This window comes from Pseudomonas sp. GW821-FHT11G12, from assembly GCF_058808055.1.
This window is the reverse complement of sequence record NZ_JBXARH010000006.1, coordinates 230,224-286,061: the sequence shown is the minus strand read 5'-3', so window position 1 is coordinate 286,061 and position 55,838 is coordinate 230,224. Positions and strand designations below refer to the sequence as shown.

54 protein-coding genes (2 of these 54 only partly in view) are annotated in these 55,838 nt (G+C 60.3%); 21 read left to right on the top strand and 33 right to left on the bottom strand.

Annotated features, from left to right (window positions below; translation table 11 throughout):
* Positions 1–306 carry the 5' end (the start) of a Glu/Leu/Phe/Val dehydrogenase family protein gene (locus AC1RR7_RS19785; protein ID WP_096819082.1) on the bottom strand. The gene continues 714 nt to the left of window position 1, outside the view, so only the first 306 of its 1,020 coding nucleotides appear in the window; the start codon lies at positions 304–306; its stop codon lies beyond the left edge, outside the window.
* A 184-nt stretch (positions 307–490) separates the two neighbouring features.
* Between AC1RR7_RS19785 and AC1RR7_RS19780 the strand changes: the two genes are divergently transcribed.
* Positions 491–1,294, top strand: a complete 804-nt coding sequence (locus tag AC1RR7_RS19780; RefSeq protein ID WP_096819080.1) for a SirB1 family protein — start codon at positions 491–493, stop codon at positions 1,292–1,294.
* On the opposite strand, the gene AC1RR7_RS19775 is transcribed toward AC1RR7_RS19780, so the two are convergent.
* From AC1RR7_RS19775 to hmgA, 4 genes are all read right to left on the bottom strand, one after another.
* The gene (locus AC1RR7_RS19775) at positions 1,218–2,615 is read right to left on the bottom strand and encodes an MFS transporter (protein ID WP_493072693.1); all 1,398 of its coding nucleotides are present in this window, start codon (positions 2,613–2,615) and stop codon (positions 1,218–1,220) included. The two genes, AC1RR7_RS19780 and AC1RR7_RS19775, sit on opposite strands and share 77 nt — an antisense overlap.
* An 80-nt stretch (positions 2,616–2,695) precedes the next feature.
* Positions 2,696–3,334 carry a maleylacetoacetate isomerase gene (gene maiA, locus AC1RR7_RS19770; protein WP_096819076.1) on the bottom strand — a complete coding sequence of 213 codons (639 nt, stop codon included), beginning with the start codon at positions 3,332–3,334 and terminating at the stop codon, positions 2,696–2,698.
* Positions 3,335–3,346: 12 nt separating this feature from the next.
* Positions 3,347–4,651: a fumarylacetoacetase gene (gene fahA / locus AC1RR7_RS19765; RefSeq protein WP_493158232.1), complete on the bottom strand. Its 1,305-nt coding sequence runs from the start codon at positions 4,649–4,651 to the stop codon at positions 3,347–3,349.
* Between the two features lie 3 nt (positions 4,652–4,654).
* The gene (gene hmgA, locus AC1RR7_RS19760; protein WP_064593461.1) at positions 4,655–5,950 is read right to left on the bottom strand and encodes a homogentisate 1,2-dioxygenase; all 1,296 of its coding nucleotides are present in this window, start codon (positions 5,948–5,950) and stop codon (positions 4,655–4,657) included.
* 163 nt (positions 5,951–6,113) lie between these two features.
* Here hmgA and AC1RR7_RS19755 point away from each other — a divergent pair, with 163 nt between their 5' ends.
* Complete coding sequence (locus AC1RR7_RS19755) at positions 6,114–6,899, top strand: IclR family transcriptional regulator (protein ID WP_192563567.1); 786 nt, start codon at positions 6,114–6,116, stop codon at positions 6,897–6,899.
* A gap of 23 nt (positions 6,900–6,922) precedes the next feature.
* On the opposite strand, the gene AC1RR7_RS19750 is transcribed toward AC1RR7_RS19755, so the two are convergent.
* The 4 genes from AC1RR7_RS19750 to AC1RR7_RS19735 all read right to left on the bottom strand — a co-directional run bounded on the left by AC1RR7_RS19750 (position 6,923) and on the right by AC1RR7_RS19735 (position 16,372).
* Complete coding sequence (locus tag AC1RR7_RS19750) at positions 6,923–10,354, bottom strand: dermonecrotic toxin domain-containing protein (RefSeq protein ID WP_493065292.1); 3,432 nt, start codon at positions 10,352–10,354, stop codon at positions 6,923–6,925.
* A gap of 141 nt (positions 10,355–10,495) precedes the next feature.
* Entirely contained in the window at positions 10,496–13,048 is a 2,553-nt protein-coding gene (locus tag AC1RR7_RS19745) for a helix-turn-helix transcriptional regulator (protein ID WP_493158230.1), read from the bottom strand.
* Positions 13,049–13,187: 139 nt separating this feature from the next.
* Complete coding sequence (locus AC1RR7_RS19740) at positions 13,188–14,555, bottom strand: DUF1329 domain-containing protein (protein WP_493158229.1); 1,368 nt, start codon at positions 14,553–14,555, stop codon at positions 13,188–13,190.
* A gap of 23 nt (positions 14,556–14,578) precedes the next feature.
* Entirely contained in the window at positions 14,579–16,372 is a 1,794-nt protein-coding gene (locus AC1RR7_RS19735; RefSeq protein WP_096819067.1) for a DUF1302 domain-containing protein, read from the bottom strand.
* Between the two features lie 695 nt (positions 16,373–17,067).
* Here AC1RR7_RS19735 and AC1RR7_RS19730 point away from each other — a divergent pair.
* Positions 17,068–19,269 (top strand): pyocin-S2/colicin E7-DNase domain-containing protein, encoded by a 2,202-nt coding sequence (locus AC1RR7_RS19730; protein WP_493158227.1) that lies wholly within the window; start codon positions 17,068–17,070, stop codon positions 19,267–19,269.
* Entirely contained in the window at positions 19,253–19,516 is a 264-nt protein-coding gene (locus tag AC1RR7_RS19725) for a bacteriocin immunity protein (RefSeq protein ID WP_041475141.1), read from the top strand. Before AC1RR7_RS19730 ends, AC1RR7_RS19725 begins: the two co-directional genes overlap by 17 nt.
* A 48-nt stretch (positions 19,517–19,564) precedes the next feature.
* Here AC1RR7_RS19725 and AC1RR7_RS19720 read toward each other — a convergent pair whose 3' ends face one another.
* From AC1RR7_RS19720 to AC1RR7_RS19700, 5 genes are all read right to left on the bottom strand, one after another.
* Positions 19,565–20,476 (bottom strand): SDR family oxidoreductase, encoded by a 912-nt coding sequence (locus tag AC1RR7_RS19720; protein WP_493158225.1) that lies wholly within the window; start codon positions 20,474–20,476, stop codon positions 19,565–19,567.
* A gap of 152 nt (positions 20,477–20,628) precedes the next feature.
* Positions 20,629–21,531 (bottom strand): alpha/beta fold hydrolase, encoded by a 903-nt coding sequence (locus AC1RR7_RS19715; protein ID WP_493158224.1) that lies wholly within the window; start codon positions 21,529–21,531, stop codon positions 20,629–20,631.
* Complete coding sequence (locus AC1RR7_RS19710) at positions 21,531–22,313, bottom strand: class II aldolase/adducin family protein (RefSeq protein WP_085729651.1); 783 nt, start codon at positions 22,311–22,313, stop codon at positions 21,531–21,533. The genes AC1RR7_RS19715 and AC1RR7_RS19710 overlap by 1 nt, the downstream gene beginning before the upstream one ends.
* Before the next feature lie 131 nt (positions 22,314–22,444).
* Complete coding sequence (locus AC1RR7_RS19705; protein ID WP_192559802.1) at positions 22,445–23,131, bottom strand: LrgB family protein; 687 nt, start codon at positions 23,129–23,131, stop codon at positions 22,445–22,447.
* Positions 23,121–23,507, bottom strand: a complete 387-nt coding sequence (locus AC1RR7_RS19700; RefSeq protein WP_273537012.1) for a CidA/LrgA family protein — start codon at positions 23,505–23,507, stop codon at positions 23,121–23,123. Before AC1RR7_RS19700 ends, AC1RR7_RS19705 begins: the two co-directional genes overlap by 11 nt.
* Positions 23,508–23,602: 95 nt before the next feature.
* Here AC1RR7_RS19700 and AC1RR7_RS19695 point away from each other — a divergent pair, with 95 nt between their 5' ends.
* Positions 23,603–24,490: a LysR family transcriptional regulator gene (locus tag AC1RR7_RS19695; protein WP_493158222.1), complete on the top strand. Its 888-nt coding sequence runs from the start codon at positions 23,603–23,605 to the stop codon at positions 24,488–24,490.
* Here the strand turns inward: AC1RR7_RS19695 and AC1RR7_RS19690 are convergent.
* Positions 24,480–24,935 carry a flavodoxin gene (locus tag AC1RR7_RS19690; protein WP_096819050.1) on the bottom strand — a complete coding sequence of 152 codons (456 nt, stop codon included), beginning with the start codon at positions 24,933–24,935 and terminating at the stop codon, positions 24,480–24,482. The two genes, AC1RR7_RS19695 and AC1RR7_RS19690, sit on opposite strands and share 11 nt — an antisense overlap.
* A gap of 153 nt (positions 24,936–25,088) precedes the next feature.
* Between AC1RR7_RS19690 and AC1RR7_RS19685 the strand changes: the two genes are divergently transcribed.
* Both AC1RR7_RS19685 and AC1RR7_RS19680 read left to right on the top strand, forming a co-directional pair.
* Positions 25,089–25,565 carry a PAS domain-containing protein gene (locus AC1RR7_RS19685; protein WP_096819048.1) on the top strand — a complete coding sequence of 159 codons (477 nt, stop codon included), beginning with the start codon at positions 25,089–25,091 and terminating at the stop codon, positions 25,563–25,565.
* A 54-nt stretch (positions 25,566–25,619) separates the two neighbouring features.
* On the top strand, positions 25,620–26,225 hold the full coding sequence (locus AC1RR7_RS19680) for a hypothetical protein (RefSeq protein WP_192559797.1): 606 nt from the start codon (positions 25,620–25,622) through the stop codon (positions 26,223–26,225).
* Positions 26,226–26,228: 3 nt separating this feature from the next.
* On the opposite strand, the gene AC1RR7_RS19675 is transcribed toward AC1RR7_RS19680, so the two are convergent.
* Positions 26,229–27,188 carry a MerR family transcriptional regulator gene (locus tag AC1RR7_RS19675; protein WP_096819327.1) on the bottom strand — a complete coding sequence of 320 codons (960 nt, stop codon included), beginning with the start codon at positions 27,186–27,188 and terminating at the stop codon, positions 26,229–26,231.
* 222 nt (positions 27,189–27,410) lie between these two features.
* Between AC1RR7_RS19675 and AC1RR7_RS19670 the strand changes: the two genes are divergently transcribed.
* The 6 genes from AC1RR7_RS19670 (at position 27,411) to AC1RR7_RS19645 (ending at position 30,398) form a co-directional block, all read left to right on the top strand.
* Positions 27,411–27,980 (top strand): antibiotic biosynthesis monooxygenase, encoded by a 570-nt coding sequence (locus tag AC1RR7_RS19670; protein ID WP_493158220.1) that lies wholly within the window; start codon positions 27,411–27,413, stop codon positions 27,978–27,980.
* 56 nt (positions 27,981–28,036) lie between these two features.
* Complete coding sequence (gene folM / locus AC1RR7_RS19665; RefSeq protein ID WP_102619452.1) at positions 28,037–28,747, top strand: dihydromonapterin reductase; 711 nt, start codon at positions 28,037–28,039, stop codon at positions 28,745–28,747.
* A 22-nt stretch (positions 28,748–28,769) separates the two neighbouring features.
* The gene (gene folE, locus AC1RR7_RS19660; RefSeq protein WP_096819040.1) at positions 28,770–29,330 is read left to right on the top strand and encodes a GTP cyclohydrolase I FolE; all 561 of its coding nucleotides are present in this window, start codon (positions 28,770–28,772) and stop codon (positions 29,328–29,330) included.
* A complete protein-coding gene (folX, locus tag AC1RR7_RS19655; protein WP_096819038.1) occupies positions 29,331–29,702 on the top strand; it encodes a dihydroneopterin triphosphate 2'-epimerase in 372 nt (123 codons plus the stop codon). It begins immediately after the preceding gene.
* 68 nt (positions 29,703–29,770) lie between these two features.
* The gene (locus tag AC1RR7_RS19650; RefSeq protein ID WP_102619451.1) at positions 29,771–30,067 is read left to right on the top strand and encodes a DUF1244 domain-containing protein; all 297 of its coding nucleotides are present in this window, start codon (positions 29,771–29,773) and stop codon (positions 30,065–30,067) included.
* Entirely contained in the window at positions 30,060–30,398 is a 339-nt protein-coding gene (locus AC1RR7_RS19645) for a HopJ type III effector protein (RefSeq protein WP_493065285.1), read from the top strand. Before AC1RR7_RS19650 ends, AC1RR7_RS19645 begins: the two co-directional genes overlap by 8 nt.
* 64 nt (positions 30,399–30,462) lie before the next feature.
* On the opposite strand, the gene trxB is transcribed toward AC1RR7_RS19645, so the two are convergent.
* The gene (gene trxB / locus AC1RR7_RS19640) at positions 30,463–31,425 is read right to left on the bottom strand and encodes a thioredoxin-disulfide reductase (RefSeq protein WP_085711762.1); all 963 of its coding nucleotides are present in this window, start codon (positions 31,423–31,425) and stop codon (positions 30,463–30,465) included.
* A 312-nt stretch (positions 31,426–31,737) separates the two neighbouring features.
* Here trxB and cysZ point away from each other — a divergent pair, with 312 nt between their 5' ends.
* Positions 31,738–32,490 (top strand): sulfate transporter CysZ, encoded by a 753-nt coding sequence (cysZ, locus tag AC1RR7_RS19635; protein WP_493158219.1) that lies wholly within the window; start codon positions 31,738–31,740, stop codon positions 32,488–32,490.
* Between the two features lie 43 nt (positions 32,491–32,533).
* Entirely contained in the window at positions 32,534–33,754 is a 1,221-nt protein-coding gene (locus AC1RR7_RS19630) for a glycosyltransferase family 4 protein (protein ID WP_102619448.1), read from the top strand.
* Here AC1RR7_RS19630 and AC1RR7_RS19625 read toward each other — a convergent pair.
* The 3 genes from AC1RR7_RS19625 to AC1RR7_RS19615 form a co-directional block, all read right to left on the bottom strand.
* Positions 33,723–34,826, bottom strand: coding sequence for an NADH:flavin oxidoreductase (locus tag AC1RR7_RS19625; protein ID WP_085711765.1), 1,104 nt, complete (start codon positions 34,824–34,826; stop codon positions 33,723–33,725). The genes AC1RR7_RS19630 and AC1RR7_RS19625 overlap by 32 nt on opposite strands.
* 157 nt (positions 34,827–34,983) lie before the next feature.
* Positions 34,984–35,466, bottom strand: a complete 483-nt coding sequence (locus AC1RR7_RS19620) for a glutathione peroxidase (RefSeq protein WP_007959082.1) — start codon at positions 35,464–35,466, stop codon at positions 34,984–34,986.
* 122 nt (positions 35,467–35,588) lie between these two features.
* The gene (locus tag AC1RR7_RS19615) at positions 35,589–36,074 is read right to left on the bottom strand and encodes an FKBP-type peptidyl-prolyl cis-trans isomerase (RefSeq protein ID WP_096819004.1); all 486 of its coding nucleotides are present in this window, start codon (positions 36,072–36,074) and stop codon (positions 35,589–35,591) included.
* On the opposite strand from AC1RR7_RS19615, the gene AC1RR7_RS19610 reads away from it, so the two are divergent.
* From AC1RR7_RS19610 to yihG, 3 genes are all read left to right on the top strand, one after another.
* Positions 36,043–36,369, top strand: a complete 327-nt coding sequence (locus AC1RR7_RS19610; RefSeq protein ID WP_096819002.1) for a DUF3565 domain-containing protein — start codon at positions 36,043–36,045, stop codon at positions 36,367–36,369. The two genes, AC1RR7_RS19615 and AC1RR7_RS19610, sit on opposite strands and share 32 nt — an antisense overlap.
* Positions 36,370–36,430: 61 nt before the next feature.
* Complete coding sequence (gene pta / locus AC1RR7_RS19605; protein ID WP_096819000.1) at positions 36,431–38,530, top strand: phosphate acetyltransferase; 2,100 nt, start codon at positions 36,431–36,433, stop codon at positions 38,528–38,530.
* Between the two features lie 4 nt (positions 38,531–38,534).
* A complete protein-coding gene (gene yihG, locus AC1RR7_RS19600; RefSeq protein WP_493158217.1) occupies positions 38,535–39,440 on the top strand; it encodes a 1-acylglycerol-3-phosphate O-acyltransferase, YihG family in 906 nt (301 codons plus the stop codon).
* A 495-nt stretch (positions 39,441–39,935) separates the two neighbouring features.
* Here yihG and cysN read toward each other — a convergent pair whose 3' ends face one another.
* From cysN to AC1RR7_RS19585, 3 genes are all read right to left on the bottom strand, one after another.
* Positions 39,936–41,834 carry a sulfate adenylyltransferase subunit CysN gene (cysN, locus tag AC1RR7_RS19595; protein ID WP_096818996.1) on the bottom strand — a complete coding sequence of 633 codons (1,899 nt, stop codon included), beginning with the start codon at positions 41,832–41,834 and terminating at the stop codon, positions 39,936–39,938.
* Between the two features lie 9 nt (positions 41,835–41,843).
* Positions 41,844–42,761, bottom strand: coding sequence for a sulfate adenylyltransferase subunit CysD (cysD, locus tag AC1RR7_RS19590; protein WP_096818994.1), 918 nt, complete (start codon positions 42,759–42,761; stop codon positions 41,844–41,846).
* A gap of 149 nt (positions 42,762–42,910) precedes the next feature.
* Positions 42,911–43,669, bottom strand: coding sequence for a Nif3-like dinuclear metal center hexameric protein (locus AC1RR7_RS19585; protein ID WP_102619445.1), 759 nt, complete (start codon positions 43,667–43,669; stop codon positions 42,911–42,913).
* Between the two features lie 103 nt (positions 43,670–43,772).
* On the opposite strand from AC1RR7_RS19585, the gene algW reads away from it, so the two are divergent.
* From algW to AC1RR7_RS19570, 3 genes are all read left to right on the top strand, one after another.
* Positions 43,773–44,930, top strand: a complete 1,158-nt coding sequence (gene algW, locus AC1RR7_RS19580) for a Do family serine endopeptidase AlgW (protein ID WP_096818989.1) — start codon at positions 43,773–43,775, stop codon at positions 44,928–44,930.
* Positions 44,931–45,017: 87 nt separating this feature from the next.
* Positions 45,018–47,123, top strand: a complete 2,106-nt coding sequence (locus tag AC1RR7_RS19575; RefSeq protein WP_493158216.1) for a TonB-dependent siderophore receptor — start codon at positions 45,018–45,020, stop codon at positions 47,121–47,123.
* 12 nt (positions 47,124–47,135) lie between these two features.
* Positions 47,136–47,855 carry a DUF4198 domain-containing protein gene (locus AC1RR7_RS19570; RefSeq protein WP_493158215.1) on the top strand — a complete coding sequence of 240 codons (720 nt, stop codon included), beginning with the start codon at positions 47,136–47,138 and terminating at the stop codon, positions 47,853–47,855.
* Between the two features lie 48 nt (positions 47,856–47,903).
* On the opposite strand, the gene hisC is transcribed toward AC1RR7_RS19570, so the two are convergent.
* The 10 genes from hisC to AC1RR7_RS19520 form a co-directional block, all read right to left on the bottom strand.
* Positions 47,904–48,956, bottom strand: coding sequence for a histidinol-phosphate transaminase (hisC, locus tag AC1RR7_RS19565; protein ID WP_493158213.1), 1,053 nt, complete (start codon positions 48,954–48,956; stop codon positions 47,904–47,906).
* Positions 48,957–48,958: 2 nt separating this feature from the next.
* Entirely contained in the window at positions 48,959–50,284 is a 1,326-nt protein-coding gene (hisD, locus tag AC1RR7_RS19560; RefSeq protein ID WP_096818982.1) for a histidinol dehydrogenase, read from the bottom strand.
* A 125-nt stretch (positions 50,285–50,409) separates the two neighbouring features.
* On the bottom strand, positions 50,410–51,045 hold the full coding sequence (gene hisG / locus AC1RR7_RS19555) for an ATP phosphoribosyltransferase (protein WP_096818980.1): 636 nt from the start codon (positions 51,043–51,045) through the stop codon (positions 50,410–50,412).
* Positions 51,046–51,172: 127 nt separating this feature from the next.
* On the bottom strand, positions 51,173–52,438 hold the full coding sequence (murA, locus tag AC1RR7_RS19550; protein ID WP_085729622.1) for a UDP-N-acetylglucosamine 1-carboxyvinyltransferase: 1,266 nt from the start codon (positions 52,436–52,438) through the stop codon (positions 51,173–51,175).
* Between the two features lie 22 nt (positions 52,439–52,460).
* The gene (locus AC1RR7_RS19545) at positions 52,461–52,700 is read right to left on the bottom strand and encodes a BolA family protein (RefSeq protein WP_096818978.1); all 240 of its coding nucleotides are present in this window, start codon (positions 52,698–52,700) and stop codon (positions 52,461–52,463) included.
* A 115-nt stretch (positions 52,701–52,815) separates the two neighbouring features.
* Positions 52,816–53,121, bottom strand: coding sequence for an STAS domain-containing protein (locus AC1RR7_RS19540; RefSeq protein WP_096818976.1), 306 nt, complete (start codon positions 53,119–53,121; stop codon positions 52,816–52,818).
* Positions 53,118–53,768, bottom strand: a complete 651-nt coding sequence (locus AC1RR7_RS19535; RefSeq protein WP_096818974.1) for an MlaC/ttg2D family ABC transporter substrate-binding protein — start codon at positions 53,766–53,768, stop codon at positions 53,118–53,120. The genes AC1RR7_RS19540 and AC1RR7_RS19535 overlap by 4 nt, the downstream gene beginning before the upstream one ends.
* A gap of 11 nt (positions 53,769–53,779) precedes the next feature.
* Positions 53,780–54,247, bottom strand: coding sequence for an outer membrane lipid asymmetry maintenance protein MlaD (gene mlaD, locus AC1RR7_RS19530; protein WP_096818971.1), 468 nt, complete (start codon positions 54,245–54,247; stop codon positions 53,780–53,782).
* Entirely contained in the window at positions 54,247–55,044 is a 798-nt protein-coding gene (mlaE, locus tag AC1RR7_RS19525) for a lipid asymmetry maintenance ABC transporter permease subunit MlaE (protein ID WP_096818969.1), read from the bottom strand. The genes mlaD and mlaE overlap by 1 nt, the downstream gene beginning before the upstream one ends.
* A protein-coding gene (locus tag AC1RR7_RS19520; RefSeq protein ID WP_096818967.1) for an ATP-binding cassette domain-containing protein crosses the window boundary here: on the bottom strand, positions 55,044–55,838 show its 3' portion. 15 nt of this gene lie beyond the right edge of the window; 795 of the gene's 810 nt are visible here — the last part of the coding sequence; its start codon lies beyond the right edge, outside the window; the stop codon is at positions 55,044–55,046. Before AC1RR7_RS19520 ends, mlaE begins: the two co-directional genes overlap by 1 nt.

Below are 55,838 nucleotides of genomic sequence, written 5' to 3'. Positions count from 1 at the left end.
ATTGATGCAACGGCCGAAGGCTTCGAACAACGCAGCGCGGTTTTCCACATGGGCCGGGCGCACGATCACGGCGACGCCGCCACCCTGGGCCAGACCGGCCAGCGCGGCTTTGTAGCTCATGCCCTGGGCCAGGCGTATGGCGTCCTCGACAGCGGATTCGTCGTTCGGGTAGGCAAGATAACGACACCCGCCCAGGGCGGGCCCGAGGCGACTGTTATGGATGGCAATGACCGCCTTCAATCCGGAGACCGGATCAACGCTAAGGTGCAGCGATTCCAGGCGAGTGCTTTGCATGAGAGCGAACATCGGCAGGCCCCCGAATCACTTCTGGTAGACGCCAGTATAGGCTTGCGCCCAAAAATTGCTGAAGCGCACGGGAATAAGGCCCGACAGCGACCAATGCGTTGCGGCATAACCCGGTGGCAGAGCGGCGCGGCACTGGACGAATGACAGAGACGGGGCTAAAACGAGGCATTCCCCGGAGATTTTGATGAGTCCGCGCCAACGTTTTTTCGACTGTCTGCACCGTTCACCGCCCGCGCTGTTCGAGGCGGCGTTGTGGATGGCTGCCGAGCATGACAAACACGTCGACCCCGAAGCGCTATTGCAGGATTTCAAGGAACTGCAACAGCGCGTCAGTTCCGGTTTGCCACTGTTGCCGGTCAGCGAACTGGCGCAGCCGCTCCTGCGGCGAATGACCGATCTGGGTTTTGCACAGGATGATTTTGCGCCGTTGCGTCCCCAAGCCGCGATGGTCAACAAGGTGTTGCAGACCCGGCGCGGCCAACCGTTGGCCCTGGCGCTGATCGCGCTGGAACTGGCCCGTGGACTGGAGATCCCGCTGGTCGGTGTGAACTTCCCCGGGCATTTCCTGTTGAAGGTGCCCGGGGCTGATCACTTGCTCGATCCGTGCGGTGGGCGGCGCCTGTACCCGAACGATTGCCGCGAACTGCTGCATCGCCAATACGGCCACCAGATGCAACTCAACGCCGACCACCTGCTGGCCGCCACACCGCTACAGATGCTTCAACGCCTGTCGCGCAACCTGCGCCAGTTGCACCTGACCCACGATGACTTCATCGCCGCGCTGATCGATGCCGAACGCGTACTCGAAATGGGCGATGCCAGCGCCGCCGACTACCTGGCCCGCGCCAGCCTGTACCAGCGTCTCGACTGCCCGAACGCCGAGCGTTTCGACCTGGAACATGCGCTGCTGCTCAGTGACGACCCGATTCAGCGACTTCGCCTGACGGAGCGGCTGGGGCATCTGCCGCCCAATTCGGTGGTGCACTGACTGACGCCGCAGCAGGCGAACGCACCTGAATGATCAACAACGCCGCAATCACTGCCGGAATCGCGCAGAAGAAGAAAATCTGCTCCACCGGAATGTGCATCGCCAGCAGCAGGCTGCCGAACAGCGGCCCGAGAATCGAGCCGAAACGCCCCACTCCCAACGCCCAACCGGTGCCGGTGGCGCGCACGTGCGCCGGATAGAAATTGCTGGCAAACGCATTGAGCGTCAGTTGCCCGCCAATGATGCAGAAGCCCGCCGCAAACACACAGGCCACCAGATAGCGTGGGTTGTCGTGATTCAGGCCCAGCAGGATCGTGCAGACCGCCGCGCCGGCCAGCACACCGGACAGCAACCGTACCTTGCGCTTCAGACGATCAGCGAACCACGCCATGCAGATGGCGCCCAAGGTGCCGGCGAACAGGAACATCGACGTCACCAGATTCGCTTCATTGAGTTTCAGGCCACTTTCCAGCAGCAGCGACGGCAGCCAGCTGATCATGAAATAAAGCAGGATCAGGCTGACGAAAAACGTCGCCCAGATCAGCAAGGTCGGGCGTGCATAGCCATTGCGGAACAGTTCCACCACCGTCAGTTTGCTGCCCTGCTCGCGCTCGTTCTGTTCGACCGAGGCAGCGGGCGGTTGCCAGTCCGGCAACATCCGCGCGGTAACCTTGCGCAGCCGCGCATACGGTGGCGCATCGCGCAGCAGGCGTGGCAGGGATTCCGGCAGCATCCACCAGAGAAACGGAAACAGCAGCAACGGCGTAACGCCGCCAGCGAGGAACACCGCTTGCCAGCCGAATCGATCGATGAACCCGGCCGCAACAAAACCACCCGCCGCACCACCGAAGGAAAAGCCGCAGGCCGCCAGCGTCACCATCAACGTACGCAGCCGTGGCGGTGAGTATTCCGACATCAACGCCATGGCGCTGGGCATTGCGCCGCCCATGCCGATGCCGCAAATGAAGCGCGCGATCATCAAGGTATTCAGGGAATCGGCGAATACCATCAGCACCGTGAGGCTGGCGTAGATCAGCACACAGGCGAGCAGAATCCGCCGTACGCCGAAACGGTCGGCCAGCGGCGTCACGGCGAGCGAGCCTAGAGTCAGGCCCAACAGGTTGGCGCTGAACACCGGGCCGAACGCCGATTTCTCCAGGCCCCAGTCCTGCGCCAGCGCCGGCACCACATAGCCGAGCACCTGGGCGTCATAGCCGTCGGTGACCAGCAACAAGGCGAGAAGAATCAGGAGCAACCACTGAAAACGGGACACAGGACGGGCGTCGAGTGCCGCCCGGAAGCTGGCAATCTGGTTATGCATCGCAAGGTACCTGTTTTGTTTTTATGTTTTTTGCGGGTAACCGGAATGGCTCCCGTGCGCTGCACGGGAGCCATCAAATGCTACTTCGGCGTGTCCGGCTGATTCGCCGGATGCGCCGCGATGAACGCCGGATGTTCAGCAGCCAACGCGGCCACCCGACGGATCCGTGGATACGCCTCAAGCGAAACGTTGAAACGCTCGGCCGCGTACAACTGCGGGATAAGGTACACATCAGCCACGCACGGCCACTCGCCGAAACAGAAACCGCTGTCGCCGATCAACTGCTCCACCGTCGCCAGCCCCTGACCGATCCAGTGGCCAATCCACTCGGTCACCTGCGGCTCGTCATGGCCCAGACCGCGCAGGCGATTGAGCACGCTGACGTTGTGCAGCGGATGCACGTCGCAGCCGATCACAGCCGCCACGCCGCGCACTTGTGCGCGGGCAACGAGGTCCTCGGGCAGCAGCGGCACCTGTGGATAACGTTCCTCCAGGTACTCGATGATGGCCGGCGACTGAATCAGCAACTTGCCGTCATCGGTACGCAGCGCCGGCACCCGGCCCTGGGGATTGATCGCCAGGTACGCCGGTTGCCGATGTTCACCGCCGGGCGGCGCGATCAAATTGACTGGCAACGCCTGATAGTCGAGGCCCTTGAGTGCCAGCGCGATCCGTACCCGGTAGGACGAAGTGGAACGGTAATAGGTATAGAGATCCATGAACCGCTCCTGTCAGCGCGCCGCCAGCACAGTGCCACGGCATTCGCCGAAACCGATCGAGGCAAAACCTTCGCGGGCGCAGCGAGCGCGCAGGATGATTTCGTCGCCGTCTTCAAGGAATTTGCGCACCTCACCGGAAGCCAGCTCGATTGGCTTTTTGCCACCCTCGGTAATTTCCAGCAGGCTGCCGAACTGGCCGTTTTCAGGGCCGGACAAAGTGCCCGAACCGAACAGGTCACCGGCCTGCAACTGGCAGCCGTTGACGCTGTGGTGCGCGACCATTTGCGCGACGGTCCAGTACATGTAGCGGGTGTTGCTCAGAGTCAGGCGATGGGCCGGCAGGTTCTGCTCGCGCATTTTCTCGGTGAGCAGCAGCACTTCCAGCTCGATATCGAAACCACCGCCATCCTGATCGCGCTTGTCGAACAGGTACGGCAATGGCTGCGGATCACCTTCCGGGCGCGCCGGTTGCGCGGTGCGGAATGGCGCCAGCGCTTCGGCGGTCACTACCCATGGCGAGACGCTGGTGATGAAGCTTTTGGAGAGGAACGGGCCGAGCGGCTGGTATTCCCAGGCCTGGATGTCACGGGCCGACCAGTCGTTGAGCAGGCAGAAACCGGCAATGTGTTCAGCGGCATCGCCGATGGCGATCGACTCGCCCATCTCGTTGCCCTGACCGATCCAGATCCCCAGCTCCAGCTCATAGTCCAGACGCGCACACGGGCCGAAGGTCGGCTCGGTCGCACCGGCCGGCAGGGTCTGGCCTTTCGGGCGACGCACGTCGGTGCCGGAAGCACGCACGGTGGACGCACGACCGTGGTAGCCGATCGGCACGTGTTTGTAGTTCGGCAGCAACGGGTTGTCCGGACGGAACAGCTTGCCGACGTTCTGCGCGTGCTCGATGCCGACGTAGAAGTCGGTGTAGTCACTGATGCGCGCCGGCAGGTGCAGTTGGCAATCGGCGGCCAGCGGCAGCAGTTTTGCGCCCTGGGCTTCAATATTGCCGCGATGGGTGCTGCCTTCGCTGAACAGCTCCAGCAGTCGTTCGCGCAGGGCAACGCGAGCTTCGCGGCCGAGTTCGAAGAATGCGTTCAACTGGCCGCCGTGCATGGCTTCGACTGCACTGCGCGCGACGCCGTCGAACAGCCCGGCCTCCAGCGCCACTTGCAGATCGAAGATGTGTTCACCAATCGCCACGCCCGCGCGCGGTGCCGAGCCGTTGAGGCTGAACACACCCAGCGGCAGGTTCTGCAACGGGAAATCGGTGTGGCCGTTGGCCGAAGCGACCCAACTGCGGGTGATGGAATTCTGAGTCATGGGTTATCTCCGGGTCGGGTCGAACGTGGCGGGCAGCGTGGCCCAGCAGGCGTCGTAAGTGGATTGCAGTTGCGGACAGTCGAGGGCAAAGCGGCTTGGGCGCAGCACCTGGCTGGTCTCGAACATGAAGGCCATGGTGTTGTCGATCTTGGCCGGTTTCAGGTCCGCGTTGATGGCTTTGGTGCAGGTCTCGCCGTCCGGGCCATGAGCACTCATGCAGCTGTGCAGCGACGCGCCGCCAGGCACGAAACCTTCGGCCTTGGCGTCGTATTCGCCCTGGATCAGGCCCATGAACTCGTTCATCAGGTTGCGGTGGAACCATGGTGGACGGAAGGTGTTCTCGGCCACCATCCAGCGCGGCGGGAAGATCACGAAGTCGAGGTTGGCCAGACCGTGGACGCTGGTCGGCGACGTGAGCACGGTGAAGATCGATGGGTCCGGATGATCGAAACTGACGGTGCCGATAGTGTTGAAACGGCGCAGGTCATATTTGTACGGCACGTTGTTGCCGTGCCAGGCGACCACATTCAGCGGCGAGTGATTGAGTTCGGTGCCCCACAACTGGCCGAGGAATTTCTGCACCAGGGTGGTCGGTTGTTGCAGGTTTTCGTAGGCGGCGACCGGGGTCAGGAAGTCCCGTGGATTGGCCAGGCCGTTGCTGCCGATCGGCCCCAGATCCGGCAGGCGCAGCGGCGCGCCATGGTTCTCGGCGACGTAACCGCGCGCCTGCGGGTCGAGCAGTTCGACGCGGAATTTCAGGCCCCGTGGCAACACGGCGATTTCCAGCGGCGCCACTTCCAGCACACCCAGCTCGGTTGCGATGCGCAGACGCCCCAGTTGCGGCACCAGCAGCAGCTCGCCGTCGGCGTTGAAGAACACCCGTTCCATCGAACGGTTGGCGCAGTAGTGATAGATGCTGATGCCGGCCGGTTTCTCGGCAGCGGAATTGGCCGCCATGCTCACCAGACCGTCGATGAAATCGGTCGGTTCGGCCGGGATCTCCAGCGGGTTCCAGCGCAGGCGATTGGGGGTCACTTCACCCAACGGGCCGCCCGCCAGTTGCCGCTCCAGTTTGACGAATGCCGGGTGGTTGGCCGACGGCTGGATCCGGTACATCCAGGTACGCCGCGCTTCGCTGCGGGTCATGGTGAACGCAGTGCCGGAGAACAGTTCGGTGTAGAGACCGTACGGGGCTTTCTGCGGGGAGTTCTGGCCGACGGGCAGTGCGCCGGGCAACGCTTCGGAGCTGAATTCGTTGCCGAAACCGGACTGGTAAGCCAGGGCTGAATCGAGGTTCATGGAGCCTCCTGAACAGGGAGTCGGCATGGCCGGACGCTCTGGATCAGAGGTCTTGGCACGCCGGGGTTATTTTTATCGTAATTCAATTACGCATAACGTAATTTGCTCGCTATCCAGCGTCAAGCTATAAAGACGCCCATTCGTTCCGGGACACGGCAGCACCATGGAAAAAACCAGCGACAGCAACGGCAAACAGAAAGTCCGCTCCGCCGAAGTCGGCACCGACATCCTCAAGGCCCTGGCCGAGTTGTCGCCCTCCACTTCGCTGTCGCGCCTGGCCGAACATGTGCAGATGCCGGCGAGCAAGGTTCACCGCTATCTGCAGGCCTTGATCGCCAGCGGTTTCGCCGAGCAGAACACCGCCACCAACCATTACGGTCTCGGCCGTGAAGCGCTGCGCGTGGGCCTGGCCGCACTCAACAGTATGGACGTGCTGAAAGTCGCCGCCCTGCCGCTGGCCGAACTGCGCGACGAACTCAACGAAACCTGTTTCCTCGCGGTGTGGGGCAATCAGGGCGCAACCGTTGTGCACATCGAACCGGCGGTGCGCGCGGTGACGGTCGTGACGCAACTGGGCTCGGTGTTGCCGCTGCTCAGTTCATCCACCGGTCTGGTGTTCAGCACCTACCTGCCGCACCGGGAAACCGACGAATTGCGCGAACAGGAAATCGCCAGTGGCGGCCATCCGCTGGCGGACGAAAAAGCCTATGCGGCGTTATGCGAACAGATCCGCGAACGCGGTCTGCATCATGTGCACGGTTTGCTGATGCCCGGCGTCGATGCCCTGTCGGCACCGGTGTTCAACGCCCTCGGGCAGATCGCGGCAGTGTTGACCATCGTCGGCCCGACCTCGCTGTTCCACGCCGACGAAAACGGCCCGGCGGCGCAGCGGTTGCTGGCGGCGACACGGGCCGTGAGTTGGCGGATGGGCCATGAGCCTCAAGCCTGAATGCTTGAGGCTCGATCGCCTTATCAGTGCACTGTGGTCTGACTACTGCGGCTCTGATTATCCTTCATCAATTGCTCGATGATTTCGACCAGACGCTTTTCTCCCAGCGTCTGCCCCGTGGCCTGGGACATCCAGCCCACCACAGTTCTGGCATCCTTGCCCAGGTCAAACAAGGTCTTTTGAGCAGGCGTAACCTTGACCGGCTTGCCGGCTGCGGCTGCTTTTCCGAGACTCACCAGTCCGATCAGCGCGGATTTTCCATGATCAAGGGCGGCAGAGTAATTACCCCGCTCATACGCTCTCGCACCGTCGTAAAGGCTCTTGAACACCTCCACGGCGGTGACGGCTATGCCGATCGGAGGAATCACCAGACTGATGATGTTGGCGGCAAAAATCACGTTGTCATAAACCAGACCGGCTATCACCTCATTCAGACTTGTGGTCCGTGCGTCGATGTCGCTGAGAATGCGATAGATCCTGTCGTCATGAAGCATAGAGAAGCCCAGCATCCGCACAGCGCCTTCCGGTTGAGGGGGGGCGACGGTGTTGACCGTGGCAACCAGATTGTCGAAGTAATCATTCACAACCTTGCGATCATCAATCTTCACTCGCGCCATGTAGTAATCGCGGAACGGCCCGTAGCGGAAACGAATGGAACCGACAAACTCGTCGACCGAGCGGAAAGCCACATCGTCAGGCGCGTTGGGCGTGTAAAGATAGTCAAGAAATTTCCCATAAATGGACATCCGGAAAATATAGACTCCTTCGACAATTCGACGGCTCTGCAGGCGGAACTTGTAGATCCCCTCGTTTGTATTCGATGGAAAAGGAGAAGCGTCATTGCCTGCGGTCTCACTCAGGTTGTCGACCAGGCGTTGAATCCCTTTGAAAACGTCCGTAGAAAGCTGCCCGGAGAAATACTGATGACAGGCGTCGTAGTGCATCTCACAGCGGACTTTCGTGGCATGCACCGCCCGCTTGAACTCATAGCCCGGGTGATTGCGATCCAGGTAATCGCTTTGTAAAAACCGGGTGTAGTGGTCCCCGGGACGCAAGGTTTTCGACCAACTGGAAAGATCCCTGATATCCAGTTTTTCAATCGACGGATGCCCACCCGTCACGTAGAACTTCGGATTCTCATCAATCGACCGGCCAGGCGTCGCCGGGACTTCAAAGTGGCGGCCCTCAATCAGGACAGTGGTCAGATCCAGATGGAAATCGTCGGTCTGAATCATGATTTTGTCGGGATCGACCTGAACCCTCTGACCACGTGACAACAACACTTCTTCAATTCGCTGCTTGATCAGATCACGGGAAAACTGCTCGAAAGTCGGATAGCCGTTCTCCCGGGAATCCACCATCGACAATGCTTTCAGTTCAGTACTGAGGCGGGCGTATCTTTGCCGCGCCAGTGATCCGGCAGAGAAGTAGGCAGCCGGCGCCAACACTCGGACACGAGCGGCCTCACCCGCGTAAGCCACTTCACTATGACTGAACAACGGCTCACCGGCATTCAACGCCATGAGTCCCGGCACCAAATCCAATTCATACATGTAGTGTAACGGCGTAGTTCCTCCCCCCCTCAATACACCGACAGCAGCCAGATCGTCAGGCGGGATCAACGATTCGGCATAAGCACGATTATCGGAAAGCATGGACTCCATCCAACGATTGAACTGGTAGATGTCGGCGAACTTCACATAGTCGAATTGGCCGTGGGGCATCTTCATCAGTGCATAACGAGTTGTTGCTGTGCGCGGCATGAACAGCAGCACGTTTTGCAATACCACTGGCCGGTATTTCAGTTTCACTCCCCGTATTTCCACGGAGGGATCACCTTTCAAGGTGCGTTGGATCAACGCAACGTCTGTGGCATTGAAACGTGCAGAGTGTTGGGCAACGAACAGCGCGAACTCCGCCTGACTACGCAGATAGTTGAAATAAGCCTCGCGAAACTCCTGCGGAGTACTGGAAGGCAGGGACCTGCTGAACTCCACACGCAGATCCCGATTGGCCAACCAACCTTCCAGTTTGGCAACGGTCAACCCGCTGTCCGCCGGAGCGCCTTCGATACGCAGGGTCGCGCGGTTGCCAGCATCATGCAGGCCGATAACCATGAACTCGGTTAACGTGCGAATATCTTCCTGCTGGATCGTACGTCCGCCGACTTCTATCCGGTACAGGCTATGGACCTTGATTGCATCCGGGTCAGGCCGCATTCCCAAAGCGCTGTCACACCAGCGACCGAAGTGCTCTACGGCATAGTCGTGTAGCGAAAACAGCCGATCGGATACTTGGGCATATTCGAACTCATATCCCTCTTTCGAAGTTTCAAGGGATTCGTAGGTATCGCGTATCGCCTCACCGGCCGACTTTAACCAGTCTGGCCACTCCAGGCGTTTGACCAGTATGCGCAACGCCCTGATCCGCTGGTACAGGTCAGAGTGCATCGGAAAAACCTGATGAATATTCTCCAGCTCGCGGACAAATCCCTCTTTGCGTGGCTCACCGGATCTGATGCGCGCAGCAAATTGTGCCTCCTGATCCCTGAGTCGGCTGCCCACACAGTGCGAGAACACGCTGACCGACAATGCCGGATACCTGATTGCATCAGGAGCAACTGCCAGCCGGCTGCACATTGCTGCATGCAGGTCGGCACTGCTGGAGAAGTATTCGAAACCGTTGTCCGGCGTGTAAAGGAACCAGCCGTAAGCGTCGCCGGACAACTTGATTTCGGAAGTTGTGATGCTCGAATAGGGCATGACAAAACCGGATACCAGATCCCGCTCAATGCCAGACGCCTGACGGAGACTGATTTTGTAGGCCCCGGATAACTTCGCCTTCAGCAACTCGTTAGCGCGCAGAGCCTGGAAGCTTTTAAGCGAACCCGCCACTTCCGTCAGGGCCAACTCGGCCTGCAATGCTTCGGAAAAGGCAACTTCCAACAATGCCTTTTGAGTTGTCGATTCCCCGGATTCGCTGCGGGCCGGACTGTTCCAGTACTGACGGAGTGCACTCGCCTGATCAGTTGCCACCTGCTGCAACGCCTGAATCAAAACATCCTCGACATCTGAAATCTTGACATTTCCGACTCTCAAGCGCGCATCTGTTGTATCCGGGCGCGAATAGACAAAATCAAGACCAAGTACATAAGACGTATAAGCACCGCGCCCCAGACAATCAAAAAAAACATCAAGTATCGAACCGGACGGCCTGTTCAAAATCTCATACGGATCATCACCGGAATTAATATATAGACGTTCTACATCAATAGACTTTCCCAGTCGTTCGAATCGTTCCGAGAGTCTTTTCCGCAAGATATCCCTCAAGGACGGAGAACGTTCCAGCACCGCTCTCAATTCATCCCCCGCACGCTGTACGTTCTCCAGCGCTACCTGACCATCCGCATTTTTCAGAACGGCGTCGGCCGTTGAACTTTTGAACATCACACCCATTGGATACATCCTGTAAATTCGTCTATGTGGAAATAGCCTCATGCCACTTCCTTACAGGATCAACGATTACTCATCTGATTTAAAATCTAAAGACGCTGCTTATTTCAACATATCTATACAGCAACACCCAGCCTTAATTACTCAACATAAATTTAGCAACTTCGCCCTGGCCACTGCTTGAGTCCGGCGTTCAACGCCTAATTTCCCATGTATGCGTCGCACATGAGTTTTAACTGTATGCAATGAAATGAACAACTTCTCGGAAATTTGCTGATTGGAATCACCGAAGGCAATCAACTCCAGGACTTTAAGTTCTCGCTGACTGAGGGGATTGAGCGGCGTACTTTGTTCTTCCACAGGTACCGCTGTTTCAACAGCGCGCCAGTGCAAGGGAATCTCCGCGCACCGGGCGTAGAGCTCGGCCAACATTTGCTGCAGGTTGCAACGCTTGATGATCTGGCAGCCCTGTTCGAAGAACTTTCTGGCTTGGGCCGGCTCGCCGAGAACCAGCGCCACTTCGGTCAGTGTCAACAGCAACTCGGCCTCCAGCCTGGTCAGCCCGAGAGCCTGAGCCGACGCCAGCAAGGCACCCAACCGGATCAGAGGCGTTTGCATCTGATCCAATCGGGTCTCGGCCAGAACCAGCAAACATTCGATGCGTGGAATCAGCTCAAGCGTCGCCGGCGGTGCCTGCCGTGCATGTGGGCCACGATAATGTCTGAGCACCCGGCTCAATGCCTCGTGAGCCAGTTCGGGGCGTCCTTGTTGCAACCAGAATTCGCTGCTGACCTGCAACAGCACACCGCGATAGACCGTGTCCGGAATCTGTCGCTGTTGCATCAACCGTTCGGCGTCCCGCAGTCGCATGAAGGCTTGAGCGTAATCGCCCTGATTGGCGGCCAGTTGCGCCTGACCGAGAAATCCGTAAAGCACTCGCTTGTCAAAGCTGCACAGGCAGTCGTCGAGCCCTTGCTGGAAAAATTCGGCCGCCGGGCCTGGTTGCCCCATGCTCAATGCCAGCCGCCCCCGGCGCAGGGCGATCCGCCCCAGCAGCGGCGTCGGTCGCTCGACGGACGAACCAAGCATTTCGCAAAGGCCGGACAGCAGTTCTTCGGCTCTGGCCGATGCCCCTCGTTGCTCCAGCAGCTGGGCATGATCAAGCTCCAGCAACGCTTCGAACAACAGAGAACCCTCAGCCCGGGCCAGGCACAGTGCTTCACGATTGATCGAATGAGCCAACTCCAGATCACCGCACAGCAACGCCTGCTGAGTGCGGCCCGATAGACAAAGCAGGCGTGCCGTCCAGGCCTGCGGCGACAGATCGTTCAAGGCTTGCTCGAAGTGATCGCGTGCTTCCTCCATCCGTCCTTGCAGATGCGACAGCCAGCCTTGCTGAGCCTGCCAGCGGGCGATCAATTGCCGTTGCTGGTCAGCCGACGGTGGCGGCAAAAAGCGCGAAAGTTGCCCGATGCAATCTGCAGCCTGCGCAAATCGCCCGGCGAACAGCAACGCCGCCGTGATCAAACCGACCAATTGCGCAGAGCTCAGCAGCAGTTCTTCACCGCGTTGCTCATAAAGACGCAGCAACAGCACAACCGTCTGCTCCTCGAACAGATGCTCGAAAGTGAAGTGCTGCAACAGGCTCACCGCAACCTCGTACTCTTCGGCCAGCAACGCCTGCTCGAACGCACATTTCCAATGCTGTCCGGCAGCAAACCACTGACAGGCCCGGCGATGCCAGGAACGTCCGGCAGGCCAGGGTTCGTCGCGCATCAAACGCGACAGCGGGGCACACACCTGCAACCAGTCCGGCGCCCCTTGCCAGGGCTCGATAAAACACCCGAGGGTTTGCAGACTGCGCATCCATTGCGCCCCGTCGCCAGCACCGAACAGATGGTCGCAAAGGCCGGCATTGAACCGCGGCAAATGCGCCAGCACCCGCCAGGCCTCGGCCAGCTCCGGACTCAGACCGCTGAACAGTTCGTGTTGCAGGTAGTCCAGCAAGGTGTCCATGCGTTGCTGCGGCAAGGTCTTTTGCGACCAGTCGCATTTTTGCATCAACAGCATCCGCACCCCGGCACACCAGCCACCACTGCGCTGAAAGATACGCCCCGCCACACTGTCGGCCTGGGCGGGAGGCAAATGACGCAGCACTCCTGCGATTTCATCCCGGGTCAGTGCCAACGCCGCGCCTTCACATTCGTACAAGGCGTCATCGAGCAGCAGGCGCGGCCAATTGCAGGATGGGCGCCGTCGCGTGCCGATCCACCACGCCACGGCCGGACTGCTGATCGCCAGCATCCGGTCGAGCAATGCATCCAGCGCCGGCTCCGGGGATCGGCAGTAATCGTCGATCAGCACCCAGGTCACCGTAGACCGTCGCGCCAGTTCATACAGCAGTGACGCTTCGTCCGAGGTTGTCAGCCCCATTGCTTGCGCGAGTCGTTCGCAACATTCGCCAGCGCTCAAGGATGCACCGGCCAGCGGCAACCAACAGACGGTGCAATTGACGGGCGCTTGCAGCAGGCATTCGGTGAGCAGCGCGGTTTTGCCGCTGCCGGCCGGCGCGCAAATCAGTTTGACCCGTGCCGTCGACTCAAGCAGTGCATCGCAAAGTCGCGGACGTGGCAGGTGATGGGAAGAAAGTCTCGGAAAAAAATCTGCTCGATCCAGACGGGGTGTCATGGCGGTCATCGGGTGCGCCTTTTTATCGTTGTGCGTTCACCCTAGCCCTCTCCCCGATGCTTGTTGACGAGTATTCAGTACGCTGATTGCTGCCCATAAAAAAGACGACCAACCGGTCGCCTTTTGTCTCGCGCGTGTATCGCTCCCCTTACCGGACGCCCTCGGCGCGCAGGGCCGAAGGAGTGAAGTCGGCCGCCTTGGCTTCGAAGCCGAATTCGAAGCTGTGCTTCTCCTCGTTCTTCATGCCCAGGGCAATGTAGCGACCGGCAATGATGTCGTAGAGCGCTTCCAGGGTGTAGGCCTGGGCCTGGTGATCGTAGTAGTACTGGGCATGACCTTCGGCCACCCGCCACAACTGTCCGCGACCGTCGTAGTGATCGGCCAGCGCCACTTGCCAGCTGTCCTCGTCGATGTACATGTGACGCTTGGCGTAGATGTGCCGCTCGCTTGGCTTGACCGTGCCGATCACTTCCCAGACCCGGTGCAGTTCGTAACGGGTCAGGTCCTGATTGATGTGCCCGGCCTTGACGATGTCGTCGTACTTGAGCTTCGGCGAATCGAGTTTGTAGCTGTTGTACGGAATGTACATTTCCTTCTTGCCAACCAGTTTCCAGTCGTAACGATCCGGCGCGCCGGAGAACATGTCGAAGTTGTCCGACGTACGCAGGCCATCGGCGGCGGTACCCGGGCCGTCGTAGGCGACTTGCGGCGCACGGCGAACCCGGCGCTGACCGGCGTTGTAGATCCACGCCAGACGCGGTTCTTTCACCTGGTCGAGGGTTTCGTGCACCAGCAATACGTTGCCGGCCAGACGCGCCGGGGCAGTCACGGACTGCTTGAAGAAGGTCAGCACGTTGGCCGCCTGCTCCGGATCCAGCTCCTTCATCAACTGCGGCACGGCGATCTCTTCCTCGAAGCGGATCGGTGTGTAGCTGCCGTTGGTCTGCGGGGTCACCTGGGTGATGATCCGGCGCAGGTTGCCACCGTGGTAACGGGTGATGTGGTTCCACAGCACCTCGACACCGTTCTTCGGAATCGGGAAGGCGTAGTAGCGATTGCCGGTGAAATTGGCCAGGCCGTTGCCGTCGTTGATCGAGGTCACGTTCAGTGCGCTGCGCTTGGCCGACTCGTAGATTTCCGGCGGCACGGCGACGGTGCGGTGGGTCGGGTAGACCGGAATTTTGTAGGTGTCGGGATAGCGTTTGAACATCGCCACCTGGCCTTCGGAAAGCTTGGCCTTGTACTGGTCGACGTTGGCCGCGGTGATGGTGAACAGTAGTTTTTCGCTGGCGAACGGGTCGGCGAGAAAACCTTTGCTGTCCACCGCCCCGGCGTTTTTCGGGATGCCACCGGTCCAGGCCGGAATCGAGCCATCGGCGTTACCCGCCTTTTCGGCGCCCAGCGGCGTCAGGCTGGTGCCGAGTTTCTCGGCCTCTTGCGGCGACACCGCCGCGATCACGTTGGCGGCCAGCAGACTCAAGGCCAGGACACCGCATTGCAGAATCATCTTGCGCATTGATTTCATCCTTCTCGGGCAGATCAGAAGTTCACGCCGAAGCTCAGGGCCACGAAGTCACGGTCGGTGAGGACGTTGTAATCGCCGCCGAAAAAATCGGTGTAACTAAGGCTCGCGGTGTAGGTGTTGCGGTAGTCGGCATCGACCCCGACGCTGATTGCCTTGGCGCCTTCGTTGAACAGCCCGTTGGGGCCGTAACCGGAGACGTCGTGGGACCAGGACAGGTTAGGCTTGAGGTTGATCCCGCCGATCACGTTGGCGTAGTCGAGGATGGCCCGGGCGCGATAGCCCCAAGAGGTCGACGTGACGAACCCGCCGGTGTCACCACCGAAACCGTACTGGCCGTACACCGAATCGCGGCCGTAACGCAGCTTGCTGCGCGACTCCAGACCACCGACCCGGACCACCGCCGCCTCACCGACCACGGTCAGGCGTTCGGCGCCCAGCACCTGATCGAAGAAGTGCGTGAGCGTGCTCTGCAGTTGCGTCACTTCCTTGCGCCGGTAGCCTTTGTTGTCGGCCCCCGGCGACGTAGTCAGCGGCGACGCCGCGCCGCCGGCAATCGGGTTGAGCAAGGCCAGGGTCAGGTCGTTGGTGTTGACCTGCACCGGGGCGTTGGGGCGGTAGCTGAGCTCGCCGGTCCACGCAGTGCCGGTGGGCAATGTGGTGGCGAAACTCGCGCCATACAGGCGGATGTCTTCCGGGTATTCGAGGTAATACTGACCGCGTCCGAGCATCACGCTTTGCGCCAGCCCGGAACCGCTGCCGGGGGCCAGGCGATTGGCGGTGCTGACCATCCCCGGCAGCGCCGCCAGAGTCGACAGGCCCGCCGTGGTGGTGCCCACCGTGGGCGTACGGCTGTGGTAGTTGAGGAAATAGAGGCCATATTCGGTATCGTCGCCGAGCCAGCGCAGCGCCGTACCCCACTGCCCGGAATCCCGTGCATCGCGATCACCGCCACGGGGCACGACGACGCCTTCGCGAGTGACTTCGATGGGTTGTCCGAAAGCGGCGGCCACCGGTGCCAGCGGGGCGATTGCCGGATTGGCGACGGTGTAACCATGGTTGCAACCATCCGCCGCGACGTCGACACCGAAGAAGGTGCCGCAGTTGTCGAGAACGGTCTGGTCCCACTCCAGCTGATAGAAGCCCTCGACCGAAAGTTTGTCCGTCAGGCTTTGCGAGCCGAACAGCATGTTCACCGGAATCAGGCCTTCCTTGATCTCCGCGCCGGGCCGGCGGAACGCCGAAACGTCGATCGGGTTGATGCTGTTGATCGAGTTGCCGATGAAGGTACTTTCGCCCCAGCTCACCACCTGCTTGCCGGCACGCACGGTGCCCGGCAGATCGGCGATGGAATAGTTGTGATAGACGAACGCATCAAGAATCTGCCCGCCGGAAGACTTGGCGCCTTCCTTGCGGCCCTTGTCGCTGATGGGCTTGAACTCGCGGTCTTCGTCCTTGAGTTCGAAGTCGTACCAGTACTTGCCACGTACGAACACACCGGTGTCGCCATACTTCAATTCAAGGTCGTGGATGCCCTTGAAGATCTTGGAAAAGGTCTCGCCCTTCTTGAAGTTCAAGCGCCCGTCATCACCGGTCGAAGACTGGCCCGTACCGCCATTGACCGTGCCGACCAGCGACTTGTCCGCATCGCGCATGCCCCAGCTCGCGCCGACCGACAGCGATGAGTCGAACGTGCCTTCGATTTCGCCGATGTTGAAATCGATCGCATGGGCCTGGGCACAGCAACCCAAGGCGACCGCAGCCGCCAGCGCCTGCGGTTTGAAGATGGCGCGCATTGTTGTTTTTGTCATGCGTCTTCCCCGGTGAGTGACAGAAGGCCCCACCCTACTGCCGCCACACGGGGACGATAAGCGCACCAAGGAGGTATTCGCGCTGTCGCCCGAAAGGATGAATCCCCGCCTGGAACGGGGCTTGCCGCGAGGCATGGGCAAGCTGGATAACCCATGATCAATTCAACGGATGATGCCCACCTCAAGACGCAGCACTGTTACATGCCCCGTAACAGTGCATGTCCGGAATCGCTATTTTTCCTTTGGCTTCAAGCCCTTATTCTGAGCGGGCTTTCAAGGCAGACCGCCACGAAGCACAAAGTCCGCGACCGAGTCGTCGGCAACCGATTTCTGATGGACCGAAGCGTTTTTCGCTCCATCACCCTGGTGTTCACTGACGTTGATTTGTAGCTCCTTGATCCAACGTCTTACCTTGGCCGCTGCGTTTGCAGCGGCCTTTTTTATGGGCGATGGTTTATCGCGCCGAGTCAGCAATCAGTCACTCCCTTCGCCACTGTCAGATGCTTCCTGAATCCTTTTCGGAAACTTCCTTATTGAAATAACGAACAACTTCTATTCGTTATTTATCACCGAATTTTCTGCCGCACTCTTCTGTAACTGCCTACAGGACTCTCGGACCCGCGCCCGACGTTTCACCTGTAACTTCTAATGGCAGAACAACTCATCACTTTTAAACAGCGCACATTCAAAAGGATATGAATATGCAAAGGCCTCCAGCATGGGAGCTGACCGAGCCTGTCCACACGACAGCACCAGCGCCTCCCGGCTACAACCCGTTACCGGCAACGACATTCGATATCAGCAGCAGCGGCGCCTTTCAAAGACCGCCTGCCTTTGCGGGCAACGTACATATCGTGAAAGGCACCGCTCAAGTTCTGGATCAGGAGTTTCAGGCCAGAGCAAGTCAACTTGCACAAACCCTCGAACATGAACTTGCCGCCGCCAGACTTGAAGTTTCAACTCACCCTCTGCCGCCCGCCGAGGCAATCATTCGCGAGCTCGGTGTTCGCAATACGCTGATGGCGCGCAAGACGGCCGAGTTTCATCGCCAGACCGCCTTGGGCAACACGTTTTATGGCAGCGATCCCCTGAACCGCCCGTTGAACGATTTCACCGCGCGGGCGCGAACGATGGAGCGCCCTCTCAAGCCTGATGGCATTGCCTTTCAGACCTGGTCGTTCTCATACCGGGCCGCTCACGAAGCGAGGCTGTTGTCGCAATCGTTGCAGATGCTCAACCAGCAACAAGTCAATGTGCTCAACTGGCTGGCGACCGTTCAGGCCAACGATCAAGCGCGAATCGCTGCAGAGCAACAAGCGCAGAGAGCTGCTGCCGAACTGGCGCGGATCAATGAACAAGCTCGACTTGAAGCGCTGGCACAAGCTGCACGCGTAGTGGCCGAGCGAGAGCGCGTTGCCGCCGAACAACACCGTCAGCAAGCACTCGCAGAGGCGGCACGGCAGCAAAAGGAACAAGAGGAAATCCAGGCTCGTGAAGAGGCGCGCCTTGCAGCGCTGGCTGAAGCACAACGGCTCGCCGCTGAGCAGGCGCAAATCGCCGCCGACGCTGCCGCGCAACAGGTTGCTGCCGAGCAGGCACGTCTGCAAGCGCAAGCCGATGCTCAGCGCCGCAATGAAGAGCGCCGGCTGCTGGCTGAAAAAACACGGCAGGAAAAACAGCAGAAAGCGCTGCGAAAGGCACAGAAAAGACGCCGTAAAAAAGCGCGCAAGAACGCCAGGGAACAAGCCCGACGGCAAGCAGAAAACGCCCTGAGCGGACAATCTCCCATCTTTGCCAATGCCGGATCGATGGCCGCATTCGGCCCGACCTTTACCGGGCCGCTCGGTGTTTTTGGCAACAACCCGGCAACCACGCTGGCACTCAGAACGTCGCTGCGAACGGCGGTGTCCCTGGCGCTGGCGGCCATCTCCACAGCGGCTGCACCAGTGATCGTCGGATTCGCCGCTTTGCTCGCTCCTTCGGAACTTGGGAACGGCGACCTGTTTGCTGCAAGTGTCCCGCTATCAGAACTTGCGCCTGATTTGGACACCGACCTGTACGAACTGGCGACGACCGGCGGTGAAGTCGATCTGCCGGTCAGGCTTGGCTCCAGAACGTCAGGTAACAGAGTCGAAGTTGTCGTCGTCAGCACCGATGGCGTGACAGTCCCCAGCAAAGTGCCGGTGGTACTCGCACGCTTTGACGTACAGAAAAACACTTACATTTCCACTGCTAATGCAAGCGACTCCAAAGGCCCTGTCGTCACTTGGACGCCGTTGGTAAAACCGCTGAATCCTTCGACAGATTTGCCAGTCGCCGACACAGACTTGCCGAACTACGAAGGCGCCGATGTCACGCCTGACAGCGGACGGATCGATCCATTTCCTCAGCTTGATCAGTACGGGTTTGATGGATGGGTTACGGTTTTCCCGATCGACTCTGGAATACCGCCGATTTTCACGATGTTTCGGGATCGGCGGCAGGATCCCGGTATCGCCAGTGGGATAGGGCAAACGGTTTCAGGCAATTGGTTGGGAACAGCTGCGACGCAGCAAGGTGCGCCGATTCCGACGCAAATTGCGGATAAGCTCAGAGGTAGGGAGTTTTCGAGTTTCAGGGCATTTCGCAAGGCGTTTTGGAAGGCGGTAGGGAATGATCAAGCGTTGTTTGAACAATTCACCCCTTTCAGTAAATTTGACATAAAAAAGGGCCTCTCACCAACAGCTCCCAGGTCAGAACAAGTGGGTGGAAAAACAAAACTGGATATACATCATGTCGTACCTATCGCTGAAGGTGGTTCGGTTTACGATCTAGACAATCTTCGTGTATTAACTCCAAAACGACACATTGAAACCCATTCCGAAATGAGAAAACAAAAAAATGAAATTCAAGAATAAATTTGAGGAATATACGGAAGCCGAATATGTAGCACTTATTAATCGGCTGGTCGAAGGTGATTACTCATCAGAAAAAGAGCATGACGCTATCGTCGACAACATTGTAAAAACCTCGGAGCACCCAAATGGAACGGACGTTCTTTACTACCCGGAAGAGGGTACGGACGACAGTCCGGCAGGAGTTTTAGAAACCATCAAGGCTTGGCGCGCTGCCAACGGAAAACCCGGATTTAAAAACGAAGAATAGAAAGCAAACAACGAGCAGGCAACTCATGCCTGCTCGTCTCTCTATGTATTACAACGAATACTTCTGCAAATTCGCCATCATTTCCTTCAGCGCCTCGATATTGTCCTTCGGATGCGCCGCCCCTTCGAAATCACAGATCTGCTGCCAGTGCGCCGCCACCTCTTCCGGTGAGAACCCCACGCGCGGATCGAACCCGGCGCCCAGGCTGCGCTCCCAGCGCACCTTGCCCATCCAGCCGCCGCCGACTTCGAACAGTCCCGAGGTTTCCTGGCATTGTTCGCTGGCCAGGTAAACCACCAGCGGGCTGACCAGTTCCGGTTTGAGCTGTTCGAACACTTGCGGCGGGATCAGGCCTTCGGTCATGCGCGTGCCGCCGGTGGGGGCAATGGCGTTGACCAGGATGTTGTTCTTGCGACCTTCGATGGCCAGGGTGCGGGTCAGACCGTAAAGACCGAGTTTGGCCATGCCATAGTTGGACTGGCCGAAGTTGCCGTAGATGCCCGAGGTCGATGCAGTGAAAATCACCCGGCCATAGTTTTGCTCGCGCAGGTGTGACCATGCGGCGCGGGTCACTTTGTAGGCGCCTTCGACGTGGACGCGGTAGACCAGATCCCAGTCGGCGTCTTCCATTTTGTGGAAGGTCTTGTCGCGCAGGATCCCGGCGTTGTTGACCACGACATCGACGCGGCCGAACACGTCCAGGGCGTTCTGCACCAGTTTATCGCCGTCGGTGACGGAATCATGGTTGGCCTCGGCGATGCCGCCGGCCTCGCGGATTTCCGCCACCACGCGGTCGGCGGCCGAGGCGTTGGCGCCTTCGCCCTGGGTCGAGCCGCCGAGGTCGTTGACCAGCACTTTGGCGCCCTGTTTGGCGAACAGCAAAGCATGTGCGCGTCCCAGGCCACCGCCGGCTCCGGTGACGATCACGACTTTATCTTCGAAACGCACAGACTCATTCATCGAGGCAACTCCAGCAGGCCTGAGGGACAGTGTCCCTGAGTGTCAGGCACAGAGCGTGCGGTCACAACGAACACGGCTGAGGCTGAATGGTGCGCGATAAGGCTGGGGGATGATGAAACCGTGCAGAGGCGCAAAGCGCCTCCGCCCTGCGATCAGGAACACGCCACCTTGCGCGGCGGCAACACGAAGTGATCGCGAAATTCGAGGTAGTGCTTGAGCACCTGCACCGGCGCTTCGCTTTGCGGGTAATGACCGATGCCCGGCAACAGCACGGTGTCCGCGTCGGGAATCAGCTCGCGATAACGCTCGACCATGTGTGCACCGGAGATCGGATCGACTTCGCCATCGATCACCCGCAACGGCACCTCGCCGCGCTGCATCGCCGCGACCCAACGATCACGCTGCACCCGGCGTTCGGGGATGTAGGTGATCAGTTTGTGCATGATTCGCGGCCCGCGATTGCACTCGATCAGGCTCCAGAAATCATCCATCTCACTTTCACTGGGCCGGGTGTCCGGGCCGAAGATCTGATGGAAACTCTTCACCAGTGCATCGCGGGTAAACGCGCGGCCGATCATCCAGCCCAACGGGCTGAGCAACAGTTTTTGCGTCAACAATGGCCGATGGGTTTCCGGAAACAGACCACCGTTGAGGAACACGCAACTGGCGACTTCGATCAGGTCATCGTAATGCCGGGCCAGCAGTTCCTGGGCAACGCTGTCGCCATAGTCGTGAGCCAGAATGTGCACTGGTTGCTCGACCTGCAGATGCGCCAGCAAGGCCTGTTGCAGATCGGCCTGCTCCAGCAGGCTGTAGGTGTGACTCAGCGGTTTGGCAGAGTCGCCGAAGCCGAGCATGTCGCAGGCAATCACCCGGTAGCGCTGGGACAGTGGCTGCCACAGGTAATGCCAGTCCCAACTGGCCGTCGGAAAACCGTGGATCAGCAGCAGCGGTTCGCCCTGCCCGGCCGTCCAGTAGCGGATCGGCTGGCCACGAAAGACAAACGTCTGGCTGCGTTTGCGCCAGGCACTCAGAGGAATCTCGGCGAGAGGCATTACAGTTTATACCCCGGGTCTTGTTTATCGAGTTTGCGCAGCAGTGCCGGCCAGGCCAGTGCGCCGCCCATCCCTTGAGCACTTTTGGTGACGCCAGCGATCATCGCCTTGGCGCCTGCCAGAATCTGCGGTTCGATGGCGATCAGTTCGGCACCGCCGGTTTGCGCCATGACCTGGATGTCACAGGCACGCTGAAAGGTGAACATCATCAGGAACGTGTCGGCGATGGTGCCGCCGCAGGTCAGCAAGCCGTGGTTGTGCAGCATCAAGAAATTGTTTTCGCCGAGGTCGGCCTGCAACCGGGCCTTCTCTTCGTGATTGAGCGCCACGCCTTCATAAGCGTGAAAGGCCAGGCTCGACAGCACGAACAACGATTGCTGACTGATCGGCAACACGCCCTGTTTCTGCGCCGACACCGCAACGCCGGAAGCGGTGTGGGTATGCAGCACGCAGGCCACGTCATGCCGCACTTCGTGGACGGCACTGTGAATGGTGTAACCGGCGGGGTTGATCTCGTAAGGGCTGTCCATGAGCTTGTTGCCGGCCTGGTCGACCTTCACCAGACTGGACGCAGTGATCTCATGGAACATCAGGCCGAACGGGTTGATCAGGAAGTCTTCGGTGCCCGGCACCTTGGCCGAGATGTGGGTGAAGATCAGATCGTCCCAGCCATGCAGGGCGACCAGTCGATAACAGGCGGCGAGATCGACCCGGGTCTGCCACTCCGCAGCACTGACCTGGTCTTTGACATTCAAGGAAGAAGGGACGGGGGCTACGCTCACTGTATGCACCTCTGTTTTTGTTTTTTTCGGCAGGTGTCAGCAGTCTAGTCAGCCCCGGGGGATCGCGTAGTTGCATTGGCAGCCAGCTTGATGACTGAACGAGTCAGCCACGCCAGCCGCTTGGATCCATGTCAAAGCAACGACGCCAACAAAGGCGCGGCGAACAGATTGAGCAGTCCGGTGAGCACCATGACCAGCCCCGCCACCGAACCTTCTTCGCCCCCCACTTCATGGGCGCGACTGACGCCCGCACCATGAGCGCCCACGCCAAACAGGGCGCCACGCGCCAGGGCACTGCGCAGCGGCAACCACTTGAGCAACACCCCGCCCAGCATCGCGCCGAACACCCCGGTGAACATCACGAACACCGCCGTCAGTTCGGGCACACCACCCAGATCCTGCGCCAGCGGCATGGCAAACGGCGTGGTGATCGAGCGCGGCACCAGTGACAGCGTTACCGAACTGTCCAGCGCCAAGGCCCTGGCCAGGCCAAACGAAGTCGCAATCGACGCCGTACTGCCGGCGAGCATGCCCAGCAGCAACGCCGACCAGTGACGCACCAGCAGACGCCGCTGTTGCCAGATCGGCACCGCAAACGCGACGGTGACCGGGCCGAGCACCAGCATCAGCCAATGGGTGTTGCTGGAGTATTCGGCGTAGGCGGTATGCAGCGGCACGGCGAGGGCCAGCAATAATGCGGGGACCAGAATCAGTGGCGAAAGCACGTAGCGACCGGTCCGACGATACAGCCAGCGACTGAACAAGTAGGCCAGCAGCGTGAATGCCAGCCAGAACATCGGCATCAGTTCAAGCTTCATGGGACCGCCTCAGACGCACGGCCAGTTCCACGGTGAACGCCGTCACCAGCATCACCATCAGCGTACTGGCGGCGATCACCAACAGGATTCGCCAGCCGTCGTCACGCAGCAATGCACCGTAATCCAGCAGGCTCATCAAGGCCGGAATGAAGAACAGCAGCATCTCGGCCATCAGCAGTCCCGCGCCCATTTGCAGCGCCGCCGGCTTGACCCACCCGAACGCAAAAGCCAACAGCAGCAACGCCATGCCGATCACGCCGCCGGGGATCGGCCATGCCAGCCACGCAGCCAGTTGGCAGCCGAGCAGATAGAGACCGAGCAGCACGGCCAGTTCGGCCAGCAGGCGAGAGAGATATTTGAGTGTTGAGGCGTTCATGGTTGGGCTCCTTTCAGGTGCCTATTTTACGAACCGGACTGCCATCCCCGAAGCGAATTGTTAGACTCAAAGCCATTCCAATTTGGAATCAGGCCATGGAATTCAAACAGCTCAAAAGCTTCGTCGAAGTCATGCATCAGGGCGGTTTCACCCAGGCGGCAAAAACCCTGCACATCAGTCAGTCCGCCGTGAGCAAGCAGATCGCTCAGCTCGAACAGAGCCTGGGCACGCCGCTGCTCGAACGACTGGGCTCGCAGCTACGCCTGACCGCCGCCGGCAGCGTGGTGTTGCAACGGGCTGAAGGCATGCTGCGCCTGCGCAATGAATTGCTCAGTGAACTGGATGACCTCAGCCAACTGGCGCGCGGCGAGCTGCGTCTCGGTTTGCCCTTGCTGGGCAGCGATGCACTGTTTGCCGGGCTGTTCGCCGAGTACCGGCGGCGTTACCCGAACATCAGCGTGCAGTTGCTCGAAGGTGGCAGCCGCAATATCGAACAGGCGCTATTGAGCGGTGAACTGGAACTGGGCGGCAGTCTGCGGCCGAAAGACCCACAGTTCGACTTCCAGCCCTTCTGCGATGAACCGCTCGATGCGCTGCTGCCGGTGGATCACCCGCTGGCGGCAAAAGGCGAGATCGCTCTGGAGGAATTGGCTGAGACGCCGTTCCTTTTGTATCAGCGCAGTTTCGTGCTCAACGATCGTTTGCTTCAGGCGTGCCAGCAGATGGGCTTCACCCCGAAAGAAGGTGGCCGTAGCGGCCAGGCGGATTTCCTCGCGGCGCTGGTGGCCGCCGGGCAAGGCGTGGTGCTGCTGCCGAGCGTGGTAGCACGCGGTCTGGTGCGGCCAGGCGTGGTTCGCCTGACCTTGAACGCGCCGGATTACCTGCGCTGGGACATCGCCTTCATCTGGCGCCGGGGCGCGTATCTGTCGAAGGCTGCACAAGCCTGGCTCGCGCTGTTGCGCGAACGCGGGATCAGCCCTTGAGCGTGGCGATCAACTGCTCCAGCCAAGGCTCGGCGTCGGTTTCCGGGGTGACGCTCTCGCTGGCGTCGATGCGCAGCATGTCCTGCACTTCACGCACGCCGAGTTCGCCGAACAGCTCACGCATCTGCTCGCCGCCGCCGCAGAAAGTGTCGCCGTAACTGGCGTCGCCCAATGCGATCACCGCGCCAGGCAAGCCACGCCAGGCTGCCGGCAGCTGATCGCGGAGGGTCGAGTACAAGGGTTGCAGGTTATCCGGCAACTCGCCCATGCCCGTGGTCGAGGTCACGGCCAGCAAGGCTTCAGGGCCAAAGGCCTGGAGGTCGGCGAGGCTGGCACGCGAGTTGTAGAAGGTTTCAAAACCGGCGGCTTTCAACAGGCTCTGGGCGTGGCGGGCGACTTCTTCGGCCGTGCCGTACACCGAGCCGGAGAGGATGGCGACTTTCATCAATCTGATCCTGAAACTGAAAAAAAGAGCGGCGATAGTAACAGCCGGCGGCGCAATGTTGCGATTGGCTCTCGATAAGCGCTGATGGCCAGTAGACAGCGCCGATTGATCTTCTAGAATGCCTGCCACCGACACCCTTGAAAGGATTCAAAGATGATCAATGCCAGCCTGCTGCAGATGGTGATCAACGCGTCGAACGATGGAATCGTGGTGGCCGAACGGGAAGGTAAAGAGGACAACATCCTGATTTACGTGAACCCGGCTTTCGAACGCCTGACGGGTTACACCAGTGAAGAGATCCTGTATCAGGATTGCCGTTTTCTGCAGGCCGGAGACCGGGACCAGGACAACCTGCCCCTCATTCGAGAGACCTTGCGCAATAACGGTTCGTGCCGCGAAATCCTGCGTAACTACCGCAAGGACGGCACACCGTTCTGGAACGAGCTGTCGCTGTCGACGGTAAAAAACGCTGACGATGGACAGACTTACTTCGTCGGCGTGCAAAAGGACGTGACCGTTCAGGTCAAGGCGCAGCAGCGAGTGGCGCAGCTGGAAGCCCAGGTCGCGGCACTCGAGGCAGAGCTGGCAGCCATCAAAGCGACGAACGGCGCAAACAAAACAGCGAACTAAGTGTCATTAACTACAATCACCAATGACTTTGTAATTATTTATTTCGAGCTAGCCATGCAACGCGACGCCCTCCTGACCCAGGACGAGTTGGATTTCATCCAGACCATGCAACACAACCCGCAGCTCAATGTGCGGGATGCGACGTCGAGCCTGTTGGTCAATGGTGGTTCGCAAATCCGTGATCTGCTCACGCGCCTGGCGGCCCATGAACAAGTCACCATCCAGGCCAACTTCGAAAACCAGCAGATGACTTTTCCGCTGCATCTGGTGGAAGACGAATTCCACGCCCTGCATTTGCGCCTGGGTGTTCCAAGCATTTATGAAGACGGGCCGATGGTGCGCCCATGGCGTCTGGCCCTTGAAGAACCGGTAGCGCTGGAGAATGCCAAGGGCCAACCGGGCATGCTGTGGGTTCACGAGGTTTCGCACAAAGGCGTGTTGCTGGAAGTGCGCAACAAGACCAAGCCACCGAAGCATTTCGCGCTGTGGTTCAGCCCTTCAGGCTATGAGCGGATTTCCCTCCGCGGCACCTTCGAACGGGAAACCGAAAGTGGTTTCTACGCCTACGACTTGAGCCAGAGCGACGCCGACGAGACCGAGCGCCTGCGCCAGTTCATCCTTCAGCAACATCGCCTGACTCACCCTGCCCTGCACACCTGAACCTCAGGTATCCAGCGTCCCCGCGAGAAACTGGTTCAGGCGCTGGCGCATGGTCGAACCTTCATTGCCCAGACAGCCCACCGATGAACCGGCCAGGCTGTCCTGTGCCAGATCCGACGCATCGCCTGCCAGCATCAACTGACAATCCAGGCTCAGGGCCAGGCGGTTCAGACGCCGGGGCAATTCGGTAGTCGGGGCGTGATTGGAAAACAGCACCAGCGCCTGCGGTTTGATTTTTTCGCAAACCAGCGTCAGCTCATCGAACGGCTGGCCGGTGGTCAACACACGAACGCCCGTGTCATTGCCACTGAGAAACAGCGCCGCCACCAGTAATTCGAGTTCGCGGCACTGCCCCGCCAGGGCGCTGACAATCACCTTGCGCGGATGCGAGCCACGCAACACGACAATTCGCTGCAGCACCCGCGCCCTCAGGAAACCATCAAGGAACAGCCACTCGCTGGTTTGCCCGAATGAATCCTGGCGCTGCAACAAGCGCAGCCACAGCGGCATGAGGATGTCCTGGAACACCACAGGCAGCGTGTAGGAAGAGAAAATCTGCCCGTAAACCCGATCCAGTTCCTGGTCATCGAATGAACTGACCGCGCGCTGGACCTGATCCTGCCATTGCAGATAGTCGGCCTGCACCATGTCATTGGGAATGATGTGCGCCAGCGCTTTCATCGGCTCGGTCTTGGCCAGGATCCTGCCGACCTTGCTCACCGAGACACCACGATCAATCCAGTCGACGATGCTGCGAACGCGCTCGATATCGGTCATCGAATACAGCCGGTGCCCGCTTTCGGTGCGTGTCGGCTGGATCAAACCATAACGTCGCTCCCATGCGCGCAGCGTGACCGGGTTCACTCCGGTCAGACGCGCCACTTCACGTATGGGGAAAAGCTCCTCGCGCTCAAGCGCAACAGATGCCTGCGAAGCAGGGCGAACGTCTGTAATGACAGGCATGTGTGCGGGCACGTCCTTGTTGGCGTTGTTAGCGTAGTTGGATCCCATTCTACTCCGGATGCCCCTTGTCGGTTCAAGCGATGAAACGGGACGAAACTCTCTGGTTTCGTCACAATAATCAGGAATAATCCTTGCTTGTCGAAAAGCGCAGCCCTCTACCCCGGCGCTGCGTCAGGCGAAGTTCCTACCCGGAACGACGCAAACGTAATACGGAGATACACGATGTCTACTTCCCCCGTCACGCTGATGGTCGCGCGTCGCGTCGCCGATGGCCGCTATCAGGACCTGATCGCCTGGCTGCGCGAAGGCGAACAACTGGCCACCGACTTTCCCGGCTACCTGGGTTCCGGCGTATTGGCTCCGCCTCCCGGCGACGATGAGTTCCAGATCATTTTCCGCTTTGTCGACGAACAGACCCTGCACGCCTGGGAGCACTCGGCCTCGCGCACCGCGTGGCTGGCCCGTGGCAGTGATCTGTTTGCCCACCCGACCGAACATCGGGTCAGCGGCATCGAAGGCTGGTTCGGTGCAGCCGGCGTGCGACCTGCGCGCTGGAAACAGGCCGTGGCCATCTGGCTGGCGTTCTTCCCGGTTTCCCTGCTGTTCAACTTCGTGCTCGGTCCGCTGCTCGGTGAAATGAGCCTGTTGCCCCGCGTGTTCATCAGCACACTGTGCCTGACGCCGTTGATGGTCTATTTCTTCATTCCACTGTCGACACGCCTGCTGGCCGGCTGGCTCAACAGTTCCCCACCCCGTCCACTGCCTGGCGCGGCGTCCACGCAAAATCGCTGAAACCATCGCTCGCGTCGCTGTTATAGTTTTTGCTCTGACCTCGACGCGAGCCGTTCATGACCTCTTTTGCAGCTCCCATTCTCATCACTGGTGCCGGCCAGCGCGTCGGGCTGCATTGTGCGCAGCGGTTGCTGGAGGACGGTCACCGGGTCATCTTCACTTACCGTAGCGAACGTCCGGGCGTGAAGACGCTGAAGGACCTGGGCGCGATCGGCGTGTTCGCGGACTTTTCCAGTGAAGCTTCCATCCTGGCGTTCATCGCCGAACTGAAAACCCACACCGACAGCCTGCGAGCCATCGTCCACAACGCCTCCGAGTGGCTGGCGGAAAACGGGGACGACGAAGCCGAAGCCTTCACCCGCATGTTCAACATCCACATGCTGGCGCCGTACCTGATCAATCTGCATTGCGCCGACCTGCTGCGACGCTCGAACCCCGCCGATATCATCCACATCAGCGACGACGTCACCCGCAAGGGCAGCAGCAAACACATCGGCTATTGCGCCAGCAAGGCCGGGCTCGACAGTCTCACGCTGTCCTTCGCCGCGCGCTACGCCCCGTCAATCAAGGTCAACGGCATCGCGCCGGCCCTGCTATTGTTCAATCCCGACGACGACGCGGCATACCGCGCCAAGGCGCTGGCCAAGTCCGCGCTGGGCATTGAACCCGGCAGCGAAGTGATCTATCAGAGCCTGCGCTACCTGCTCGACAACCCTTATGTCACCGGCACGACCCTGACCGTCAACGGCGGGCGGCACGTCAAGTAAAACGCCCCCGCGAGGATGCTCCATGACCCGTTCCCTGCCCGAAAACTACCGCGAGATCCTGATCGGCCTCGGTGAAGATCCCGACCGTGAAGGCTTGCTCGACACACCGGTGCGGGCGGCCAAGGCCATGCAGTATCTGTGTCACGGCTACGAACAGAGCGTCGACGAGATCGTCAATGGTGCGCTGTTTGCTTCCGACACCGACGAGATGATCATCGTCGCGGACATCGAGCTCTACTCGTTGTGCGAACATCACCTGCTGCCCTTCATCGGCAAGGCCCATGTGGCTTATATTCCGACGGGCAAGGTGCTGGGGCTGTCGAAGATCGCACGGCTGGTGGACATGTTCGCCCGCCGCCTGCAGATCCAGGAAAACCTCACCCGGCAGATCGCCGAGGCGGTCCAGCAAGTCACCGATGCCGCCGGTGTCGCGGTGGTCATCGAAGCCCGGCACATGTGCATGATGATGCGCGGTGTCGAGAAACAGAATTCGACCATGAACACCTCGGTCATGCTCGGCGCCTTCCGCGAGTCGAGCAACACCCGCCAGGAGTTCCTGCAATTGATTGGACGGAGCAAGTAAATGCCACAACTTCAACCGGGAATGGCGCGCATCCGGGTCAAGGATCTGCGCCTGCGCACCTTTATCGGGATCAACGAGGACGAAATCCTCAACAAGCAGGATGTGCTGATCAACCTGACCATCCTGTACGCCGCGCAGGAAGCGGTGCGCGACAACGACATCGACCACGCGCTGAACTACCGCACCATCACCAAGGCGATCATCGCCCACGTGGAAGGCAACCGCTTCGCGCTGCTCGAACGCCTGACCCAGGAATTGCTGGATCTGGTGATGGTCAACGAATCGGTGCTGTACGCCGAGGTCGAAGTCGACAAGCCGCACGCGTTGCGTTTTGCCGAGTCGGTGTCGATCACCCTCGCCGCCAGCCGCTGAGTGCGTCTGGCGCTTCAAGCGTCAGACTTTTATCATCCGCGCCACGATTTGACTGCACAGAGCCCATCATGACCGAGCAACAACGCCTCGAACTCGAAGCCGCCGCCTTCCGCCGGCTGGTCGCCCACCTGGACAGCCGCAAGGATGTGCAGAACATCGACCTGATGAACCTCTCCGGGTTCTGCCGCAATTGCCTGTCCAAGTGGTACAAGGCCGCCGCCGACGAGCGCCAGATCGACGTCAGCCTCGACGATGCCCGCGAAGTGGTTTACGGCATGCCGTACGCCGAGTGGAAAGCCCAATATCAGCAAGAAGCCAGCGCCGAACAACAAGCGGCGTTCGCCAAAGGAAAACCCAATGAGTGATCTGAACACCCTGCGCGCCAGCCTCAAGAGCGGCGAACACGTTTTTGCCGACACCCTGGCGTTTGTCGCCGCCGGTTACGACTACCAGCCTCAGGCGTTCAACAACGGCGGCGTGGAAAACGCGGCCGGGCAGAATGAAGGTTCGTGCAAGACGCTGGGTCTGGCGCTGCTGGAAGGCTTGAACGACGAAGAAGCGCTGCTGGCATTCGGCGAACACTACCGTTCGGTCGTGGCGACGCCTGAAGGCAGCGACCACGGCAATATCCGTGCGCTGATCCAGCACGGTCTGGCCGGTGTGAAGTTCGAAGCGCAGCCGCTGATCCGCCGCTGATTCCCTAGCGAATCGCGGGTACAAAAAAACCGGCCAATTGGCCGGTTTTTTTATGTCTGCAATCTTAGAACGAAGCGTTTTGCAGATCGTCCAGGTAACGCTCAGTGTCCAGTGCCGCCATGCAGCCGGCGCCGGCCGAGGTGATGGCCTGACGGTAAACGTGGTCGGCCACGTCGCCGGCAGCAAAGATGCCTTCGACGCTGGTCGCAGTGGCGTTGCCTTCACGGCCGCCCTGAACCACCAGGTAGCCGTCTTTCAATTCCAGCTGACCTTCGAACAGCGAGGTGTTCGGGGTGTGGCCGATCGCGATGAACACGCCGTCGACCTTGATTTCGTCGAAGCTGCCGTCGTTGTTCTTCAGACGTGCACCGGTCACGCCCATGTTGTCGCCCAGCACTTCGTCCAGGGTCGCGTTCAGTTTCAGCTCGATCTTGCCTTCGGCCACACGGGCGTTGAGCTTGTCGATCAGGATCTTCTCGGCGCGGAAGGTTTCGCGACGGTGGATCAGGGTGACCTTGCTGGCGATGTTGGCCAGGTACAGGGCTTCTTCGACAGCGGTGTTGCCGCCACCGACCACGGCCACCGGTTTGTTGCGATAGAAGAAACCGTCGCAGGTCGCGCAGGCCGAAACGCCTTTGCCCATGAACGCTTCTTCCGACGGCAGGCCCAGGTAACGAGCGCTGGCGCCGGTGGCGATGATCAGGGCGTCGCAGGTGTAGGTGCCGCTGTCGCCAGTCAGGCTGTACGGTTTGGAAGCGAAGTCCACCGCGTTGATGTGATCGAACACGATCTCGGTTTCAAAACGCTCGGCGTGCTCACGCATACGCTCCATCAGCACCGGACCGGTCAGACCGTGGACGTCACCCGGCCAGTTGTCGACTTCGGTGGTGGTGGTCAGTTGACCGCCGGCCTGCATGCCGGTGATCAGCAGCGGCTTGAGGTTGGCACGGGCAGCGTAGACAGCAGCGCTGTAACCGGCAGGGCCGGAACCGAGGATGATCACTCGCGAATGACGGACTTCAGACATGAACCTGTCTCCTGTTGACCGGCCAATACATCAGGCGCGGACGCCGGACTGCCGGCGAGAATAAAAAAGGACTGTGGATAACCTTGGGGAAGGCATGAGCTCGACAGTCCTGTAAAAAGTTGGGTGCAGCGTATCGAGGGGGGCAAGATTAAGGAAATACGGTTTAACAATCCAGCTCATAGGTGGTCTCTATGCCGACACACTGACGAGATGGACGTCTTTGTTACAGTGAATGTCGATCCCGCTGCCGCGCTTTCACAGGTTATGCAAAGTCGGTAAGGTCGGCGCGATTTCCCTTGCTCGGAGCACCTTATGCCCGCCCCTGTCATGTCTGGCCCGCAATACCTGCGTGAAGGCCTCAAACTGGTCTTGAGCCCTGGCCTGCGCCTTTTTGTGCTGCTGCCGCTGGCCATCAACCTGGTGCTGTTCGTCGGATTGATCTATTTCGCCGGCCACCAGTTCAGCCTGTGGGTCGATACCCTGATGCCGTCGCTCCCCGACTGGCTGAGCTTTCTGAGCTACATCCTGTGGCCGCTGTTCGTGGTGCTGGTGGCATTGATGGTGTTTTTCACCTTCACCATGCTGGCCAACGTGATCGCGGCGCCGTTCAATGGTTTTCTCGCAGAAAAAGTCGAAGTCGTGGTGCGCGGCACCGACGACTTCCCGGCCTTCAGCTGGGGCGAACTGATCGCCATGATCCCGCGCACCCTCGCCCGTGAAATGCGCAAACTGGGCTACTTCCTGCCGCGCGCCATCGGCCTGTTCATCCTCTCGTTCATCCCGATGGTAAACATCGTCGCCGCACCGCTGTGGCTGCTGTTCGGCGTGTGGATGATGGCGATCCAGTACATCGACTACCCGGCGGACAACCACAAGCTGGGCTGGAACGAGATGCTGGCCTGGCTGCGGCAGAAGCGCTGGCAGAGCATGAGCTTTGGCGGGATCGTTTACCTGGCGTTGCTGATTCCAGTGGTGAACATCCTGATGATGCCGGCCGCCGTGGCCGGGGCTACGCTGTTCTGGGTGCGTGAGCGCGGTGCCGAAAACCTCGTGACGCAACGCTGAAGTCGCGTTCACAAATCCATCATCCGAACGTCACAACCACGACATGGCCTCAGCCGACACTGAGGCCATGACGACAGCTCTACACATCACTCTGATCAGCGAAACCTTCCCACCGGAAATCAACGGGGTGGCCAATACCCTTGGCCGCTTGTGCGACGGTTTGCGCGCGCGCGGGCATCGGGTGGAACTGGTGCGGCCACGTCAGGGTGACGATCCGCAGCGCAGTGAAGACGATGCGCTGCTGTTGTGCCGAGGCTGGCCGCTGCCGGGTTATCCGGGGTTGCAGTGGGGTCAGTCGTCGATGCACAAGTTGCTGCGCCGCTGGACACGCCAGCGCCCGGATGTGCTGTACATCGCCACCGAAGGCCCGCTCGGGTTGTCGGCACTGCGAGCCGCGCGCCGCCTGGGCATCGCCGTGGTCAGCGGCTTCCACACCAATTTCCAGCAGTACACCAACCAGTACGGCCTCGGCCTGCTGACACGATTGCTGACCCACTATCTGCGCTGGTTCCACAATCGGTCGGCGCTGACCCTGGTGCCGAGCGTCAGCCAGCGTCTGGAACTGGAACGACGACATTTCGATCGTCTCGCACTGCTGTCCCGAGGGGTCGACAGTCAGTTGTTCCACCCGACCAAACGCCTGAACGCCCTGCGTGAGCAATGGGGACTGAGCGAGCAGGACATCGCGGTGATTCACGTAGGACGCCTGGCGCCAGAAAAGAATCTCGGCCTGCTCAAGCGCTGCTTCGACAAGCTCGCCAGTGCTTATCCACAGCGCAATCTGAAGCTGATCATCGTCGGGGACGGACCGCAGCGGGTGGCCCTGGAAAAAGAATTGCCCGGGGCGATTTTCTGCGGCTCACAACGCGGCGAAGCGCTGGCAGCGCACTATGCGTCTGGCGACCTGTTCCTGTTTCCGAGCATGACCGAGACGTTCGGCAACGTCGTGCTGGAGGCGCTGGCCTCGGGTCTTGGCGTGGTGGCCTACGATCAGGCAGCGGCTGCGCAGCATATTCGCCACGGCTACAACGGCGTGTTGGCGATGCCGGGGGATGAAGAGGCGTTTTGCGATGCAGCGCAGTGGCTGCTGGAAGAGGATGAAACCTTGCGTTGCGTCAGATTGAACGCCCGCCAGCATGCCAGTCGCCAAGGCTGGGCGGCCATCATCGAGCAGTTTGAAAACCATTTGCAGGGAGCTTGCCGCGACCTGCGCGACAAGCCCCCCACTGCAATCAAACCAGCGTCATCAACGCCTCACGGCTGAACGGCAGAATGTCCTGCTCGCGGCCTTCGCGCACTTTCTGCGCCCAGTCCGGGTCCACCAGCAGCGCGCGACCTACCGCCACCAGATCGAACTCGTCATTGTTCAGACGCTCCAGCAGTTTTTCCAGACTGGCCGGTTGTGCGACCTTGTCGGTGTTGACCATGAACTGCAGGAACTCGCCATCGAGGCCGACACTGCCGACAGTGATGGTCGGTTTGCCGGTCAGTTTGCGCGTCCAGCCGGCCAGGTTCAGTTCGGAACCGTCGAATTCCGGTTCCCAGAAACGACGCGTCGAGCAGTGGAAGATGTCCACGCCAGCGTCGGACAACGGCTTGAGGAACTCGCCCAGCGCCTCCGGGGTTTGCACCAGACGTGCGGTGTAGTCCTGCTGTTTCCACTGCGAGAAACGGAAGATGATCGGGAAGCCCTCACCCACGGCAGCGCGCACGGCCTGGATCAGCTCGATGGCGAAACGCGAACGGTTGGCCAGGCTGCCACCGTATTCGTCGGTACGCTGGTTGCTGCCTTCCCAGAAGAACTGGTCGATCAGGTAACCGTGGGCGCCGTGGATTTCCACGCCGTCCATGCCGATGCTCTGGGCATCTTTGGCAGCCTGGGCGAAAGCTGCGATCACGTCCTGGATATCCTGCTTGGTCATGCCGTGCACCACGACCTGACCGTCCTTGAGTTTCTCCGTCGGGCCGTAGCCCGGCACGCTGGCATCCGGCTCGGTACCGATGCGACGAACGCTGCCGACGTGCCACAGTTGCGGGACAATCTTGCCGCCCTCGGCGTGCACCGCGTCGACAACTTTCTTCCAGCCGGCCAGTGCCGCTTCGCCGAAGAACTGCGGCACATTCGGGTAACCGTTGGAGGCCTGGTGGCCGACGGTGGTGCCCTCGGTAATGATCAGGCCGACACCGGCCGCCGCACGACGACGGTAGTACTCGATCACTTTGGAATTGGGTACGCCACCCGGAGAGAACGAACGGGTCATCGGCGCCATGACCACACGGGTCGGCAGTTCGAGGGCACCGAGCTGGAACGGTTTGAACAAGGCTTGAACAGGCATGGGAGGCTCCACGAAAAGGTCATCGACGGGCAGGTGATTCATATGACGGCGATAATATGCGGAGTTTCAACCAGCCGAAAGCATTATTGATCTGAATGATTAAGGGTCAAAAGACAGGCAAAAAAAATCGCAGCTCGATGGCTGCGATTTTCGCGTTTCAGCTCAGGGCTTTTTCAATCGCCGTAATCACCGAAGGATCATCCGGCGCCGTGCGCGGCGAGAAGCGGGCCAGTACACGACCATCCTTGCCGAGCAGGAATTTCTCGAAATTCCAGGTGATGTCACCGGGAAATTCGGCACCCTCGCCCGCCAGCAGGCGGTACAGCTGATGGCGATCGTGACCGTTGACTTCGAGCTTTTTCGACAACGGAAAACTCACGCCATAGTTGAGGCTGCAGAATTCCTGAATCTCCTGCTCGCTGCCCGGTTCCTGACCGGCAAACTGGTTGCACGGCAGGCCCAGCACACTGAAGCCTTTGCCTTTGTATTGCTGATAGAGGTTTTCCAGCGCCGCGTACTGTGGGGTCAAGCCGCATTTGGAGGCGACGTTGACCACCAGCACGACTTGGCCCTTGAAGGGTGCCAGCGGTAGCTCCTGACCATCCAGGGCTGTCAACTTAAGGTCGTGAAAAGCACTCATGACGAACTCCAGATTCCCGTTTTCTACTCGAAACAGCCACTTGGCGAGGCCACCAAGGACAGCCGCGGACTAAAAAGGCGCCCTCGGGCGCCTCTCCAGTTCTCTGAGCTTAGCGCAGAAAATCAGTGGTGATGGCCACCTTCGCCATGGACGTGACCATGAGCGATTTCTTCCTGGCTGGCGTCACGGATGGCAACGACCTTCACTTTGAAGTTCAGGCGCTGACCGGCCAGCGGGTGGTTGCCGTCGACGGTGACGTCGTCGCCGTCCAGGTCACGAATGGTGACGATCTGCATCTGGCCGTCCGGCGCCGAAGCGTGGAACTGCATGCCGACTTCCAGCTCGTCAACGCCTTCGAACATGCTGCGGCTCAGGGTGCTGACCAGTTCGGCAGCGTATTCGCCGTAGGCATCTTCCGGCTCGACTGCAACTTGCAGGTCGTCACCAACGGTTTTACCTTCCAGGGCTTTTTCCAGGCCCGGGATGATGTTGCCTGCGCCATGCAGGTAAACCAGCGGAGCGCCGCCGGCGGAGCTGTCGATGACCTCACCAGCGTCGTTGGTCAGGGTATAGTCGATGGAGACAGCCTTATTGGCGGCGATCAGCATGGGGCGAGACCTTTTGCATAAGAATATAGAAAGGCCAAGTTTAGCGAAGCAATCGCTCGAAAGCGAACACAACCCTGACAAACGGGATTCGACGATCACAGGCTTCCATCAGGACGAGGACGGTCACTGGGTGGCCGAACTTTCCTGCGGCCATACCCAGCACCTGCGTCACCAGCCGCCGTGGCAGTCACGGGCATGGGTGCTGGACGCAACGCAACGTATTGAAAAAATAGGCCAACCCTTTGCTTGCGGTTGGTGCGCTCAAGGCTCGGTTAGCGCTAACCTTGACGCCTGAAAAACCGGTGGAAGGCCAGCCATAGGCCAACGCCCTTGCCATGCACCCTTAGAGAATCCGCATGCAAACTTTTTTTATCGCGCCCACCGATTTTGGTGTGGGTCTGACCTCCATCAGCCTCGGGCTGGTGCGTACGCTGGAACGGGCCGGGCTGAAAGTCGGCTTTTTCAAACCGATTGCCCAGCCGCATCCGGGCGACACCGGCCCTGAGCGCTCCACCGAGCTGGTGGCCCGCACCCACGGCCTGAAGCCGCCGCAGCCACTGGGCCTGGCCCACGTCGAGCGGATGCTCGGCGACGGTCAGCTCGACGAGCTGCTCGAAGAAATCATCGCTCTCTACCAGCAGGCGGCCATCGGCAAAGACGTGCTGGTCGTCGAAGGCATGGTGCCGACCCGCAGCGCCAGCTATGCCGCGCGGGTCAACCTGCACCTGGCCAAGAGCCTGGACGCCGAGGTGATTCTGGTCTCGGCGCCGGAAAACGAAGTGCTGACCGAACTGTCCGGTCGCGTCGAGTTGCAGGCGCAACTGTTCGGCGGCCCGAAAGACCCGAAAGTCCTTGGCGTGATCCTCAACAAGGTCAAGACCGACGAAAGCATGGACGCCTTCGCCGCGCGCCTGAAAGAGCATTCGCCGTTGCTGCGCAGTGGTGATTTCCGCCTGCTCGGCTGCATTCCGTTCCAGCCCGAACTCAATGCCCCGCGCACCCGAGACGTCGCCGACCTGATGGGCGCCCAGGTGCTCAACGCCGGCGACTACGAAACCCGGCGCATGACCAAGACCATCATTTGCGCGCGCACCATGCGCAACACCGTGGACCTGCTCAAGCCCGGCGTATTGGTAGTGACCCCCGGCGATCGCGACGACATCATCCTCGCCGTCAGCCTCGCGGCCATCAACGGCGTACCGTTGGCCGGCCTGCTGCTGACCAGCGACACCCTGCCGGATCCACGCATCATGGACCTGTGCCGTGGCGCGTTGCAGGCTGGCTTGCCGGTGTTGTCGGTGAGCACCGGTTCCTACGACACCGCCAACCTGCTCAACGGCCTGAACAAGGAAATCCCCGTCGACGACCGCGAGCGCGCGGAGATCATCACCGATTTCGTCGCCAGTCATCTGGATGCCAACTGGCTGCACCAGCGCTGCGGCACGCCGCGGGAAATGCGCCTGTCACCGGCGGTGTTCCGCTACCAACTGATTCAACGCGCCCAGGCCGCCAACAAACGCATCGTGCTGCCCGAAGGCAGCGAGCCGTTCACCGTGCAAGCGGCGGCGATCTGTCAGGAACGCGGGATTGCCCGCTGTGTGTTGCTGGCCAAACCGGCAGACGTCGAAGCCGTGGCCCGAGCCCAGGGCATCGTGTTGCCGCCGGGGCTGGAAATCCTCGACCCGGACCTGATCCGCGAGCGCTACGTCGAACCGATGGTCGCCCTGCGCAAGAGCAAAAGCCTCAACGCGCCGATGGCCGAGCAGCAACTGGAAGACACGGTGGTGATCGGCACCATGATGCTGGCGCTGGATGAAGTCGACGGACTGGTCTCCGGCATCATCAACACCACCGCCAACACCATCCGCCCGGCCTTGCAACTGATCAAGACGGCGCCGGGCTGCACGCTGGTGTCGTCGGTATTCTTCATGCTGTTCCCCGAAGAAGTGCTGGTCTACGGCGACTGCGTGATGAACCCGCACCCGAGCGCCAGCGAACTGGCCGAGATCGCTCTGCAAAGCGCCGACTCGGCCGCCGCGTTCGGCATCACGCCACGGGTGGCGATGATCAGCTACTCCAGCGGCGAATCGGCCACCGGCGAGGACGTCGAGAAAGTCCGCGAAGCCACCCTGCTCGCCCACGAACAACAGCACTCGCTGCTGATCGACGGGCCGTTGCAGTACGACGCCGCCGCCAACGAAACCGTGGCCCGGCAATTGGCGCCGAACAGCCAGGTGGCCGGTCGCGCCACGGTATTCGTGTTCCCCGACCTGAACACCGGCAACACCACGCACAAAGCCGTGCAGCGCAGCGCCGATTGCGTCAGCCTCGGCCCGATGCTGCAAGGCCTGCGCAAACCGGTGAACGACCTGCCGCGCGGCGCGCAGGTCGACGACATCGTCTACACCATCGCCCTGACCGCGATTCAAGCTGCCAACCGACCTCTGGATATCTGACCTGATGCTGGCTTTTCTCCCTGCCACCCTGCGCGGCGTGATCGCCGCGCTGCTGCTGGCGCTGAACACGATCCTGCTGTGCTCGTTCCTGTTTCTCGTGGCGCTGATCAAAGTGCTGCCGTTCGACCTCGCACGCCGTGCCTCGCGCTGGCTGATGAGCCACACCCACGAAGCCTGGATCAGCAACAACAAAGGCTGGATGAACCTGGTCCGCCGCACCCGCTGGCACCTCAGCGGCCTGCAAGGTCTGGACTATCAGCACTCGTACCTGATCACCAGCAACCACCAGAGCTGGGTCGACATCCTGGTGCTGCAATACGTGCTCAACCGGAAAATTCAGCCGCTGAAATTCTTCCTCAAACAGGAACTGATCTGGGTCCCGGTGATCGGTCTGGCGTGGTGGACGCTGGGCTTTCCGTTCATGAAACGCTACTCGAAAGCGTACCTGGAGAAGCACCCGGAAAAGAAAGGCAAAGACCTGGAAACCACCCGCAAGACCTGCGCGAAATTTCGCGACAACCCGGTGGGCATCTTCAACTTCGTCGAAGGCACACGGTTCACCGAAGGCAAGCACGCGCAGCAACAGTCACCGTTCAAATACCTGCTCAAACCCAAGGCCGGCGGCATTGCCTTCGTGCTCGATGCGATGGGCGAACAGCTGGAATCCATCGTCAACGTGACCATCCACTACCCGGGCGGGCGTCCAGGCTTCTGGGACCTGCTGTGCGGCAACGTGCGGGATGTAGTGGTGCACTTTGAAGAACTGAAAATCCCTGCGCAGTTCATCGGCAAGAACTACGACCAGGACGGCGAATACCGCCTGCAATTCCAGGGCTGGATCAACCAGCTGTGGCAAGACAAGGATGCGCTGCTGGAGCAGATGCACCGCGAATACCCAAACCAACGCTGATCCCCCTGAGGGAGCCCCCGACAGAAACAGGCCGGCCAGCCGTCAGACCGCCATCGCCAACAGGCTGGCTCCCACAGGAAAGCAGTTCGCCTTTAGCTTTTGGCTTCCCAACACTCAACACAATGAGCGTTAGCTCGAGTACCGCTTTTGACGTGCCGGCCCCTTCGGCAGGCTGAGTGGAGGGATTCATCCGGGGGTGGGCGCGCAGCGCCGTTTGGCGGAGCCAAACACATCGAGAGGAGGTGCAGCGAAGCAAACCGTAGGCGATGCCCCCGGATGAATCCCGGAACGAAGGAACACCGAGCCAAAGCGAGGTGCCGAACGCCGGGGCCCAGCGTTTTTGGTTACTTTTTTGGCGTTTGAAAAAAGTGACTCGCCGTAAGGGCGAAACCATAAGCCGCCGTTACCGCAGCAACGGATATTCACCCCAAACACCCCAAAAAAAAGCCCACCGATAATCACTCACCGGCGGGCTTTTTTATCAGCAGCTAACGCTTAAATCGCGCCACGCTTACGCAACAGATCCAACACCTGCTTCACACTTTCATCCAGCGACAACGACTGAGTATCGATCACCAGATCAGCATCCAACGGCACGTCATACGGGAAAGACTCACCCGGAATATTATCGCCACCCGCAGCGTACAACCCTTGCGGATCACGCTCTGCGCAAACAGTCGGCGAAGCCTGGACATAGACCGTCAGCAAACGCTCCTTGCCGATCAGATCTTTCGCCTGCTCACGACCTTCGGCACTCGGCGCCACAAACGCAGCAAGCGTCAGCAGACCGGCTTCGTTGAACTGACGCGCCACGTGAGCGGCACGACGCCAGTTCTCGGTACGACCGGCGCGATCTTGCGGCAGACCCTTGTTGAGGTCATGACGCAGGTTCTGGCCGTCGAGTACAAACACCGCACGACCGAGGTCGAACAGTTTGCGCTCGACTGCGTACGCCAAAGTGCTCTTGCCAGCGCCGGACAGGCCGCTGAACAGCACGGTCGCCGGTTGCTGGCCGAAACGCTGAGCGCGCTCTTCGGTCGCTACATGGGCCAGCTTGCCGTGGTGCGTAGCCGTGCCATGGGTCACTGGCTGCGCGACGATCATGCCGGCGCCAACGGTGCCGTTGGTCAAACGGTCAATGATGATGAACGCGCCGGTGGTGCGGTTGCTGTCGTAACCGTCGAGGGCGATCGGCGCATCGAGCGCGATCCTGACCTTGCCGATTTCGTTGAGCTGCAACGCGCTCGCCGGGCCTTCTTCGAGGGTGTTGACGTCGACCTTGTTGACGATGCTGGCGATGGAGCCCGGCACGTAACTGGTGGCGCGTTTGATGTCGTATTTCTTGCCCGGCAGCATCGGCTCTTCAGCCATCCACACCAGCATCGCTTCGAAGCTGTCGGTCACCGGCGGTACGTTGTCGGCGTGTACCAGCAGGTCGCCACGGGAGATGTCGATCTCGTCTTCCATGGTCAGCGTCACGGCCTGGCCAGGACCCGCGTGTTCCAGTTCACCTTCGAAGGTGACGATGGATTTCACGCGGCTGCTCTTGCCCGACGGCAGGACCACGACTTCGTCGCCCTTCTTGACGATGCCGCTGGCCAGGGTGCCGGCGAAACCGCGGAAGTTCAGGTTCGGACGGTTGACGTACTGCACCGGGAAACGCAGATCGGTGAAGTTGCGGTCGCCCGCCACTTCCACGGTCTCGAGGATTTCCATCAACGACTGGCCGGTATACCACGGCGAGCGCTCGGACTTGTTCACCACGTTGTCGCCCTTCAGAGCGGACATCGGCACGAAGTGCATGCTCGTCGGCTTCATCTTCAAGCCTTCGGCGAACTTCAGGTAGTCGGCCTTGATCGACTCGAACACGCCCTGATCGAAGCCTTTGAGGTCCATCTTGTTGATGGCGACAACGATGTGCTTGATGCCCAGCAGGGATGCGATGAAGCTGTGGCGACGGGTCTGGGTCTGCACGCCGTAACGGGCGTCGACCAGAATGATCGCCAGGTCACAGGTGGATGCACCGGTGGCCATGTTGCGGGTGTACTGCTCATGGCCGGGGGTGTCGGCGATGATGAATTTGCGCTTGGCGGTGGAGAAATAGCGGTACGCGACATCGATGGTGATGCCCTGCTCGCGCTCGGCCTGCAGGCCGTCGACCAGCAATGCCAGGTCGATGTCGTCACCGGTGGTGCCGACTTTCTTCGAATCGCGGGTGATGGCTTCGAGGTGATCTTCGTAGATCATCTTCGAGTCGTGCAGCAGGCGCCCGATCAGGGTGCTCTTGCCGTCGTCGACGTTACCGCAGGTCAAAAAGCGCAGCAGCTCTTTACGTTCGTGCTGGCCCAGGTAGGCGAGGATGTCCTCGCTGATCAAATCAGACTGGTGAGACATGACAACCCCTTAGAAATAACCCTGACGTTTTTTATCTTCCATCGAGCCTGCGCCATCGTGGTCGATGACCCGGCCCTGGCGCTCGGAAGTTCGCGTCAGGAGCATTTCCTGAATGATGTCCGTCAGGCTTTCGGCCTCGGACTCCACCGCGCCCGTCAACGGGTAGCAGCCAAGGGTACGGAAACGCACTTTCTTTTTGACGATGCGCGCCTTGTCCTCGTCGGACAGGTGTTCGAGGATGCGCTCGTCGTCGATCATGATCAGCGTGCCATTCTTCTCGATCACTTCGCGCTCGGCGGCGAAGTACAGCGGAACGATCGGGATGCCTTCGAGATAGATGTACTGCCAGATGTCCAGCTCGGTCCAGTTCGACAGCGGGAACACACGAATGGATTCGCCCTTGTTGACCTTGCCGTTGTAGACGTTCCACAGCTCCGGACGCTGGTTCTTCGGGTCCCAGCGGTGTTTGCTGTCGCGGAACGAGTAGACGCGCTCCTTGGCGCGGGACTTCTCTTCATCGCGACGGGCTCCGCCGAAGGCGGCGTCGAAACCATGCTTGTCGAGTGCCTGCTTCAGGCCCTCGGTCTTCATGATGTCGGTGTGTTTGGCGCTGCCGTGGGTGAACGGGTTGATGCCCTGCGCAACGCCATCCGGGTTGACGTGGGTGATCAGGTCCAGGCCAAGCTCTTCGACCATCTTGTCGCGGAACTTGTACATCTCCTGGAATTTCCACTGCGTGTCGACGTGCATCACCGGAAACGGCAGTTTGCCCGGGAAGAACGCCTTGCGTGCCAGATGCAGCATCACGGCGGAGTCTTTACCGATGGAGTACAGCATCACCGGGTTGTCGAACTCGGCGGCCACCTCGCGGATGATGTGGATGCTTTCCGCCTCCAGCTGTTTCAGATGCGTCAGTTTGTCGACCATGGCTACTCACGAAAGCTTTCTTATGAACGGCCAGCGGGCCGTGTTCGAGCGGGGAATCCTAGCACAGCGACCCCTTCTAATCAGGACGCCAACTAGATCGAAAGGGCATATGAATATGCCCGCTCGTTCGGGTGCTTTTCAGGGAAAAGTCAGATCGGATTCGGGCAGTCGATGAAGATGTGTTCCAGGGCGAAACGCTTCGCCAGATAGTCACCCAGCGCCTGCACGCCGTAGCGTTCGGTGGCGTGGTGGCCGGCGGCGATGAAGCTGATGTCGTTTTCCCGGGCGCTGTGGAACGTCTGCTCGGAGGCTTCACCGCTGAGGAACAGATCGACGCCGGCAGCGATGGCGTTGTCGATGTAGCCCTGACCGCCGCCGGTGCACCAGCCGACCCGACGGATCATCGCACTGCCCTCGACCAGCAGCGGCTCACGACCCATGCGTTCCTGTACACGACGGGCGAAGTCGCGGGCGGTCACCGGCTCGTCCAGCGAGCCGACCAGGCCGACGATCTTCAGGTTGTCCGGATCCAGCGGCCCTTCGACCGTAATGTCGAGCTGCCGGGCCAGTTGCACGTTATTGCCGACGTCCGGGTGCAGATCCAGCGGCAGGTGATACGCCAGCAGACTGATGTCGTGTTTGAGCAAGGTTTTCAGGCGCCGCTGCTTCATGCCGGTGACGCACGGGTTCTCGCCCTTCCAGAAGTAACCGTGGTGTACCAGCACCAGATCGGCCTCGGCTTCGACGGCGGCATCGAGCAGCGCCTGGCTGGCCGTGACGCCGCTGACGATGCGCATCACTTGCGGGCGGCCCTCGACCTGCAGGCCGTTGGGGCAATAATCGGCAATTTTCGCACTGCCGAGGTAACGGTCGGCTTCTTCGACCAGGGTGCTCAGGGCGACGGCCATGAAAGACTCCTAAATATCCCGTTCAGAGGCACGCGCGGCCTCGTATAATGCGCGACATTATGGGCGGTCTGACCCCGCCTGCAACTTTTCCAGGACGTGCTTAATGCTCAAGGCGCTGCGTTTTTTCGGCTGGCCGCTGTTGGCCGGCGTGCTTATCGCTCTGTTGATTATTCAGCGTTACCCGCAGTGGGTCGGGCTTCCGAGCCTCGACGTCAACCTGCACCAGGCCCCGCAGACCACCAGCACGCAGCAGGGGCCGGTGTCCTATGCCGACGCCGTGGTCATCGCCGCGCCGTCGGTGGTCAACCTCTACACCACCAAAGTCATCAACAAGCCGAGCCATCCGCTGTTCGAAGACCCGCAGTTCCGTCGTTTCTTCGGGGACAACTCGCCGAAGCAGAAACGCATGGAGTCGAGCCTCGGTTCCGGCGTGATCATGAGCCCGGAAGGCTACATCCTGACCAACAACCACGTCACCACCGGCGCCGACCAGATTGTCGTGGCACTGAAGGACGGTCGTGAAACCCTGGCCCGCGTGATCGGCAGCGACCCGGAAACCGACCTCGCCGTCTTGAAGATCGACCTGAAAACCCTGCCGTCGATCACTGTCGGCCGTTCCGACAACATCCGCATCGGCGACGTCGCCCTCGCCATCGGCAACCCGTTCGGCGTCGGCCAGACCGTGACCATGGGCATCATCAGTGCCACCGGCCGTAACCAGCTCGGCCTGAACAACTACGAAGACTTCATCCAGACCGACGCAGCGATCAACCCGGGCAACTCCGGCGGCGCACTGGTGGATGCCAACGGCAACCTCACCGGGATCAACACTGCGATTTTCTCCAAGTCCGGTGGTTCGCAAGGGATCGGTTTTGCGATCCCGGTGAAACTGGCGATGGAAGTGATGAAGTCGATCATCGAGCACGGTCAGGTGATTCGTGGCTGGCTGGGGATCGAAGTACAACCGCTGACTCAGGAACTGGCGGAGTCGTTCGGTCTGTCGGGGCGTCCGGGGATTGTGGTGGCGGGGATTTTCCGCGACGGCCCGGCGCAGAAGGCCGGCCTGCAACTGGGTGACGTGATTCTGAGCATTGATGGCGAGCCTGCGGGCGATGGCCGCAAGTCGATGAACCAGGTGGCGCGGATCAAACCGACCGACAAGGTCACGATTCAGGTGATGCGCAATGGCAAGGAGTTGAAGCTGACCGCTGAAATTGGTCTGCGTCCGCCACCCGCGCCGGTGCAGGAAAAAGAAGAGTAAGACTTTGTTCGCGCCAATGGCGCGAATAACAGACATTCTCAACAGGCATGTTATATTGTTTCAATTAACGCATTGGAACAACATAACATGTCGTCTCGAAAAAAGGCCTCCCTCCTCGGCCTGACCCTTGGGCTGCTGGGCGATCCCGCGTTTGCCGATGAACCGCAAACGCTCGAACTCGACGCCATCAGCGTCACTTCTGACTACGAATCCCCTACCGGGCCGGTCAAGGGCTATCGCGCCACCCGCTCGTCCAGCGCCACCAAAACCGATACCGCGATCCGCGATATCCCGCAGGCCATCAGTGTGGTGCCCGCCAACGTGCTCAAGGATCTGGGCAGCACCAGCGTCGAACGTGCGCTGGATTTCGCCGGTGGCGTGTCGAAGCAAAACAACTTCGGTGGCCTGACGCTTTACGAATACAGCGTGCGCGGTTTCACCACCTCCGAGTTTTACCAGGACGGTTTCAGCGCCAACCGTGGTTACCCGAGCACACCGGACACCGCCAACATCGAGCGCATCGAAGTGCTCAAGGGACCGGCCGCCAGCCTGTACGGCCGAGGCGATCCGGGTGGCACGGTGAACATCGTCACCAAAAAACCGCAGCCCGAGGCCTTCACCACCCTGCAAACCAGCGCCGGCAGTCGGGATCGCTACCGCACGGCACTGGACGTCAACACACCACTCGATGAGCAGGGTAACGTTCTGTCGCGAATCAACCTCGCGGTCGAGGACAACAACAGTTTTCGCGACCACGTCGACAGCAAACGCGTCTTCATCGCCCCCTCCTTCAGCTGGCAACTGAGCCCGGACACCAGTCTGCTGGTGGAGAGCGAATTCGTGCGCCATAGCTCGACCTTCGACCGCGGCATCGTTGCGCCAAACAATAAATGGAGCGGTGTTTCGCGCTCAACGTTCCTCGGCGAGCCCAACGACGGCAACATCGACAACCACAACAACAAGCTGCAAACCACGCTTGAACACCACCTCAACGATGCCTGGAAACTGCGCCTGGCCAGCCATTACAAGGAAGGCAAACTCTGGGGTTTCGCCTCCGAAAACCGCCCGCTGAACGCCGATGGCCACACCGTCAACCGCCGCTATCGCGAACGCGATACCAACTGGCATGACAGCATCACCCAACTGGAACTGCGCGGCCTGTTCGACCTCGGCAGCTGGCAACACGAACTCCTGATCGGCAGCGAATACGAGAACTTCCGCAAGAACGAACGCGTCACCACCATCGCCGGCGGCCCCTACGCCATCGACATCTATAACCCTGTGTACGGCCAGCCCAAGCCCGACAGTGCACGCTCCGGCACAGACTTCTTCGAACACGTCGAAAGCCATGCGCTGAACCTGCAGGATCAAATCGTCTTCAACGAAAAACTACGCGGGATGCTCGGTGTGCGATTCGAGCACTTTGAGCAAAACATCGATGACCACAGCCGCAACACCACCAGCCGCCAGACCCACGACGCGCTCACTCAACGTGCAGGCCTGCTCTATCAACTGACCCCGGACACCGGTCTGTTCGCCAACGCCTCGACCTCATTCAAACCGAACAACGGCCTCGATGCGGCTGGCAAACCCTTCGATCCGGAAGAAGGCGTGGGATACGAAATCGGCATCAAGAACGAGCTGTTCGACGAACGTTTAAGCAGCACCCTCGCCTTCTTCCATATCGACAAGGAAAACGTCCTCGCCCTCGACCCGGACACCGACACCAGCCGCGCCATGGGCAAGGCCCGCAGTCGGGGTTTCGACCTGCAAGTCACCGGGCAAGTGACCGACGCCGTCAGAGTGATCGGCGCCTTCGCCTGGATTGACGCCGAAGTCACCAAGGGTGATGCCGCGATTCCTGCCGGTAGCCGCATCCTCGGGGTGGCCAAACGCAGCGGCAGTCTGTTGGGGGTTTACGAGTTTCAGGACGGCCGCTTGCGCGGCTCGGATTTCGGCGCGGCGTTCACCTACGTCGGTGACCGCTCGGGTGAGTCCGGCAGCGATTTCGAACTGCCGGCCTATCACACCATCGACCTGCTGGCCCATTACAAGGCCAGCGACAACATCACCGTCGGCCTGAACCTGAACAACCTGTTCGACGAAAAGTACTACGAGCGCTCGTACAGCAATTACTGGGTCAACCCCGGCGAGCCGCGCAATTTCACGATCAGCCTGACACTTAACCTGTAAAAGGACGTCACCATGCAATACGGCAAATTCCTGCTGCTCATCGCCGCGCTGTTCGCCACTCACGCTTCGGCCCATGGTTTATGGACCGAACAACGGCGCGGCAATATCGAAGTCGTCTACGGCCACGGTGCCGAAGACAATGCGTTCAAACCGCAGAAAGTCAGCGGGGCGTGGGCCTTTGACGCGGGCGGCAAGATGATTCCCGTCAGTGTGCAGCGCCTTGCAGATCACGCCCGCCTGCAACCGTTGAAACCGCCAGCGGTGTTGGCCGTGGCGCTGAACAACGGCATGTGGTCGCAAACCGCCGACAAGAAATGGATCAACGAGGGGCGCAGCAAAGTCCCGGGAGCCATCGAGTCGACCGAGACCCTCAAGTACAGCCTGGCGATTTATCAGTCGGGAGCGAAGCTTCCCAAACTGGATCAGATCAAATTGCTGATTTTGCCGGAGGTCGATCCACTGACCGTAGGGCCTGGGAAATCATTGCCGGTGCGGGTGTTGCTGGATGGCAAACCGGCAGCGGGCGTGAAGTTGATCGGTGACTACCGCAACGCACCGAATACCTTGAGCTCCGAAACCGACAAGGACGGTCGCGCACAGGTACTGGTGCGTAATGAGGGATTGAATGTGATTGCGGCGCAGGTGGAAGTGCCGGTGAAGGGCAGTGCAGAGGTGAGCAGTCGGGGGTTGTTCAGTTCGTTGACGTTCCTGGGCGAACCGCATCACGAATGAATCAACGCTGATCCCTGCGGGACGGAACCCACAGGGATCAGCGTCGTTTCAGAGCTCGCCGAGACCGTCGATCAACGCCTGATTCTGCTCCGGCGTGCCGATCGAGATCCGCAGGAACTGGGCAATCCGTTCCTGTTTGAAGTGGCGCACGATCACACCCTGCTCTCGCAGTTTGGCCGCCAGCCCCGCCGCATCGTGTTGCGGATGCCGGGCGAAGATGAAGTTTGCCGCTGACGGCAGCACTTCAAAGCCTTTGGCCTGCAACTGGGCAACCACCCATTCGCGACTCTCGATGACCAGTGCACAGGTCTTGTCGAAGTATTCGCGATCCTCGAACGCTGCCGCCGCACCGACGTTCGCCATGCGATCGATCGGGTAGGAGTTGAAGCTGTTCTTGATCCGCTCCAGCGCCTCGATCAGGTCCGGATGCCCGACCGCCAGACCGACCCGCAGGCCTGCCAGCGAACGGGACTTGGACAAGGTCTGAGTCACCAGCAGGTTCGGATAACGGTCCACCAGACTGATCGCGGTTTCGCCGCCGAAGTCGATGTAGGCCTCATCGACCACCACCACTGAATCCGGGCTGGCCTTGAGGATCTGCTCGACCGCTTCCAGTGCCAGCAGGCAACCGGTCGGCGCGTTCGGGTTGGGGAAGATGATCCCGCCGTTCGGTTTGGCGTAGTCGGCCGGGTTGATCCGGAACTGCGCGTCCAGCGGCACCGCGTCGAACTTGATGCCGTAAAGGCCGCAGTAGACCGGATAGAAGCTGTAGCTGATATCCGGGAACAGGATCGGCTGATCGTGTTGCAGCAGGCCGTGGAAGATGTGCGCCAGCACTTCGTCCGAACCGTTGCCGAGGAACACCTGATTGCTCTGCACGCCGTAGTATTTGGCGACGGCGTTTTTCAGCAGGTCGCTGTTCGGGTCCGGGTACAGGCGCAGGTTGTCGTTGAGTTCGGTCTGCATCGCCGCCAGGGCTTTTGGCGACGGGCCGTACGGGTTTTCGTTGGTGTTGAGTTTGACCAGGCGGGTCAGCTTCGGCTGCTCGCCCGGCACATACGGCACCAGATCCTTGACGAACGGGCTCCAGAATTTACTCATGTTCAGTTCCCCTTCACTTCGTCTTTGATGCGGTACTCGGCGCTGCGAGCGTGGGCGCTCAGCGATTCGCCACGGGCCAGGATCGATGCAGTCTTGCCCAGTTCGGAAGCACCGGCCTCGGAGCAAAAGATGATCGACGAGCGTTTCTGAAAGTCGTACACACCCAGCGGCGAGGAGAAACGCGCGGTACCGGAGGTCGGCAACACGTGGTTCGGACCTGCGCAGTAGTCGCCCAGCGCTTCGGAGGTGTGGCGGCCCATGAAGATCGCGCCAGCGTGGCGAATCTGCGGCAGCCAGGCCTGCGGGTCGGCGACCGACAGTTCAAGATGTTCCGGGGCGATGCGGTTGGCGACTTCGATGGCCTGGGCCATGTCGCGCACGTGGATCAGTGCACCGCGACCATTGATCGAAGTTTCGATGATGGTGGCGCGATCCATGGTCGGCAGCAGTTTGTCGATGCTGGCCGCCACCTTGTCGAGGAACTCGGCGTCCGGGCTGACCAGAATCGCCTGGGCGTCTTCGTCGTGCTCGGCCTGGGAGAACAGGTCCATGGCGATCCAGTCCGGATCGGTCTGGCCGTCGCACACCACAAGGATTTCCGACGGGCCAGCGATCATGTCGATGCCGACCTGACCGAATACGTGACGCTTGGCGGTGGCCACATAGATGTTGCCCGGGCCGACGACCTTGTCCACCTGCGGCACGCTTTCAGTACCGTAGGCCAGCGCCGCAACGGCCTGGGCGCCGCCGATGGTGAACACCCGGTCGACACCGGCGATGCACGCTGCCGCCAGCACTAGCTCGTTGACTTCACCGCGAGGGGTCGGTACCACCATCACGACTTCTGTGACGCCGGCAACCTTGGCCGGAATCGCGTTCATCAATACCGACGACGGGTACGACGCCTTGCCGCCCGGCACGTACAGACCAGCGCGATCCAGTGGCGTGACTTTCTGGCCCAGCACCGTGCCGTCGGCTTCGGTGTAGCTCCAGGAATCCTGCTTCTGTTTTTCGTGATAGCTGCGAACGCGGGCGGCGGCTTTCTCCAACGCTTCGCGTTGCGGTGCGGTGATGCGAGTCAGGGCCAGTTCCAGGCGCTCGCGCGGCAGGATCAGGTCCGCCATCGAGGCGACTTCGAGGCCGTCGAACTTCTGGGTGAATTCGACCAGCGCCGCGTCACCGCGCTCGCGCACAGCCTTGATGATGTCCAGCACCCGCTGATTGACCGAGTCGTCAGACACACTTTCCCAGCTCAGCAGATGATCCAGATGATGCGCGAAATCCGGGTCAGCAGCGTTGAGTCGGCGAATTGCAGTCGGTGCGGTCATAGCGAGAGCCTCATAGGAATGGCAAAAACTCAGGCGCCCTAACTTAGCAGTCGTTTCCGCTTGGGCACCTGAGATTCTGGCTATGAGGCGGATAGACGGGCGCGACTCAAGGTCGCGCAGGTACATCAGCCGCGGTGTCGAGACTCCACTGCCTTGCGCAGGGTGTCGATCAACGCCTGGATTCGGGCGTGTTGCATTTTCATCGAAGCTTTATTGACCACCAGACGCGAGCTGATCGTGGCGATCAGTTCCTGGGGTTCCAGACCGTTGGCACGCAGAGTGTTGCCGGTGTCGACCACGTCGATGATCTTGTCGGCCAGACCGATCAGCGGTGCCAGCTCCATCGAGCCATACAGCTTGATGATGTCGACCTGACGGCCCTGCTCGGCGTAGTAACGCTTGGCAACGTTGACGAACTTGGTCGCAACGCGCAGACGGCCCTTGGGCTCGACAGCACCGATCTTGCCGGCGGTCATCAGCTTGCACTGAGCGATCTGCAGGTCCAGCGGCTCGTACAGGCCTTGCCCGGTGTATTCCATCAGCACGTCTTTACCGGCAACGCCGAGGTCGGCCGCGCCATGCTCGACATAGGTCGGCACGTCGGTGGCGCGCACGATCAACAGGCGTACGTCTTCCTGAGTCGTGGGAATGATCAGCTTGCGGCTCTTGTCCGGATTCTCGGTCGGCACGATGCCCGCTTCGGCGAGAAGCGGCAGGGTGTCGTCAAGGATGCGGCCCTTGGACAGTGCGATGGTCAACATGGGAAACGTCAGTCCTTATCAAGGTACTCATGTCCGGTCGCAATCGGCGCCGGACATACATCGAGGGCGTTACCACCCCCGATCAAAACGAATTCAACGGACACTTCCCTGTGTCCAGATGCAGCGACTAGCCCGGAACGCGACGGATCTTGGCGCCCAGCATCTGCAGTTTTTCCTCGATGCACTCGTAACCACGGTCGATGTGGTAGATGCGGTCGATCAGGGTATCGCCTTCGGCCATCAGGGCCGAGATCACCAGGCTGGCCGACGCTCGCAGGTCGGTTGCCATCACTGGCGCGCCCTTGAGGATTTCAGTGCCGGTCACGATCGCCGTGTTGCCTTCGACCTGGATCTTGGCGCCCATGCGGTGCAGCTCGTACACGTGCATGAAACGGTTTTCGAAGATCGTCTCGATCACGGCACCAGTGCCTTCGGCAATGGCGTTGAGCGAGATGAACTGCGCCTGCATGTCGGTCGGGAACGCCGGGTACGGCGCAGTGCGCACGTTGACCGCTTTCGGGCGCTTGCCGTGCATGTTCAGCTCGATCCAGTCTTCACCGGTGGTGACTTCTGCACCGGCTTCGCGGAGTTTTTCCAGAACGGCTTCGAGAATGGTCGGATCGGTGTCCTTGACCTTCACGCGGCCACCGGTAACTGCGGCGGCCACCAGGTAAGTACCGGTTTCGATACGGTCAGGCATGACCTTGTAGAAGGCCGAACCCAGACGCTCGACGCCATCGATGGTGATGGTGTCGGTGCCAGCGCCGGAAACCTTGGCGCCCATGGCGTTCAGGAAGTTCGCCAGGTCGACCACTTCAGGCTCGCGGGCGGCGTTCTGCAGCACGCTGCGGCCCTTGGCCAGAGCAGCGGCCATCATGATGTTCTCGGTACCGGTCACACTGACGGTATCGAAGAAGAAGTGTGCACCGCGCAGGCCGCCTTCAGGGGCCTTGGCCTTGATGTAGCCGCCTTCGACGTCGATGATCGCACCCATGGCTTCCAGGCCACGGATGTGCAGATCGACCGGACGCGAACCAATCGCGCAACCGCCAGGCAAAGCCACTTCGGCTTCACCGAAACGGGCAACCATCGGGCCCAGCACCAGGATCGACGCACGCATGGTTTTCACCAGTTCGTACGGGGCGATCAGGGTCTTGATGGTGCGCGGGTCGATTTCGACGCTGAGCTTCTCGTCGATCACAGGCTCGATGCCCATGCGACCGAACAGCTCGATCATGGTGGTGATGTCGTGCAGGTGCGGCAGGTTGCCGACGGTGACCGGGCCATCGCACAGCAAGGTGGCAGCCAGGATCGGCAGGGCGGAGTTCTTCGCCCCGGAAATGCGGATCTCGCCATCAAGACGAGCGCCACCGGTAATAATCAATTTATCCATAACAATCTCGACGCCCTAGGGCTCAGGTGCGCTCGGCCCAGGCCGCGCTGCTGAAAAATTTCATAGTGACCGCGTGGATGCTGCCATCGGCGATCCATGGGTTCAAATGGGCATAGATGCTTTGCTGACGCTTGACCGGGCTCAACGCCGCCAGTTCATCGCTAATCACGTTCAGCTGAAAGTTGCAGCCTTCGCCTTCAACTTCCACCCGGGTTCCGGGCAGATTTGCTTCAAGGAAGCTCTTCACTTCTACGGCCTGCATGCTCAACCTCAATCGGCGCCCTGTGCGCACGGGTCGGACATCATACAAAAAAGCCCCGCGCCTGCGAACCCCGCTGCGCAGGACTCTGACGGGGGGCTTCTTTACAGATGCGGGTTCAGGGTTGCGCCAACAGCTCGGTCAGCTCGCTGACCTGAGCAATTTCACGCATGTCTTCGGGCATCCCGCGGATGCTGACGGCCTTGCCGGCGGCTTTCGCATCACGAATGAAGCACAGCAGCAACGACAGGCCGACGCTGCTGGACTTTTCCACCGCCGAGCAATCGATCACCAATGCCGGGGCATTGCACGATTTGATCAGCGCCCGGCCCTGCTCCCGAAGGCCGGGACCGGTGCGGTAATCCAGCACGCCAGTGAGTTGCAGCTCACTGGCGGCGTCCAGACGAATGGCCGACTCGGTCATTGGGCAGGCTTTCCGTTCTGTTCAGCCGACTGCTTGGCCTTGGCCACTTCCCCGGCCCAACCGTTGATGGTCTTGTCCAGGTCGTTGCCGTTGCGCTGCATTGCATCGGCGAACTGATCGCGGAACAGCTTGCCGATGTTGATGCCGTTGATGATCACGTTGCGCAGTTTCCACTCGCCATTGATCTTCTCGAGCGTGTACGACACCGGGTAGATCGCGCCGTTGCTGCCCTTGACGGTCATGCCGACGCTGGTGCGATCGCCCGACTCGTCCTTGGCCGGATCAACGGTGATGCCCTGGTTGTTGTATTCGAGCAAGGCGTTGCCATAGAACTGGAACAGGCCTTTCTTGAAGTTTTCCTCGAAAGTCTTCATCTGCGCCGGTGTTGCCTTGCGCGAATACTTGACCGTCATGATGCTCTTGGAAATGCCCTCGGCATCCACGACCGGTCCGACGATGCTGTTCAGCGCCGCGTAGAAGTCGTTCGGGTCCTGCTTGTACTTCTCTTTATTGGCGGCCAGATCGGCCAACATCCGTTTGGTGGTGTCCTGAACCAGGTCGTGCGCCGAAGGCGCCGCCACGGCGTTAGCCACCAGCGGCAGTGCCGCCAGCAACACCAACAGGCCACGTCGCAAGGTAGAGATCATTCAAAAGCTCCTCATTTGGCGTCTTTGCTAACGGTATTGAGCAGGAATTTACCGATCAGGTCTTCCAGTACCAGTGACGACTGCGTGTCGTGGATGGTTCCACCATCCTTGAGGCGGGTTTCTTCCCCGCCCACGCTGATACCGATGTACTTCTCGCCCAACAGGCCAGCGGTGAGGATAGACGCTGTGGAGTCGGTCGGCAGGTTGTCGACCTTCTTGTCCACCAGCAACGTTACCCGACCGGTGAAACTGTCGCGGTCCAGATCGATCGCCGTGACCTTGCCGATGGTCACACCGGCCATGGTCACTTTGGCTCTGACCGTCAAACCGGCGATATTGTCGAAGTACGCGTAAAGTTTATAACTGTCGGTGGTGGACGTCGGAGACAGGCCACTGACCCGCAGGGCCAGCAGCAACAAGGCCAGGATCCCTGCCAGCAGGAACAGGCCGACACCGATTTCCAGGGTGCGGTTTTGCATCAGAAATCTCCAAACATCAAAGCGGTCAGAATAAAGTCCAGGCCGAGCACTGCCAGCGAGGCAAACACTACGGTCTTGGTGGTGGCACGACTGATCCCCTCGGAAGTGGGCTCACAGTCATAGCCTTGGAATACGGCGATCCAGGTCACGACAAAGGCGAAAACGATACTTTTGATCACGCCATTGAGCACATCGCTGGAGAAGTTCACGCTGTTCTGCATGTTCGCCCAGTAGGAGCCTTCATAGACGCCCAGCCAGTCGACCGCGACCCAGGAACCGCCCCAGATGCCGACCACGCTGAAGATCATCGCCAGCACCGGCAGGGAAATGAAACCGGCCCACAGACGCGGGGCAATGATGTACTTGAGCGGGTCCACACCGATCATTTCCAGGCTGGACAACTGCTCGGTGGACTTCATGTTGCCGATTTCCGCCGTCAGCGCCGAACCGGCACGACCGGCGAACAGCAGCGCCGTCACCACCGGACCCAGTTCACGCAGCAGGGTCAAGGCAACCATCTGCCCCACCGCCTGCTCCGAACCATAGCTCGACAGAATACTGAAGCCTTGCAGCGCCAGCACCATGCCGATGAAGATCCCGGACACCACGATGATCACCAGCGACATCACGCCGACTGAGTGCAATTGCTTGACCAGCAGGCCGAAACCACCGCTGATGCCGCCCCGGCCCAGCAGGGCATGGAACAGGAACAGGGTCGCCCGACCGAATACCGCGACAGCATCGATGGCTGACTCGCCGAATCGACGCACGCGTTCTATTAATGAAATTCTGCGCATCAGCGCTTCCCCAGAAGATCTGCGCGGTAATCCGTCGCTGGAAAGTGATACGGAACCGGGCCATCGGGGTTGCCGGTCATGAACTGACGGATACGCGGCTCGTCCGAGTTCATCAACTCGTCCGGCGTACCCTGCCCCAGCACCTGGCCATCACCTACGACATAGATGTAGTCGGCGATGCTCGCGGTTTCCGCCAGATCGTGGGAAACCACGATGCTGGTGATCCCCAGCGCGTCGTTGAGCAGACGGATCAGGCGCACCAGAACGCCCATGGCGATCGGGTCCTGGCCGACGAACGGTTCGTCGTACATGAGAATCTGCGGATCCAGCGCAATCGCCCGGGCCAGCGCCACACGACGTTTCATGCCGCCGGACAGCTCGTCGGGCATCAGTTCGATGGCGCCGCGCAGGCCGACTGCCTGCAATTTGAGCAGGACGATGTCGCGGATCATCTCGTCCGGCAATTCGGTGTGAACGCGCAGGGGAAAGGCGACGTTCTCGAACACGTCGAGATCGGTGAACAGCGCGCCGCTCTGAAACAGCACACCCATGTGCTTGCGTGCATCGAACAGATCGCTGCGCGACAGCTTCGGCAGGTTCTGGCCGTTGACCCAGACCTCACCCTGCGAAGGCCGCAACTGGGCGCCCATCAAGCGCAACAGCGTGGTCTTGCCACACCCGGAAGGCCCCATGATGCCGGTGACCTTGCCGCGCGGGATGCGGATATCGACGTTATTGAAAATGCTCCGCGCACCGCGCTTGAAGGAGACTCCCTTCAGCTCGACCGCGTAGGC

Excerpts from the sequence above, each read along its gene's own strand:
- mlaE (WP_096818969.1), bottom strand. The coding sequence starts at position 55,044 with ATGCGCAGAATTTCATTAATAGAACGCGTGCGTCGATTCGGCGAGTCA.
- AC1RR7_RS19545 (WP_096818978.1), bottom strand. The coding sequence starts at position 52,700 with ATGCAGGCCGTAGAAGTGAAGAGCTTCCTTGAAGCAAATCTGCCCGGA.
- folX (WP_096819038.1), top strand. The coding sequence starts at position 29,331 with ATGCCACAACTTCAACCGGGAATGGCGCGCATCCGGGTCAAGGATCTG.
- AC1RR7_RS19675 (WP_096819327.1), bottom strand. The coding sequence starts at position 27,188 with ATGCCTGTCATTACAGACGTTCGCCCTGCTTCGCAGGCATCTGTTGCG.
- AC1RR7_RS19750 (WP_493065292.1), bottom strand. The coding sequence starts at position 10,354 with ATGGGTGTGATGTTCAAAAGTTCAACGGCCGACGCCGTTCTGAAAAAT.
- maiA (WP_096819076.1), bottom strand. The coding sequence starts at position 3,334 with ATGGATCTCTATACCTATTACCGTTCCACTTCGTCCTACCGGGTACGG.
- AC1RR7_RS19730 (WP_493158227.1), top strand. The coding sequence starts at position 17,068 with ATGAATATGCAAAGGCCTCCAGCATGGGAGCTGACCGAGCCTGTCCAC.
- AC1RR7_RS19725 (WP_041475141.1), top strand. The coding sequence starts at position 19,253 with ATGAAATTCAAGAATAAATTTGAGGAATATACGGAAGCCGAATATGTA.
- yihG (WP_493158217.1), top strand. The coding sequence starts at position 38,535 with ATGCTGGCTTTTCTCCCTGCCACCCTGCGCGGCGTGATCGCCGCGCTG.
- hisC (WP_493158213.1), bottom strand. The coding sequence starts at position 48,956 with ATGAGTAAATTCTGGAGCCCGTTCGTCAAGGATCTGGTGCCGTATGTG.
- AC1RR7_RS19705 (WP_192559802.1), bottom strand. The coding sequence starts at position 23,131 with ATGAAGCTTGAACTGATGCCGATGTTCTGGCTGGCATTCACGCTGCTG.
- AC1RR7_RS19615 (WP_096819004.1), bottom strand. The coding sequence starts at position 36,074 with ATGCTGATCGCCGCCAATAAGGCTGTCTCCATCGACTATACCCTGACC.
- murA (WP_085729622.1), bottom strand. The coding sequence starts at position 52,438 with ATGGATAAATTGATTATTACCGGTGGCGCTCGTCTTGATGGCGAGATC.
- hisG (WP_096818980.1), bottom strand. The coding sequence starts at position 51,045 with ATGTTGACCATCGCACTGTCCAAGGGCCGCATCCTTGACGACACCCTG.
- AC1RR7_RS19755 (WP_192563567.1), top strand. The coding sequence starts at position 6,114 with ATGGAAAAAACCAGCGACAGCAACGGCAAACAGAAAGTCCGCTCCGCC.
- AC1RR7_RS19570 (WP_493158215.1), top strand. The coding sequence starts at position 47,136 with ATGCAATACGGCAAATTCCTGCTGCTCATCGCCGCGCTGTTCGCCACT.
- AC1RR7_RS19620 (WP_007959082.1), bottom strand. The coding sequence starts at position 35,466 with ATGAGTGCTTTTCACGACCTTAAGTTGACAGCCCTGGATGGTCAGGAG.
- mlaD (WP_096818971.1), bottom strand. The coding sequence starts at position 54,247 with ATGCAAAACCGCACCCTGGAAATCGGTGTCGGCCTGTTCCTGCTGGCA.
- AC1RR7_RS19695 (WP_493158222.1), top strand. The coding sequence starts at position 23,603 with ATGGAATTCAAACAGCTCAAAAGCTTCGTCGAAGTCATGCATCAGGGC.
- cysN (WP_096818996.1), bottom strand. The coding sequence starts at position 41,834 with ATGTCTCACCAGTCTGATTTGATCAGCGAGGACATCCTCGCCTACCTG.
- AC1RR7_RS19610 (WP_096819002.1), top strand. The coding sequence starts at position 36,043 with ATGGAGACAGCCTTATTGGCGGCGATCAGCATGGGGCGAGACCTTTTG.
- cysD (WP_096818994.1), bottom strand. The coding sequence starts at position 42,761 with ATGGTCGACAAACTGACGCATCTGAAACAGCTGGAGGCGGAAAGCATC.
- AC1RR7_RS19745 (WP_493158230.1), bottom strand. The coding sequence starts at position 13,048 with ATGACCGCCATGACACCCCGTCTGGATCGAGCAGATTTTTTTCCGAGA.
- AC1RR7_RS19535 (WP_096818974.1), bottom strand. The coding sequence starts at position 53,768 with ATGATCTCTACCTTGCGACGTGGCCTGTTGGTGTTGCTGGCGGCACTG.
- AC1RR7_RS19630 (WP_102619448.1), top strand. The coding sequence starts at position 32,534 with ATGGCCTCAGCCGACACTGAGGCCATGACGACAGCTCTACACATCACT.
- cysZ (WP_493158219.1), top strand. The coding sequence starts at position 31,738 with ATGCCCGCCCCTGTCATGTCTGGCCCGCAATACCTGCGTGAAGGCCTC.
- hisD (WP_096818982.1), bottom strand. The coding sequence starts at position 50,284 with ATGACCGCACCGACTGCAATTCGCCGACTCAACGCTGCTGACCCGGAT.
- AC1RR7_RS19715 (WP_493158224.1), bottom strand. The coding sequence starts at position 21,531 with ATGCCTCTCGCCGAGATTCCTCTGAGTGCCTGGCGCAAACGCAGCCAG.
- trxB (WP_085711762.1), bottom strand. The coding sequence starts at position 31,425 with ATGTCTGAAGTCCGTCATTCGCGAGTGATCATCCTCGGTTCCGGCCCT.
- AC1RR7_RS19670 (WP_493158220.1), top strand. The coding sequence starts at position 27,411 with ATGTCTACTTCCCCCGTCACGCTGATGGTCGCGCGTCGCGTCGCCGAT.
- AC1RR7_RS19690 (WP_096819050.1), bottom strand. The coding sequence starts at position 24,935 with ATGAAAGTCGCCATCCTCTCCGGCTCGGTGTACGGCACGGCCGAAGAA.
- AC1RR7_RS19625 (WP_085711765.1), bottom strand. The coding sequence starts at position 34,826 with ATGCCTGTTCAAGCCTTGTTCAAACCGTTCCAGCTCGGTGCCCTCGAA.
- AC1RR7_RS19780 (WP_096819080.1), top strand. The coding sequence starts at position 491 with ATGAGTCCGCGCCAACGTTTTTTCGACTGTCTGCACCGTTCACCGCCC.
- AC1RR7_RS19775 (WP_493072693.1), bottom strand. The coding sequence starts at position 2,615 with ATGCATAACCAGATTGCCAGCTTCCGGGCGGCACTCGACGCCCGTCCT.
- AC1RR7_RS19575 (WP_493158216.1), top strand. The coding sequence starts at position 45,018 with ATGTCGTCTCGAAAAAAGGCCTCCCTCCTCGGCCTGACCCTTGGGCTG.
- AC1RR7_RS19685 (WP_096819048.1), top strand. The coding sequence starts at position 25,089 with ATGATCAATGCCAGCCTGCTGCAGATGGTGATCAACGCGTCGAACGAT.
- AC1RR7_RS19540 (WP_096818976.1), bottom strand. The coding sequence starts at position 53,121 with ATGACCGAGTCGGCCATTCGTCTGGACGCCGCCAGTGAGCTGCAACTC.
- hmgA (WP_064593461.1), bottom strand. The coding sequence starts at position 5,950 with ATGAACCTCGATTCAGCCCTGGCTTACCAGTCCGGTTTCGGCAACGAA.
- AC1RR7_RS19700 (WP_273537012.1), bottom strand. The coding sequence starts at position 23,507 with ATGAACGCCTCAACACTCAAATATCTCTCTCGCCTGCTGGCCGAACTG.
- AC1RR7_RS19740 (WP_493158229.1), bottom strand. The coding sequence starts at position 14,555 with ATGCGCAAGATGATTCTGCAATGCGGTGTCCTGGCCTTGAGTCTGCTG.
- AC1RR7_RS19645 (WP_493065285.1), top strand. The coding sequence starts at position 30,060 with ATGAGTGATCTGAACACCCTGCGCGCCAGCCTCAAGAGCGGCGAACAC.
- algW (WP_096818989.1), top strand. The coding sequence starts at position 43,773 with ATGCTCAAGGCGCTGCGTTTTTTCGGCTGGCCGCTGTTGGCCGGCGTG.
- fahA (WP_493158232.1), bottom strand. The coding sequence starts at position 4,651 with ATGACTCAGAATTCCATCACCCGCAGTTGGGTCGCTTCGGCCAACGGC.
- AC1RR7_RS19735 (WP_096819067.1), bottom strand. The coding sequence starts at position 16,372 with ATGACAAAAACAACAATGCGCGCCATCTTCAAACCGCAGGCGCTGGCG.
- folM (WP_102619452.1), top strand. The coding sequence starts at position 28,037 with ATGACCTCTTTTGCAGCTCCCATTCTCATCACTGGTGCCGGCCAGCGC.
- AC1RR7_RS19650 (WP_102619451.1), top strand. The coding sequence starts at position 29,771 with ATGACCGAGCAACAACGCCTCGAACTCGAAGCCGCCGCCTTCCGCCGG.
- AC1RR7_RS19680 (WP_192559797.1), top strand. The coding sequence starts at position 25,620 with ATGCAACGCGACGCCCTCCTGACCCAGGACGAGTTGGATTTCATCCAG.
- AC1RR7_RS19720 (WP_493158225.1), bottom strand. The coding sequence starts at position 20,476 with ATGAATGAGTCTGTGCGTTTCGAAGATAAAGTCGTGATCGTCACCGGA.
- pta (WP_096819000.1), top strand. The coding sequence starts at position 36,431 with ATGCAAACTTTTTTTATCGCGCCCACCGATTTTGGTGTGGGTCTGACC.
- AC1RR7_RS19585 (WP_102619445.1), bottom strand. The coding sequence starts at position 43,669 with ATGGCCGTCGCCCTGAGCACCCTGGTCGAAGAAGCCGACCGTTACCTC.
- folE (WP_096819040.1), top strand. The coding sequence starts at position 28,770 with ATGACCCGTTCCCTGCCCGAAAACTACCGCGAGATCCTGATCGGCCTC.